At 38.8% G+C, this 57,671-nt stretch carries 51 protein-coding genes (1 of these 51 running past the window's edge); 28 read left to right on the top strand and 23 right to left on the bottom strand.

Going from position 1 to position 57,671, the window contains the following annotated elements; all coding sequences use genetic code 11:
* From pspA to H4J54_RS12270, 3 genes are all read left to right on the top strand, one after another.
* Positions 1–651, top strand: the 3' portion of a protein-coding gene (pspA, locus tag H4J54_RS12280; RefSeq protein WP_182191157.1) for a phage shock protein PspA. Its footprint begins 12 nt before the window's first position; 651 of the gene's 663 nt are visible here — the last part of the coding sequence; its start codon lies beyond the left edge, outside the window; its stop codon occupies positions 649–651.
* A 150-nt stretch (positions 652–801) separates the two neighbouring features.
* Complete coding sequence (locus tag H4J54_RS12275) at positions 802–1,014, top strand: PspC domain-containing protein (protein WP_182191156.1); 213 nt, start codon at positions 802–804, stop codon at positions 1,012–1,014.
* Between the two features lie 51 nt (positions 1,015–1,065).
* Entirely contained in the window at positions 1,066–1,404 is a 339-nt protein-coding gene (locus H4J54_RS12270; RefSeq protein ID WP_182191155.1) for a hypothetical protein, read from the top strand.
* A 241-nt stretch (positions 1,405–1,645) separates the two neighbouring features.
* Here the strand turns inward: H4J54_RS12270 and H4J54_RS12265 are convergent, their stop codons facing one another.
* Positions 1,646–1,849 (bottom strand): hypothetical protein, encoded by a 204-nt coding sequence (locus H4J54_RS12265; RefSeq protein ID WP_182191154.1) that lies wholly within the window; start codon positions 1,847–1,849, stop codon positions 1,646–1,648.
* 68 nt (positions 1,850–1,917) lie between these two features.
* On the opposite strand from H4J54_RS12265, the gene H4J54_RS12260 reads away from it, so the two are divergent.
* From H4J54_RS12260 to H4J54_RS12250, 3 genes are read left to right on the top strand one after another with little or no spacing between them, the layout of a single operon-like run.
* Positions 1,918–2,388 carry a copper chaperone PCu(A)C gene (locus H4J54_RS12260; protein WP_182191153.1) on the top strand — a complete coding sequence of 157 codons (471 nt, stop codon included), beginning with the start codon at positions 1,918–1,920 and terminating at the stop codon, positions 2,386–2,388.
* An 8-nt stretch (positions 2,389–2,396) separates the two neighbouring features.
* A complete protein-coding gene (locus tag H4J54_RS12255) occupies positions 2,397–3,389 on the top strand; it encodes a DUF2333 family protein (protein WP_182191152.1) in 993 nt (330 codons plus the stop codon).
* Positions 3,390–3,395: 6 nt separating this feature from the next.
* Positions 3,396–4,163, top strand: a complete 768-nt coding sequence (locus tag H4J54_RS12250; protein ID WP_182191151.1) for a TIGR04219 family outer membrane beta-barrel protein — start codon at positions 3,396–3,398, stop codon at positions 4,161–4,163.
* A 758-nt stretch (positions 4,164–4,921) separates the two neighbouring features.
* On the opposite strand, the gene H4J54_RS12245 is transcribed toward H4J54_RS12250, so the two are convergent.
* The 3 genes from H4J54_RS12245 to hslR form a co-directional block, all read right to left on the bottom strand.
* A complete protein-coding gene (locus H4J54_RS12245; RefSeq protein WP_182191150.1) occupies positions 4,922–8,767 on the bottom strand; it encodes a S8 family serine peptidase in 3,846 nt (1,281 codons plus the stop codon).
* Between the two features lie 380 nt (positions 8,768–9,147).
* Positions 9,148–10,005 carry an Hsp33 family molecular chaperone HslO gene (hslO, locus tag H4J54_RS12240; RefSeq protein ID WP_182191194.1) on the bottom strand — a complete coding sequence of 286 codons (858 nt, stop codon included), beginning with the start codon at positions 10,003–10,005 and terminating at the stop codon, positions 9,148–9,150.
* A 9-nt stretch (positions 10,006–10,014) separates the two neighbouring features.
* Positions 10,015–10,428: a ribosome-associated heat shock protein Hsp15 gene (gene hslR / locus H4J54_RS12235; RefSeq protein ID WP_182191149.1), complete on the bottom strand. Its 414-nt coding sequence runs from the start codon at positions 10,426–10,428 to the stop codon at positions 10,015–10,017.
* A gap of 361 nt (positions 10,429–10,789) precedes the next feature.
* On the opposite strand from hslR, the gene gspC reads away from it, so the two are divergent.
* From gspC to H4J54_RS12175, 12 genes are read left to right on the top strand one after another with little or no spacing between them, the layout of a single operon-like run.
* Positions 10,790–11,746: a type II secretion system protein GspC gene (gene gspC / locus H4J54_RS12230; protein ID WP_182191148.1), complete on the top strand. Its 957-nt coding sequence runs from the start codon at positions 10,790–10,792 to the stop codon at positions 11,744–11,746.
* A 17-nt stretch (positions 11,747–11,763) separates the two neighbouring features.
* Positions 11,764–13,857 carry a type II secretion system secretin GspD gene (gene gspD / locus H4J54_RS12225; protein ID WP_182191147.1) on the top strand — a complete coding sequence of 698 codons (2,094 nt, stop codon included), beginning with the start codon at positions 11,764–11,766 and terminating at the stop codon, positions 13,855–13,857.
* Positions 13,858–13,859: 2 nt separating this feature from the next.
* A complete protein-coding gene (gspE, locus tag H4J54_RS12220) occupies positions 13,860–15,455 on the top strand; it encodes a type II secretion system ATPase GspE (RefSeq protein ID WP_182191146.1) in 1,596 nt (531 codons plus the stop codon).
* Positions 15,456–15,501: 46 nt separating this feature from the next.
* Positions 15,502–16,725 (top strand): type II secretion system inner membrane protein GspF, encoded by a 1,224-nt coding sequence (gene gspF, locus H4J54_RS12215; RefSeq protein WP_182191145.1) that lies wholly within the window; start codon positions 15,502–15,504, stop codon positions 16,723–16,725.
* Positions 16,726–16,727: 2 nt separating this feature from the next.
* Positions 16,728–17,162 (top strand): type II secretion system major pseudopilin GspG, encoded by a 435-nt coding sequence (gene gspG / locus H4J54_RS12210; RefSeq protein ID WP_182191144.1) that lies wholly within the window; start codon positions 16,728–16,730, stop codon positions 17,160–17,162.
* Positions 17,163–17,188: 26 nt separating this feature from the next.
* Positions 17,189–17,812, top strand: coding sequence for a type II secretion system minor pseudopilin GspH (gene gspH / locus H4J54_RS12205; RefSeq protein ID WP_182191143.1), 624 nt, complete (start codon positions 17,189–17,191; stop codon positions 17,810–17,812).
* On the top strand, positions 17,796–18,194 hold the full coding sequence (gspI, locus tag H4J54_RS12200) for a type II secretion system minor pseudopilin GspI (protein ID WP_182191142.1): 399 nt from the start codon (positions 17,796–17,798) through the stop codon (positions 18,192–18,194). Before gspH ends, gspI begins: the two co-directional genes overlap by 17 nt.
* Positions 18,191–18,862, top strand: a complete 672-nt coding sequence (gene gspJ, locus H4J54_RS12195; RefSeq protein ID WP_182191141.1) for a type II secretion system minor pseudopilin GspJ — start codon at positions 18,191–18,193, stop codon at positions 18,860–18,862. The genes gspI and gspJ overlap by 4 nt, the downstream gene beginning before the upstream one ends.
* Before the next feature lie 5 nt (positions 18,863–18,867).
* Positions 18,868–19,890 carry a type II secretion system minor pseudopilin GspK gene (gene gspK, locus H4J54_RS12190; RefSeq protein ID WP_182191193.1) on the top strand — a complete coding sequence of 341 codons (1,023 nt, stop codon included), beginning with the start codon at positions 18,868–18,870 and terminating at the stop codon, positions 19,888–19,890.
* A complete protein-coding gene (gspL, locus tag H4J54_RS12185) occupies positions 19,890–21,140 on the top strand; it encodes a type II secretion system protein GspL (RefSeq protein WP_182191140.1) in 1,251 nt (416 codons plus the stop codon). Before gspK ends, gspL begins: the two co-directional genes overlap by 1 nt.
* Positions 21,137–21,604 (top strand): type II secretion system protein GspM, encoded by a 468-nt coding sequence (gspM, locus tag H4J54_RS12180; protein WP_182191139.1) that lies wholly within the window; start codon positions 21,137–21,139, stop codon positions 21,602–21,604. The genes gspL and gspM overlap by 4 nt, the downstream gene beginning before the upstream one ends.
* On the top strand, positions 21,604–22,347 hold the full coding sequence (locus H4J54_RS12175) for a type II secretion system protein N (RefSeq protein WP_182191138.1): 744 nt from the start codon (positions 21,604–21,606) through the stop codon (positions 22,345–22,347). Before gspM ends, H4J54_RS12175 begins: the two co-directional genes overlap by 1 nt.
* A 277-nt stretch (positions 22,348–22,624) precedes the next feature.
* Here the strand turns inward: H4J54_RS12175 and yrfG are convergent, their stop codons facing one another.
* Positions 22,625–23,302, bottom strand: coding sequence for a GMP/IMP nucleotidase (yrfG, locus tag H4J54_RS12170; protein ID WP_182191137.1), 678 nt, complete (start codon positions 23,300–23,302; stop codon positions 22,625–22,627).
* A gap of 144 nt (positions 23,303–23,446) precedes the next feature.
* Between yrfG and nudE the strand changes: the two genes are divergently transcribed.
* The 3 genes from nudE (at position 23,447) to H4J54_RS12155 (ending at position 25,492) form a co-directional block, all read left to right on the top strand.
* Positions 23,447–24,004, top strand: coding sequence for an ADP compounds hydrolase NudE (nudE, locus tag H4J54_RS12165; RefSeq protein WP_182191136.1), 558 nt, complete (start codon positions 23,447–23,449; stop codon positions 24,002–24,004).
* Positions 24,001–24,819: a 3'(2'),5'-bisphosphate nucleotidase CysQ gene (cysQ, locus tag H4J54_RS12160; RefSeq protein ID WP_182191135.1), complete on the top strand. Its 819-nt coding sequence runs from the start codon at positions 24,001–24,003 to the stop codon at positions 24,817–24,819. The genes nudE and cysQ overlap by 4 nt, the downstream gene beginning before the upstream one ends.
* 91 nt (positions 24,820–24,910) lie before the next feature.
* Positions 24,911–25,492 (top strand): YceI family protein, encoded by a 582-nt coding sequence (locus H4J54_RS12155; protein WP_182191134.1) that lies wholly within the window; start codon positions 24,911–24,913, stop codon positions 25,490–25,492.
* A gap of 142 nt (positions 25,493–25,634) precedes the next feature.
* Here H4J54_RS12155 and H4J54_RS12150 read toward each other — a convergent pair whose 3' ends face one another.
* The 5 genes from H4J54_RS12150 to H4J54_RS12130 form a co-directional block, all read right to left on the bottom strand.
* The gene (locus H4J54_RS12150; RefSeq protein WP_182191133.1) at positions 25,635–25,871 is read right to left on the bottom strand and encodes a YheU family protein; all 237 of its coding nucleotides are present in this window, start codon (positions 25,869–25,871) and stop codon (positions 25,635–25,637) included.
* Positions 25,868–26,839, bottom strand: coding sequence for a hydrolase (locus tag H4J54_RS12145; protein WP_182191132.1), 972 nt, complete (start codon positions 26,837–26,839; stop codon positions 25,868–25,870). The genes H4J54_RS12150 and H4J54_RS12145 overlap by 4 nt, the downstream gene beginning before the upstream one ends.
* A gap of 390 nt (positions 26,840–27,229) precedes the next feature.
* Entirely contained in the window at positions 27,230–27,361 is a 132-nt protein-coding gene (locus tag H4J54_RS12140) for a DUF3149 domain-containing protein (protein WP_182137421.1), read from the bottom strand.
* Positions 27,362–27,727: 366 nt separating this feature from the next.
* Complete coding sequence (locus H4J54_RS12135; RefSeq protein ID WP_182191131.1) at positions 27,728–28,465, bottom strand: tetratricopeptide repeat protein; 738 nt, start codon at positions 28,463–28,465, stop codon at positions 27,728–27,730.
* A 98-nt stretch (positions 28,466–28,563) separates the two neighbouring features.
* Complete coding sequence (locus H4J54_RS12130) at positions 28,564–30,465, bottom strand: ATP-binding cassette domain-containing protein (protein WP_182191130.1); 1,902 nt, start codon at positions 30,463–30,465, stop codon at positions 28,564–28,566.
* A gap of 119 nt (positions 30,466–30,584) precedes the next feature.
* Between H4J54_RS12130 and H4J54_RS12125 the strand changes: the two genes are divergently transcribed.
* A complete protein-coding gene (locus H4J54_RS12125) occupies positions 30,585–30,791 on the top strand; it encodes a YheV family putative zinc ribbon protein (protein ID WP_182191129.1) in 207 nt (68 codons plus the stop codon).
* A 158-nt stretch (positions 30,792–30,949) separates the two neighbouring features.
* Here H4J54_RS12125 and H4J54_RS12120 read toward each other — a convergent pair whose 3' ends face one another.
* The 5 genes from H4J54_RS12120 to H4J54_RS12100 form a co-directional block, all read right to left on the bottom strand.
* Positions 30,950–31,576: an isoprenylcysteine carboxylmethyltransferase family protein gene (locus H4J54_RS12120; protein ID WP_182191128.1), complete on the bottom strand. Its 627-nt coding sequence runs from the start codon at positions 31,574–31,576 to the stop codon at positions 30,950–30,952.
* 255 nt (positions 31,577–31,831) lie between these two features.
* A complete protein-coding gene (locus H4J54_RS12115) occupies positions 31,832–31,984 on the bottom strand; it encodes a hypothetical protein (RefSeq protein ID WP_182191127.1) in 153 nt (50 codons plus the stop codon).
* A 404-nt stretch (positions 31,985–32,388) separates the two neighbouring features.
* Positions 32,389–32,808 (bottom strand): tetratricopeptide repeat protein, encoded by a 420-nt coding sequence (locus H4J54_RS12110; RefSeq protein WP_182191126.1) that lies wholly within the window; start codon positions 32,806–32,808, stop codon positions 32,389–32,391.
* 245 nt (positions 32,809–33,053) lie between these two features.
* Positions 33,054–33,275 carry a SlyX family protein gene (locus tag H4J54_RS12105; RefSeq protein ID WP_310650094.1) on the bottom strand — a complete coding sequence of 74 codons (222 nt, stop codon included), beginning with the start codon at positions 33,273–33,275 and terminating at the stop codon, positions 33,054–33,056.
* Positions 33,272–34,216: a hypothetical protein gene (locus H4J54_RS12100; protein WP_259366991.1), complete on the bottom strand. Its 945-nt coding sequence runs from the start codon at positions 34,214–34,216 to the stop codon at positions 33,272–33,274. The genes H4J54_RS12105 and H4J54_RS12100 overlap by 4 nt, the downstream gene beginning before the upstream one ends.
* A gap of 180 nt (positions 34,217–34,396) precedes the next feature.
* Here H4J54_RS12100 and H4J54_RS12095 point away from each other — a divergent pair, with 180 nt between their 5' ends.
* The 3 genes from H4J54_RS12095 (at position 34,397) to pulA (ending at position 43,162) form a co-directional block, all read left to right on the top strand.
* Entirely contained in the window at positions 34,397–35,155 is a 759-nt protein-coding gene (locus H4J54_RS12095; protein ID WP_182191125.1) for an FKBP-type peptidyl-prolyl cis-trans isomerase, read from the top strand.
* Positions 35,156–35,719: 564 nt separating this feature from the next.
* On the top strand, positions 35,720–38,749 hold the full coding sequence (locus H4J54_RS12090; protein ID WP_182191124.1) for a TonB-dependent receptor: 3,030 nt from the start codon (positions 35,720–35,722) through the stop codon (positions 38,747–38,749).
* Positions 38,750–38,875: 126 nt separating this feature from the next.
* On the top strand, positions 38,876–43,162 hold the full coding sequence (gene pulA, locus H4J54_RS12085; RefSeq protein ID WP_182191123.1) for a pullulanase-type alpha-1,6-glucosidase: 4,287 nt from the start codon (positions 38,876–38,878) through the stop codon (positions 43,160–43,162).
* Positions 43,163–44,069: 907 nt separating this feature from the next.
* On the opposite strand, the gene H4J54_RS12080 is transcribed toward pulA, so the two are convergent.
* From H4J54_RS12080 to H4J54_RS12070, 3 genes are all read right to left on the bottom strand, one after another.
* Positions 44,070–47,510 (bottom strand): PKD domain-containing protein, encoded by a 3,441-nt coding sequence (locus H4J54_RS12080; RefSeq protein WP_182191122.1) that lies wholly within the window; start codon positions 47,508–47,510, stop codon positions 44,070–44,072.
* Positions 47,511–47,607: 97 nt separating this feature from the next.
* Positions 47,608–47,910: a hypothetical protein gene (locus H4J54_RS12075; protein WP_182191121.1), complete on the bottom strand. Its 303-nt coding sequence runs from the start codon at positions 47,908–47,910 to the stop codon at positions 47,608–47,610.
* Positions 47,911–48,035: 125 nt separating this feature from the next.
* Positions 48,036–48,377, bottom strand: coding sequence for an Arm DNA-binding domain-containing protein (locus H4J54_RS12070; protein ID WP_310650097.1), 342 nt, complete (start codon positions 48,375–48,377; stop codon positions 48,036–48,038).
* A gap of 919 nt (positions 48,378–49,296) precedes the next feature.
* Here H4J54_RS12070 and hemE point away from each other — a divergent pair.
* Both hemE and H4J54_RS12060 read left to right on the top strand, forming a co-directional pair.
* Entirely contained in the window at positions 49,297–50,364 is a 1,068-nt protein-coding gene (gene hemE, locus H4J54_RS12065; protein ID WP_182191119.1) for a uroporphyrinogen decarboxylase, read from the top strand.
* Between the two features lie 232 nt (positions 50,365–50,596).
* Entirely contained in the window at positions 50,597–51,091 is a 495-nt protein-coding gene (locus H4J54_RS12060; RefSeq protein ID WP_182191118.1) for a hypothetical protein, read from the top strand.
* Between the two features lie 57 nt (positions 51,092–51,148).
* On the opposite strand, the gene H4J54_RS12055 is transcribed toward H4J54_RS12060, so the two are convergent.
* From H4J54_RS12055 to H4J54_RS12045, 3 genes are all read right to left on the bottom strand, one after another.
* Positions 51,149–51,640: a histidine phosphatase family protein gene (locus tag H4J54_RS12055; protein ID WP_182191117.1), complete on the bottom strand. Its 492-nt coding sequence runs from the start codon at positions 51,638–51,640 to the stop codon at positions 51,149–51,151.
* A gap of 74 nt (positions 51,641–51,714) precedes the next feature.
* A complete protein-coding gene (gene sthA / locus H4J54_RS12050; RefSeq protein ID WP_182191116.1) occupies positions 51,715–53,157 on the bottom strand; it encodes a Si-specific NAD(P)(+) transhydrogenase in 1,443 nt (480 codons plus the stop codon).
* 69 nt (positions 53,158–53,226) lie between these two features.
* Complete coding sequence (locus H4J54_RS12045; protein ID WP_182191115.1) at positions 53,227–54,345, bottom strand: fatty acid desaturase; 1,119 nt, start codon at positions 54,343–54,345, stop codon at positions 53,227–53,229.
* 230 nt (positions 54,346–54,575) lie between these two features.
* Between H4J54_RS12045 and fabR the strand changes: the two genes are divergently transcribed.
* Complete coding sequence (gene fabR, locus H4J54_RS12040) at positions 54,576–55,232, top strand: HTH-type transcriptional repressor FabR (RefSeq protein WP_182137408.1); 657 nt, start codon at positions 54,576–54,578, stop codon at positions 55,230–55,232.
* Here the strand turns inward: fabR and trmA are convergent.
* The gene (gene trmA / locus H4J54_RS12035; RefSeq protein ID WP_182191114.1) at positions 55,213–56,307 is read right to left on the bottom strand and encodes a tRNA (uridine(54)-C5)-methyltransferase TrmA; all 1,095 of its coding nucleotides are present in this window, start codon (positions 56,305–56,307) and stop codon (positions 55,213–55,215) included. The genes fabR and trmA overlap by 20 nt on opposite strands.
* A gap of 388 nt (positions 56,308–56,695) precedes the next feature.
* Positions 56,696–57,142, bottom strand: a complete 447-nt coding sequence (locus H4J54_RS12030; protein WP_182191113.1) for an RNA-binding protein — start codon at positions 57,140–57,142, stop codon at positions 56,696–56,698.
* Positions 57,143–57,671: the final 529 nt, after the last annotated feature.

Raw genomic sequence — 57,671 nt, 5'->3', positions numbered from 1 at the left:
TCAAGATTTACCGATATTATTAACGCCAATATTAACGCCATGTTAGATAAGGCAGAGGAACCAGAAAAAATGATCAAGTTGATCATTGAGGAAATGGCAGAAACCTTGGTTGAAGTGCGTTCAGCAGCGGCTAAGCAGATTGCAGAAAAGAAAACACTGATGCGCCATATACGTGCAATGGAAAGTCGCGTTGCACATTGGCAGCAAAAAGCTGAACTTGCTTTAAATAAGAGTCGCGAAGACTTAGCCAAATCTGCGCTAGTTGAAAAACAAAGTTGTATACAAAAACTAGCAGAATTTAATGAAGAGTTAAGCCAATTTGATGAGTACTTAAATGCGCTTCAGCTAGATAGTCAACGTTTGCAAGATAAATTAACGGAGGCGAAGCGTAAACAGGAAGTCTTTGCAATACGCCAACAAGCCGCAGAAGTGTGCTTGAAAGTGCGTGAGAAAGTTGCCATTGATAATATTGACCAAGCGATCAGTAAATTTGAGCTTTATCAACAAAAAATTGACCGTGTTGAAGCGGCAGTTGAAGCCTATGATATGACATCGTCAAAAACTTTAGATAGCCAGTTTCGTACACTAGAAAATGATGAAACCATGGAGCAAGCGTTAGCGCAATTAAAGCAAAAAATAGCTAAAGGTTAACGGGCAGTCATTATTAATGCCGCGCTTTGATCTTGGGTAATCCTTGGTGTTATCTTTATAACGCCTGTGGTTAGCTACTTTATTGGCGTGTTATTAATATTTTTCAATTTAATGTATAAAAGTGCTCAGCTTGGGCACGAGGAGTAAGTGATGAGCTTTAATCGCGAGTATTCAGTTAATAAAACCTTAACTAAAGATGTAGTACATAAAAAATTATCAGGTGTTTGTGGCGGTATTGCTAAGTATTACAATTTGCCTCGCCTAGCGGTTAGAGTAGGCGCTATTCTCGCTTTATTGATGTTCCCTGTTGCCACAGGCGTCGCTTATTTAGTCGCTACCATGTTAATGCCAACTAAAGCTTAACGCGTTAAATTTGTTTGAAGATATTTTTGAAGATATTAAAGGGAGCAAGTTATGTCATTTTTTAAATCATTATTTCTAGCTATATTTGCCACATTATTTTTAACTTATGTTTTAGGTGTCAGTTTTATAGATTTATTTGATGTTGACATTTATATGGGAGAGCAAATGGTTGAACCTTTAAAGGCCATTAGTATTTCAGCATTAGTGGTGGTGCTACTGGTGTTAGTGGCCTTAGCAATAGCGATGAGTGTATTTGGTTCATTGATTTTTATTGTTATGTTGTTACTAGGTGGCGGCGCTATGTTATTGGTGGGTGTGTTTTGGCCCATATTTTTAGTGGCTGGCGTTATTTGGTTAATCACACGAGATAAAAGCTCTGTTCAATGCTAATGCTAATGTTTTTCTGCGGATATGAATATTAATGAAGATGAAATGTCAGCAGAAAAGTTAAAAATAATAAAATGTTCAACATAGCGAGTTGATCTTTACACTTATCTTCACAGTAAAAACATTGACACTAATAGTAGTAATAGCTTTCAGCGTTCTATATTGAACCTATGATTTAACCTATGACCCATACAGCTAAAAGCAGAAGGGCGTTAAAATAGTTGACTAATAACTATTAACTAAGTTAGCTACACTTAATAAAGTCATTGAAGTCGCTACCTACACGAAAACACTTTTTTTCATCTTGGGTCAATATCCAGAAAATATCATCACGGGTATTCGTCAGCGTAAATAAACCACAGAGCTCACTATGGCTTTTTTTTATTAAGGGGTTAATGTCGATGAGTAGAATACCCTGGGGTTTATTTGAAATAATTAAGTTATCCATTTCGCCCAAGCTTAGTTACAATGATGATAACGAATCATAATATGAATAAAAAGGATGTATAGCAGCTTATGAGGAATGTATTTTTACCCATAATTTCACTGGTGATAGTCGTGAGTAGTGTTTTTGCCAATATAAGCTTGGCAAGTGAGAACACCAAGCTGGTAGTTGAAAATGGCTATGCAAGGGAGAGTATCCCAGGTACGTCGATTTCTTCTGCTTATATGACGATAAAAAATTTATCCGCAAAAAATATTCGACTCATTGCCGCAACAAGTGCAGTAAGTGACCGGATTGAAATTCATCAACATACTATGTCTGATGGCTTAATGCGTATGCGCCAACGTGACTATGTAGAAATTTCAGCTCAAAATAATACCGTATTTCAGCCTTCAGGTTTTCATTTAATGATTTTTGATTTAAAACACCCCTTAAAGGCGAAAGAAAATATTATAATCACCCTGTCTTTTGACGATCAATCTAGCATAGATGTAAATTATACTGTTCAAGGTCTTAAACAGAAAAAGCATGAGCACCATTAGGAGTAGTTATGAAAGTTAATATCTCAATAAAAACTGTTATTTCAGGATTTTTAGCGCTATTTTTTGTGCTGTATTTACTTGGCGTTTATTGGAGCTTTGAACCAGAACAATTCGATATTCGTGCTGAAGTGACAAAAGCAGCAACAGCAGAAAATGTCACTCCTGTTGTCGGTTATACCACCACAACGGCATTAATTCGTGTGACTGAAACCTTACTGCATAAGCCAGGTGGTTATTTATCTAATGATGCGCTGCCACCATCAGTGTTTTTAGATAATATCCCCGCATGGGAGTTCGGCGCACTTGAAATGATAAGAGATATGTCGTTGGTAATGCGCCAAGAATTTAGTCGTTCGCAATCTCAGTCAGTTGAAAACAAAAATTTAAAAGTGGCTCAACCACAGCTCAATATTGATAACACCAGTTGGGCTATTCCTAGCGCTGAAGGTGAATACCAAAAAGCAATTAATGAGTTATATGCATACAGAACGGCATTGACTCAGATAAATAATCAATCAGCTCAGTTTTACACGCGTTCTGATAACCTACGCGCTTGGATTCAAGAAGCCACTAAACGTTTAGGCAGTTATTCTCAACGCTTAAGTGCCAGTGTTGGCCGCGAACAAATTAATGTTGATCTTGCAGGCGATAGAGTCGCAAAACAATCGACATCAAGCGCAGCAAGCATGGAGCTAAAAACAAGTTGGTGGGTTATAGATAATGAATTTTATGAAGCCCGTGGCGCTTGTTGGGCCTTGTTGCACTTTTTGAAGGCCATCGAAATAGACTTCAATGATGTCCTAGGACAGAAGAATGCTAAAGTAAGTGTACAACAAATTATTCGCGAATTAGAAGCAAGCCAAGAAGCCATTTGGAGTCCGATGATTTTAAATGGTGATGGCTTTGGTGTGCTGGCAAATCATTCGTTAGTGATGGCTAATTATATATCACGTGCAAATGCAGCACTGATTGATTTAGACGACTTATTGAGTCAAGGATAATAAAACATGAAAAAAATAGTACTAGCAGCAGCACTTGCATCGATTTTATCTACTAATGTTCAAGCGGATGCTTTAGGCATCTATTTGGGTGGTCAAGTATGGGACAACCAAGCTTCTGGCACTTTTGGCGATGCTAGTTCACAAGTTGATTTTAACTTAGCGGATGAAAAACAAAACAGCTTTTTTATTGCCTTTGAGCACCCTTTGCCGTTAATTCCCAATATACGTATTGCCTCTACTTCCCTAGAGACGATAGGAAACACAAGCTTAACGGCTGACTTTGAATTTGAAGGTGAAACTTTTAGCACAGATGCTAATGTGAATGCTAATTTTAATGTCAGTTATCTTGATTACACACTTTATTATGAGTTATTTGATAATGATCTATTATCATTTGATTTTGGTTTGACCGCCCGTGATTTTGACGGTGACGTAACGGTATCAGCACAAGCCAATTCAGGCACTGAATCGGTTACACAATCAGCTAGCATTGAAGTGACTGACGTAGTACCTATGTTATATGCGAGAACTAACGTTGGCTTACCTTTAACGGGTTTAAATCTATATGCACAAGGCAACTTTTTATCAATCGACAATCACACACTTTATGACTATGAAGTTGGTGTGAGCTATGAGCTTGTTGATAACTTAGTTGTTGATGTAAATATTAATGCCGGTTACCGTGCAGTTAAGCTAGAGTTAGAGGACTTAAATGACTTGTATAGCAACATTGAATTTGACGGTGTATTTATTGGTACTACTATTCACTTTTAATACTTAACGCTAGACAATAAAAAAAGCAGGGCTGAGCAATCAGTCCTGCTTTTTTATTATTTGAATCACCCTATTCTCTAAGTCATGTCAAATGCCATTTAGTACGAAGGATGAATGATAGTGCACTTTAAATTTCCCTCAGAGCATATGTCTTTAAAATTTTTTTTGGCACCTTATCGGCAAATCAAGCGATTACTTATTATCAGAAACATAAGAAACTTAGCACATACTTAAAGCTGTTGTGCTTAGGTAAAATATATCAGGACAAGGCGCTCGACTCAGGAGTTGATTACTATCGGGGGGGAACGTACAGGCTTTTAGTGCTAGGAAAAACCTAAGTACTCACATTCATGTGAGTAACGCTGTTATGGTATATTTTAACCCGCACAAATGGGCAATAATTGCATTGATATTAATACCCGCTTTGGCCGTTTGTGCTAATGAAGATGCCTGCTTCCTTCCTTATCAATGTTAAAGCGCTAGATTAAAACCTTTAGCTTAGATGTCTTTAACTTTCAATGCGTTGATAAATACTAGGGTGCAGAGGTAGTTATAATGCCTTATTAGCTAGCTTAAGCAGTGAGTAAGGCAATTTACTTCGGCTAACTTTTTGATGCTGATGGCTTAATAAGAGGGACGTTTAACGAGTAAATAAAATTTTAATACTCTTGCTGTGGAATAAATAATAAAAAAGCCATCAACTTAATGTTGATGGCTTTTATTTTTATAGGTTTTGAATTAACAACCTAGCTATGAAACTATACTTTTTTGCGACGAGTAAATAACATAGGTGTTAGTAGTAGCATTAACCAACCGAATGAACCACTTTCTTTCTTATTAACAATTGAAGCTGACGCCACTGTTGCATTAGTGTTGCCGTTTCCATCATTAACCGTTAGTTGGAAAGATACTGTTTCATCTTTCGATACTTTTGGCGCTACAAAGGTAAATGATGCCGCACTTGCATCAAAGCCAACAGGCGTACCTGAAAGTTGAACCCAAGAATAGGTTAATGCATCAGCATTAGCATCTGAAGAGGTTGAACCATCAACAGTGACTGAACTTCCTTCTGTTGTTGTTGAAAGTCCTGTAATTAAAGCTACAGGAGCTACTTCAACTACACCAAACGTATAAACAGACTCAATTGTATCACTGCCTAAAGTGTTCGTTAGCCTAACTTCATTATCCATACTTGCAGTACGAGGAATTAAGTCAAAACCAACTGACAACATTTCAGTTGACATGCCAACAGCACGAGTAATTGTCCAAGTAACCGTATTATCTGCAACAACACCATCGTTATTTACGTTTGCTATTTCCTGACCTGAAGTGACTTCAGCAACTAGCGTGTAAACTTTATCACTGTTAGTGAAGTTAGGAGCAATGTTGAAAGCTACAGGATGTGCTTCACCTGGTGTCATTGTTTGCACACCATTTTCTAGCTCATCGGATACACTTTCTACAACATCGGGTTCACCTAATGTGATTGACCAAGGCAATACGATATTACTATCAGCATCTTTTAATTCAATCAAGCCAGCCGTATTTTCTGCGCCTGTCCAGCTGAGTGTTAAGTCGAAATCTGCATCACTTTGAATTACCGATGTAGTGACAACTTCACTAATTGAACCGTCAACCAATTGCGTTGTAGACACTTTTACATCGACAGCATCAGTGGCACCAGGTGCAGATGGTGTGTAGGCTCTTGCTACAACCCAATAATCCCCAGCCGGTAAATCTGTTAAAGATACCATTTCATTAGAACTACTACTAAAGCTACCCCCAAGGTATGTGAAGTTGCCATTATATATTTCTAAATCAGCATCTAGCGCCTCATCAGAGCTCATCGAAAATACAGCTAAAGGCATAATGGCATCAAAGGTAATTGAGAATAAATCATAATCACCATCTGTAACCGCTAATGTACGCTCTTCAATGACTTTCGCTTCGTATGTTGAAGCAGTTACTGTGCCTGTCAGGTCTTTGGCTTTCAAACCTGTGTAAGTAATTGAACCATCAGCGCGGTTGGCAACAACAGATGCTTCTGCAGGCAGGTTATTACCTGATACTTGCACCATTACGGGTAATCTAGCACTAGGAATAGCTTCAGAAGTTAATGTCACGTCACCGAAGTTCCATGCATTTACTTCAGCTTCGCTAACGTCAGCAGTCACTGTAATGGTTTGTGTTTCACCCGCTTTAATATCGAAGCTTGTTGGTGTAACTGTTAGTGCCATATCGTTAGGAACTGGCGTAGTTGAAGGAGCTACTGGTGCTGTAGTTGGTGTGTTTGCTGTCACTGTCCAATTTGCATCTTTAGTTGCTGTAAAGGTACGAGTCCATGAACAGGTATCGATACATTTAGTGTTAGTCATTGAAGGGATGTTTAATGATGAAGGAACACCAGCAACAGCAGGGTTTGCTTTCATGTAGTTAGCAAAAGTTTCATCCATGATTAAACCAGTATCCGTTGCTAAATTAACACGAATGCTACCCGACCCCATATCAAATACATCAGCCGCTGTTTCACCATCTTCTTTACGAACATCAGTAACAGCAGTCAACATTAATGCTGAACGAATATTATCAGGTGTCCATGTTGGGTGAGCTGATTTTAATACCGCACCAGCGCCAGCCGTATGGGGTGCTGACATTGATGTGCCTTGTAAGAACGCATAATCTGTAGGGGCAGTTCCAGTTACATCATGTCCAAATTGTTGATCTGAATAGGCAGCATAAATTGACACCCCGGGCGCAGTTACCGATGGAGTCATGATATCCGCAACAGTGTTGTTAGGACCGCGTGACGAGAACTCAGCCATGTCATCGGCTTGGCCTACATTTAATGTAATCGCAGGATCAATAGACATAGTCACTGTTGGATTTTCAGCCAACTCAGCTAATAGAGCAATACCTGAATTTTGCGAGATAGCAACAGAAGGTATAGTTGTATTTTCTAGTCCTGACATGGTGATACTAGCATCACCATCTTTATTGTTATAAACAATAACGGCAGCCGCTCCTGCATCAGTTGCATTTGTAACTTTATCGGCGAAAGCACAGGTACCACGACTAATGAGTGCAATTGCATCTTTAAATGCATCAGCAGCAAAAGCAGAACAACCTTCAAAGTTGGCGGCATCGATGCTCTTAGATGAAATAGCTAAAGCGGTTACCGTTTCATCAAATACAGGCCCAGTGCCTGCAGTAAAAACATAGTTACTCTCGTTGAATTTAACAAAAGTGTCTAATGTTCTACCATGTGTTGAAGCACCTACAACGGTATACCACGGGGCATTTTTAGGAGTGGTATATGCATCTGAACCACTGTTACCCGCTGAGACAGCTGAAAATATTCCCGTTTCTTGTGCGGCTAAAAAGCCAAGTTCAGTTGAGCTTGTCCAAGGATCACCACCACCACTGATTGAGTAATTTAACACGTCTACGCCATCAGTAATTGCATCATCTAGGGCCGCAATAATTGCAGCACCTGGGCAACCAGAATAAGTATCACCTTGGTCACCAGGTCGACAAATTTGATAGGCAACGATGTTGGCATGTGGAGCCACACCAGAAATTTGATCAAAAGAGAAGGTTTCATTAACAACACCATCACTTTCTGCTACACCACTTTCGCCAGACACAAGCGGAGCATTTTTTATTATATTACCACCAGCAGTACTGGCAGTATGCGAACCATGTCCGCCGTAATCCTCACCATTCTTTGCTGGCGGCATGTCACCAAATACAGCGGTATCATCATAGAGGTCAGTGATCACAGAGTATGAACGAACACCAATTAACTTGTCATTACACATTGATGCGAAATCACCGGCACAATCACCAACGTAAACACCAGCTCCCCAAGGGTTAATATGATCATAGCCATCACCGCCAACATCAGCAAATGAAGCATGATCTGAATTTATACCACTATCAATAACACCAATGATTACTCCTTCACCCATGTTGATTGCTGATGGGCCTTCACCTTCCCATACTGTTGTGGCACCTATATGAATTGGACCTGTATCAGTATCCATTTGTTCCATGCGCTCACGCTCAACAAATGCAACACTGCTTAACCTTGATAGTTTCGCTGCTTGTGCTTGTGTTAGGCGAAGAGCCATGCCATTTAAGGCATTTTTATAACGGTAAACAACTTCTGCTTTTTTTCCTATCTTGCTAGATGCTTGCGTCAGGAAGTCTTGTTGCTTAGTTTCAAGAAAATTAGCATATTGAATAGCTTCTTTTGACTTTGTGTCCAAACGCAATGCATCACGAACTTGTTGAGATGACATTTTGCTTTTTGCTAACTTAGCATATAAATCTTTTTTAGCTATTTTAGGGTTGGTGGCTGCAAGACCAGCAATACTGCCATCATAAGTAGCTAATGCCATGTCATTCAAACGAACAATGTAAGTGTATTGGCCTTTAGCTAAATCAGCTTCAAAAAAGAATTTTTTAGCAACCGGGCTGTTTACAGCACTTTTGCTATGCGCTGTTGAAGCAATCATTTGACGAGCATCATTGATACTTGCCATAGAACTTAATGATGCGGTCATTATTGCTGTAGAAACAGCTAATGCGACTTTATTTTTCACTGATAATCTCCTTTACGCTTATACAGCGCATTTTATTATATTTTTATTATATTTTTATTATATTTAGCTGATACGAGCTTTAGCCGTTTATATTAAAATTATGTTGTATATTCACTCTTAATTGATTGTATATAAGAACAATTTAAGAATGAATATGAAAATTGAATATACCACGTGTGAATTAAATGTAAATTTTTAGATTGAAGTATTTATATTATTCTTATTTGGGGGGCTTTAATAATCAAATGCGGGTTGTGGTGATATTTTGATTGAAATCAGTCGGTCTGTTGATGATGTTGTGTAGGGATGTATAGCTTTTAATTTTGATAGCCTACGAATAATTCGTAAGCTATCAAGGAGTGAAGTCAGCTTAGATTTACTTAGTGAGTTGTGCCGTCAATGAATGGTGCTAATTGAGGGCGCTTAAATTCATAAGTGGTCAGACAATAATCACAAGTCATCGACACACTACCTTGTTCAACAATAATACTTTCAAGTTCAGTAGGTTCAATTTGAGAAATGGTATTTAAACACTTTTCTTCTGAGCAACTACATTGATAGCTAACGGCTTGCGGTTCAAAGAGTCTAACCTCTTCTTGATGATATAACCGGTAAAGCAAGTCTTCGCTAGCTAATGAGAATATCTCTTCAGATTTAATCGTATTGGTGAGTTGGCACAAGTGCTCAAAATCGGCTTGTTGTTGCTCTTTATCACCACCATCAGGTAGTAATTGAATTAAGGTGCCTGCTATTTGCGAGCTTTGCTCATCACTAAATAGCCAAATTTTAGTGGGGATTTGTTCTGAAACCTCAAAGTAGTGCTCTAGGCATTCAGCCAAGGTATCTTGTTCAAGCGCTACAACACCTTGATAAGGTTCGCCATTGCTAGGCCGAATAGTGATGATCATATTGCCTTTACCGATAAGGTCTTTCAGCGCCGTTGCCTCGGTGTCGCTCACCATACGTGCAATACCACGCATTTCCTGGCGATTATTGCCATTTACAGCTAAATAACCTATTGGGCCATCCCCTTGAAGTTGTACCGCAATTTCACCTTCAAATTTTAAGGTTGCCGTTAATAAGCAAGTGGCGGCTACTAATTCACCTAACAATTGCTTTACGCCCAGCGGGTAGTCGTGTGCAGCAACAATGTCTTGGAAGGTTTGGCTTAAGTTAACCAATTCGCCTCGAGCATGTAGGTTGTCAAATAAATAGCGATTTAAGATATCTTTTTGCATGGTCACTGTTTATATCCTTTCTTTTAATTGCCGAATTTGTCGACGTTGTTTCTTATCAGGTTTAGTGTCACTGGCTGGGCTGAGCAAAATACCCTGCTGGCGAGCTAAGTTGTTTTTCTCACGGGTTTTAACGCTTTCAGGCGTTTCTTGATAAAGTGTTTGGGCAAAACTTGCATCTCGGCGTTTATCTGCCAGGGCGATCACAATGACATGTTTTTCTTCAAAACCTTGGCGAATGGTAACGCGATCACCTAAAACCACAGCTTTGCCTGATTTACTGCGTTGGCCATTATAGAATACTTTACCGCCATCGATCATCTGTTTTGCAATCGCTCGGGTTTTATAAAAGCGCGCTGCCCACAGCCACTTGTCTAAGCGGGTTGACTGGGTATTATTTGTCTCAATAACGTTAGCTTTGGTCATTGTTTTGTTTATATCCCGTGCAGGCATTATAAATTGGCGAAAGTTAACATAACGGCAATGTTTACGCTAGTTAGAATGCATTTGGTTACATTTTTAAGCTTATACTAAGGTCATTAAATAAGGTCATTAAATTATGGTCCACTTTTATTGCTTAAAATACACTAGGGCAGCGGTGTTATGTTTAGTTTGAAACAATCAACATCTGTCCTGATTTACTTTTGCTGTGCGCAATTAGATCACAAACTTAATGAAAAATGGCATAATTATAGGTAAAAAATAATATGACGTCTTGTTGCCAGACGTTTGGTCAAGTATCATCAAAGCGACTTGAAATCTCCAGACAATAAAAAAATTATAAAAAATGACATTATCGAATAACCTCTCAAACGCGTTTGAGCAGCTTGCTAAACTGCCGCAACAAAAAATTACCCAAGTCATTATCTTGGTGTTGCTTAGTTATATCGCCTTTCTATTTGCGCAAATAACCTGGCTAGGGTTAGCAGAGACAGATCATAATGCGAACTTAACACTCAATAATATCTCGTCTGTTTCAGTAGCACCAAAAGAACAAGTTCAGGTGAAAGCCATTCAAGCACTTAATCTTTTTGGTGTGTTTTCTCAGCAAAATGTAAATCGTGTTGAAGAGGTTGTTGAAGATGCGCCAGAAACACGGCTGCAACTCATTCTAACCGGTGTGGTTGCCAGTAGTAACAAAGCGACTGCCGCTGCAGTAATAGAAAGTGGCGGAAAGCAAGAAACCTATAGTATTGGTGAAAATATTAAAGGCACTCGGGCCGTGTTAGAAGATATTTTTAACGATCGTGTCCTGTTAAAAGTATCAGGTGGCTTAGAAACCTTAATGTTTGAAGGCTTAATATTTGATAAAAACATTAAGGTTATTAAACCACGTTATAATCAGCAAGCCGTGACGCAGCCGACAAAAAATACCAGTCAAAATTTTTCACCCACTAATATTGTTGATCAACGAGATAATAAAGCCCTAGCTCAAGTGACCAAGTCGCTACGAACAGAATTAGCTAGCGACCCAGGTAACATTACTGATTATTTAAAAATCTCCCCTAAACGAGAAAATGGTAAAATTACCGGCTATCAATTAATGCCAGCAAAAGATCCCACTTTTTTTCAAAGTGCGGGTCTTAAGTTAGGTGATGTGGCGGTACAAATGAATGGTTTCGATTTAACCGCGCCAAAAGAGGCAGCTCAAGCGCTACAATCTTTAAAAGAACAACGCGAAGTTTCGCTGTTACTTGACCGTAATGGTGACATAACAGAAATACTCTTCAGTATAGACAATTAGAATAAAAGGAATAATAAATGCGCAAATTATTAAGCGCACCTTGGTATAAGCGAAGCCTTACCGGGGTTGTTACTGCAGTTTTACTCAATAGTGTTTTGCTTTCTGCCAATATCAGTGCGGCAGAATATTCGCCCAATTTCAAAGGCACAGAAATTGGGGAATTTATTAATATTGTCGGTAAAAACTTAAGAAAAACCATGATTGTCGATCCTAACGTACGTGGCAAAGTTAATGTCCGTAGTTATGACTTATTAACTGAAGAGCAATATTATCAATTTTTCCTAAATGTGTTAGAAGTCTATGGTTTTTCTGCCGTATCAATGGACAATAATATTGTTAAAATCATTCGAGATAAAGATGCAAAAACCTCATCCATTCCAGTAGTCGGTAATGAAAATCCCGGTGCAGGTGACGAAATGGTTACCCGTGTGATTGAAGTTAAAAACGTCACAGTTCGCGAGCTTACGCCATTGCTGCGCCAATTATCAGATCAAGCAGGCGGCGGCAACGTGGTTAACTATGATCCTGCCAACGTTATTATGTTAACGGGCACCGCGGCTGTCGTTAATCGTTTGGTGAAAATTATTGAACGGGTTGATAAAGCGGGCGATCAAGACGTACAAATCATTAGCCTTAAATATGCATCGGCTGGCGAAATGGTCCGTATTATTGAGGCAATGAACAAATCTGGCCAAGGCAAAAGCTCTAGTACACCGACTTTTTTAATCCCTAAAATTGTGGCTGATGAACGCACCAATAGCGTTATTGTTAGCGGCGAAGTCAAAGCGCGTGAGCGTGTAGCAAGATTAGTGTCACGCTTGGACAGTGAGTTAGAATCTAACGGAAACACACGGGTTTATCATTTAAAGTACGCAAAATCAGAAGACATGGTGAAAGTACTTCAAGGGGTGAGTGAATCTATCGAAGCAGACTCCTCTACAACCAGTTCATCATCGCGAAAAAGCAACACACGTAATGTCAGTATTGACGCGCATGAAGATACAAATACTTTAGTGATTACCGCCCAACCAGATATGTTGCGCTCATTAGAAGCGGTTATTCGCCAGTTGGATATCCGTCGAGCACAAGTGCTGATTGAAGCCATTATTGTCGAAGTCTTTGAAGGTGACGGCGTCAACTTAGGCGTGCAGTGGTATCATGAATCAGGTGCCGTGTCTCAATTCAACAACGGTGTTACACCTATTAGTGCTGTAGCTGCGGCTGGCGAAGCTGCTCGCTCAACTCCAGGAGATTTGGTACCAGAAGTTAGGGCAGCGGATACTGGAGAGTTGATTACGGCTGCTTATAGAAAGAATGACGTTGATGGTGATTATAGTTTGCTGGCCCAAGTATTAGGCTCTGTTAGTGGCACTATGTTTGGTATTGTGAAAGATGACTGGGGCGCGATAGTCCAAGCGGTAAGTTCAGATACCAATTCAAACTTATTATCTACACCAAGTATTACCACACTTGATAATGAAGAAGCCTATTTTATTGTTGGCCAAGAAGTGCCTATTATTACGGGCGCGCAAACCGGCAGTAACAATAGTAATCCCTTTCAAACAGTAGAGCGCCAAGAAATAGGTATTAAGTTAAAAGTAACACCACAAATTAATGAAGGTAGCGGTGTGCAGTTAACCATTGAACAAGAAGTATCTTCGGTCAGTGGTGCTACGGGTGTTGATATTTCAATTAATAAACGTGAAATTAAAACCACCGTGATGGCTGATGATGGCGCAACCGTTATTTTAGGTGGCTTAATTGATGAAGATGTGCAAGAAAGTGTGCAAAAAGTCCCTTTACTCGGCGACATTCCATTTATCGGCCACTTGTTTAAATCTACCAGTAATACCACGCGTAAGCGTAATTTGATGGTGTTTTTACGGCCAACTATTGTCCGTGATGGCAAATTGATGAATGACCTGAGTAGAGAAAAGTACAACTATATTCGCGCACTAGAAATTCAAAAGAAAGCAGCGGGTCTTGAATTAATGTCGGGTGAGAAGTTGCCTATTTTGCCAAAATGGAATGATCAATTGGCATTACCGCCGTCTTTTGACGAATACATGAAAAAGCGTGATGAAGAAAAGTCATCTGCTGAAAACGAATAGCCATGAGTGACATTGCCCCACAAACACAAGTTCTTGTTAACGCAAATGAACTAAGTGCTGCCAGTGAAAACACCTTAGCACCTGATGCGTCGTCAACCATTGCCGTTAGTGACATTTTGAAAGATGAAAATGTTCGCTTTCGCCTACCCTTTGGTTTTGCTAAGCGCCATAGTGTGTTGGTGGCAAATGACCAGGGTGTGTTACGTTTAGTTTGCACTGACTTGCTCAGTGCTAATATTTTGTTGGAAGTACGTCGTGTACTCAAAGCCCCTTTTACCCTTGACGTAAAAAGTGCCGAAGAGTTTGAACAATTGTTAACTATTGCTTATCAGCGCGACTCATCAGAAGCGCAACAAATGATGGAAGATATTGGTAACGAGGTTGACTTATATTCCCTTGCCGACGAGATGACCGAAACCGAAGACTTATTAGAAAACGAAGACGATGCACCGATTATTAAACTGATCAATGCCATGCTCAGTGAAGCCATTAAAGAAAACGCTTCCGATATTCATATTGAAACCTTTGAACAAGCATTGCAAATTCGCTTCCGTGTTGATGGCGTATTACGTGAAGTGCTAAAGCCTAATCGTAAATTAGCCTCATTACTTGTTTCACGTATCAAGGTGATGGCCAAGCTCGATATTGCGGAAAAACGAATCCCACAAGATGGTCGTATTTCGTTAAAAATAGCGGGTCGAGCCGTTGATGTGCGCGTTTCCACCATGCCAACAGGCCATGGTGAACGTGTAGTTTTGCGCTTACTAGATAAAAACTCAACACGTTTAGACTTAAAAGACTTAGGTATGAGCGATGGTAACCGAGCACGTTTTTCTGAATTAATTGAAAAACCCCACGGCATTATACTGGTGACCGGGCCGACAGGATCAGGTAAAAGTACCACTTTGTATGCCGGTTTAAGCCAAATTGATAGTAAAGAACGTAATATTCTTACGGTTGAAGATCCCATCGAATACGCTATTGAAGGTATTGGACAAACACAAGTTAATACCAAGGTTGATATGACTTTTGCCCGAGGTTTACGTGCGATACTGCGCCAAGATCCCGATGTGGTTATGGTGGGTGAAATTCGAGATTTAGAAACCGCCCAAATTGGCGTGCAAGCGAGTTTGACCGGGCATTTAGTCTTGTCTACTTTACATACCAATACAGCGGCAGGCGCGATAACGCGCATGGAAGACATGGGTGTTGAACCTTTCTTGCTTTCATCAAGTTTGCTAGGTGTTTTAGCGCAGCGATTAGTCAGAACCTTATGTCCGCATTGCCGCGAATGTAGTACCCCATCAGCAGAAGAGCGCAAGTTATTGCAACTAAGTGACGAGGATACCGCGCCAATATACCGATCTGTGGGTTGTGAAGATTGTAATTTTAAAGGTTATCGGGGCCGAACCGGTATTCATGAACTGATTGTCGTTGATGAGAAAGTCCGTGCATTAATTCATAACGGTAAAGGTGAGCAAGCGATTGAAAAATTTATTCGTAAATCAACACCCAGTATACGCCGTGACGGTTTTGATAAAGTCATGCTTGGCGAAACCACGATTGAAGAAGTATTGCGTGTTACGCGCGAAGACTAACAATTGACTCACTAAGTACCTAACTAGGTTAGATAAATTGTAAATTATGGCAGCATTTGATTATCAGGCGGTAGACAGCCGAGGCAAAAATAAAAAAGGGGTTATCGAAGGCGACACCCCTAGACATGTGCGTAATTTATTGCGCGAACAGGGCTTAATGCCAATTGAGGTGACGCCCTGTCTGCAAAAAAGTAAGCAAGGAAGTAAAAAGTCTATTTTTGCTGGCGGTAAAAAAATATCAGCGTCGGAGCTGGCATTAATCACACGGCAACTATCAACCTTAGTTGAATCAGGTTTGCCGATAGAAGAATCCTTGATGGCTGTTGGTGAGCAGTGTGAAAAAATCGCTATAAAAAGCATGATCATGGCGGTGCGTACAAAAGTCACCGAAGGATATGGCTTAGCTGAAAGTATGGCGGAGTTTCCGCAAATATTTAATCACTTATTTCGCGCTATGGTTGCTGCGGGTGAAAAATCAGGCCACCTCGAAAAAGTATTAGACCGTTTAGCGGATTACACCGAAAAGCGACAACAACTGCGCTCGCAGCTTATTCAAGCCTTGGTATACCCCGTTATTATGACCGTAGTGGCCACTGGCGTTATTGCTATATTACTGACCGCAGTTGTCCCCAAAATTGTTGGCCAATTTGAGCACATGGGCGCTAATTTACCCGCCACTACCCAGTTTCTCATTGCCAGTAGTGACTTTTTACGTGACTATGGTTTAGTTATTGTGCTGATTGTCGTCGCACTGATGTTACTTTGGTCGCAACTGCTGAAAAAGGCCAGTTTCAGATTTGCCTATCATAAGCGTTTTCTTGCCGTACCTGGCATAGGTAAAGTAGCAAAAAGTGTTAATACCGCAAGATTTGCTCGTACCTTGAGCATTTTAACCGCGAGTGCCGTTCCTTTATTAGAGAGTATGAAGATATCGGGTGAAGTACTCGACAATTTATATATTAAGCAAAGTGTTAAAGAGTCAGCGGATAAGGTCAGAGAAGGAACAAGTTTACGGGTGTCATTAGAGCAAACTAAGCTGTTTCCTCCCATGATGCTACATATGATCGCCAGTGGCGAAAAAAGTGGTCAACTTGAGCATATGTTAGGTCGAGCTGCAGATAATCAAGATCGTGAGTTTGAGGCTATTATTAATATATCATTAAAAGCATTTGAGCCCGCTTTAATGGTGGTAATGGCCGGTATTGTATTATTTATCGTGATGGCTATTTTACAGCCAATTCTTCAGTTAAATACGTTAATAGGAAATTAGAAATGAAAGCAGTCAGAAATATTCGAGGTTTTACCCTGTTAGAAGTTATGGTCGTTATCGTCATTTTAGGCATTTTAGCTAGTATGGTGGTGCCTAATTTGCTCGGCAGCCAAGAGCGTGCCAATATCCAAAAGGCGGTGTCAGATATTAATGCGTTGGAAACGTCTTTAACCATGTACAAAATGGATAATTATCAGTACCCAACTACGGAGCAAAGCTTAGAAGCACTGGTCACTGAAACGGATATAGAGCCAGCGGCACGTCGTTTTCCACAAGGCGGTTATGTTAAGCGTTTACCTAACGACCCTTGGGGCAATGAATATCAACTACTAAACCCGGGGGAACATAGCGCTATGGACGTGTTTTCTATGGGACCTGATGGTGAACCTGGTACAGACGATGACATTGGCAACTGGAATCTAGGCGATTATCAATAATCAGTCGCCTAGATTATTGACTCACTATGAAGCTTAAAAACGGGAATTTGCTTAAACATAAACATCGCCAGCAAGGTTTTACCTTAATTGAAGTGATGCTAGTGATCGTTTTAATTGGCGTGATGGTTTCTGCGGTACAATTTACTTTTTCTGGTAATAAAGCCGAACAACTATTAGAACAAAACAGTGCCCGTTTTGCCGGCGTTTTTGATGTCGCAGCAGAATACGGCCTGTTAAATAATATAGAGTTAGGCTTGTTTGTGGAAAAAAACACTTATCAATTTCTTGGCTATGACGGTGTTAGTTGGACGCCGATTGCCAGTAATCCTATGTTTGAGGTATTTACTTTACCTGAAAGTATAGAAATTACCTTGCAACTCGATGATTTGCCTATTGAAGAACCCTTGCTGTTTGATTCGTCGTTATTAATTAATGAAGATCAAGACGATAACTTTACTGAAGAAGAGAAGAAAAAAACCATCCCTCAAGTGTATATGCTCTCTGGCGGTGATATTACCCCTTTTAGTTTAACCTTTTCATTGGCAGAGTTTGCTATTGATGGCGATGAAGATATCAGTTTTAAAGTGTCTGGCATTTACACCACACCATTAATGATAGAAGGGCCATTAGTTAATGCTAACTCTCGTTAACTTTAGTTTTCATAAACTGGCAAAAGGTTTTACCTTAATTGAGGTTATGTTGGCGATGGCGGTGTTTTCAATTGCTGGTATTGCTATTTTAGGTACGGCAGATACCAACGTGCGAAACTTAGGTTATTTAGAAAGTAAAATTATGGCGAGTTGGGTGGCATCGAACCAGTTAGTTGAAGTAACGGTCAATAATGCATGGCCACCAAAAAACAATAAAAAGGGTAAAGTAGAACTGGCAGGGCAAACATGGTTTTGGCAACAAAAAGTACTTAAAACAACGGACAGCGACATGCGTTCGATTGTTATGCAAGTGCGACTTGACGAGAAAGAAACTTCAGCATTAACCAGTTTAACGACTTATATCTCTAAGCCTGACCTATGAAAATTGCTACCATTAAACATGGTTTTTTGAAAAAAACCGTTAGCCTTATGCCAAAGCGCAGCCAAGGCTTTACCTTATTAGAAGTGCTGATTGCGATTGCAATTTTTTCAGTGATCAGTATGGCAAGTTTTAGTATTTTTGAAACCGTGATTAACAGTGACACAGTAAGCAAAGCACGCACTGATCGTATTAACGAACTGCAGCGGGGTTTTTTAATTATCGAGCGTGATATGTTACAAATAGCGCGACGCAGCGTACGTTTAAACGGTGAAGCACCACAAACAGGTTTTTTACATACGGACAACGACAGCTTCACTAGCAGTGAACAAGCCATAGCCTTTGTTCGTCATGGTTGGACTAACCCAGGATTACTGTTACCTCGCAGCGATATGCAGTCGGTAGCTTACCAACTAAACGAAAATACTGTCGAGCGAGTACACTTTAATTTTGTTGATGCGGTGCTAGGCGAGGAGCCAAAAGTCAGGCCATTAATATCGCAGGTAGAAAAACTAAATTTCGAATTTTATGATGGGAAAAAATGGCAAGAAGCTTTGCAAGAAAATAGCTTACCTATGGCCATTGCGATTGAAATAGACACCACAGACTATGGCATTATTCGTCGCCAATTTATCGTTGCCGGTGATAACCTGCAAGATAATGGGGGCTAGCAGTGATGAATGTTTTTGCAGGTAAACATAGCGCCAAAGGTGTTGCGTTAATCACAGTTATGCTTATTGTGGCATTAATCGCTATTTTGGCAACACAAATGACCGCGCGGTTACAATTGCAAATGCAACGCACCACCAATATTGCCTCAAACCAGCAAGCCTATTGGTATGCCATGGGCGCAGAAGCCTTTGCAAAAAGAGTTTTAATACAATCCTTTGCAGATAATGCCGAGGTAACACATTTAGGTCAAATCTGGGCGCAAGGGGAGAACACTTTTCCTGTCGATTTTGGCGAAATTACCGGTGAGATAACGGATTTAAATAGCTGTTTCAACTTGAATGCTTTACGAGCCGACGATGATGATGACAGTAACAATATGAGTAGTGATGGTAATATAGCGACAAAATCGCCAGCAAGAGCGGCGTTTGAAGAATTACTTATTTTAATGAATATTGAAGGTGTTAGCAGTTTTGAAGCGCAATATATGGCAGATGCTTTAACCGACTGGTTAGACGCTAATAGCAGCATCTCAAGTTCAGGGGGTGCTGAAGATAATGATTATGCCGCAAAAGCATTTCCTTATTTAGCGGCGAATAATTATCTTGCGAGTATCGGCGAGTTAAGAGTCGTTGAGCATTTTACGGTCAATGTCATTAATAAACTAAAAGACTATGCCTGTGTTTTACCTAATACTAACCTCAATAAGATTAACGTTAATACCATCGCATTAGATAAGCCTGAAATACTTGTCGCCATGTTAGGAATAAGTCAAAATGAAGCGATACAAGCCTTGACTGCTCGCGGTGAAGAAGGCTTTAAAAGTGTTGATGAATTTTTTAATTTAAGTGAGTTGAGTAAAGCTAAAATACCCCCTGAGAAAAAACAACAATTTGCGGTTACCAGCGAGTATTTTAAGCTCAAAACAACAGCAAGTTTTAATAACAGTTACTTTGCTTTGAATACCATTATGAAAGTAGACAATAAAAACAATATAAGTGTGATCAGTCGCATCATAGGACGAGAGTAATGGGTGAAACCTTATTTATCCGTTTAGGCAGCCAAGTTGAAAATAAAATTCACTGGCTGATCAAAACCAACGGACAAGAAGATATTATTGCAAGTGGTGAGTTACCTAATGCCAACGCATTGAGTCAATTAACTGAAAAATCGACAGCACGGGATGTGGTCGTTTTTGTACCAGCAAGTGACATTGCTATTAAACGCTTAAAAGTGCCTGGCTCATCTCAACGAGCTATTCGTTTAGCGGCGCCATATATGATGGAAGAAACGCTGGCACAAGATGTTGAGCAACTATGCTTCGCCTTTAGTGATACAAAACAAGATGATCAGGGTAATAACTGCTTTGTTGCGGCACTTGAGCGTAAGCAGTTAGAGCTTTGGCTACAGTGGCTGGCCAATGCAGGAATATTCACTAAGTCAATCATCCCCGATGCTCTGGCATTACCCTTGGATAGCCAAAGCAGCACGGCAGTGATGCTGGGTGAGCAAGTACTAATCAGGCTAGGTGCATGGCAAGTTATGTCATTTGAAGCAAATGCATGGCCTATTATTGCGCAACACTTCAGTGCACGGGCAGAAGATAGTGCACTAGCAGAAAATGAAAACACCATTTTGGCCTATTCATCTCTACCGCAAGTGCCAGCCAAAATAAACGTCGAATACTTACCCGAAGAGCTGCCTTTAGCTATTTTAGCGAATCATCATTCCGCTAAATTCAACCTACTGCAAGGTGAGTTTCAAGTAAAAGAAAAACGTTCAGCAACCAAGACCAATTGGCTTTGGGTCGCCGGTATTGCCGGTGTAGCCTTGGTGCTTAACTTTACCCTTAAGGGGGCAGAATTATATCGCTTGTCAGATCAGCAATCGGTTATTGAAGCGCAAATTATCGCTAATTATAAAGCCGCATTTCCTCAGACTAAGCGCGTAAAAGTGTCAACTGTTCGCTCACAGTTACGACAAAAATTAGCCGAGGTGGGTAATAGTGACGAATCTATAGGTTTTTTATCATTATTAGTTAAGCTTGAGCCCGCATTAGCCAGTGTGCCTGAGATAAAACCACAAACACTAAAATTTGACGGTAAACGCCATGAAGTTCGTATGCAAACTATTGCCAAAGATTATCAATATTTTGAAAAATTAAAAGTGGCGCTTGAAAAGGCAGGATTAACCGTGAATTTAGGCGCACAAAATAATCAAGGCGAGCAAATTTCAGGCTCGTTTAGTATTACAGATACCGCAGCTAAGGGGCGCTCATGAAAGCTTGGTGGCAACAGTTAAATACTCGTGAACAACGTTTGGTCAGCGTGATGTCAGTGCTGATATCGATATTTATTTTATATGGTCTTATTTGGCAGCCGCTGACGGAAAATATCGAAAAAACAACATTAAAGCTTGAACGTCAACAAGCTTTGTTAACTTGGGTGACCGAAAACACCCAACGCTATCAAAAAGCAAAACGTAATGCAGGTGCCAATTCGGGCGCAAGTTTGTCGAGCATAGTCAACCGCACTTCCAGTGCTAATAATATAACGATTACTCGCATGCAGCCCCAAGGCGATGACTTACAGGTCTGGATTGATGAAATATCATTTAACCAGTTATTAACTTGGTTAGAGCAATTGGCTATTAGCGATGGTCTACAAGTTAAAAATATAGATCTTAGTTCAGCTGATCAACAAGGTATGGTTCGTGTTCGTCGATTACAGTTAGGAAAGAGTTAATGAAAAATAAGTTTGCTTATATTGCCATTTTTTTTACCGCATACAGCGTTTTTGTTTTAGCATTAATGCCGGCAAGTTGGTTGATGGCGCAAATTAAATTACCCAAAAATATCACTATCGCCGCAGTAGAAGGCACTATTTGGCGAGCCCGTGTTAAGCAGGCAATGGTTGATGACGTTGTGATTAACCAAGTGCAGAGTTCGCTATCGTTTATGTCTTTGTTAATGCTTGACCCAAAGCTTGATATTAGCTTTGGTGGTGCTTTAGTCAATGGCCCTGAAGGACAGTTGACGATAAGTGGCTTATTATCTGACATGGTTATTAAAGATGCGCAGATAGACCTTGCTGCAAACACAGTGACCGCAAGGCTTAACTTACCGATTAACGTTATTGCCCATGAACAATTAGCGCTAACGATTGACCGTTTTATGATTGGCACGCCGATATGCCTTGAATTACAGGGTAATTTGCAATGGCGTAATGCGGGTATTACCGCTTTTGATGAAAAAGTTGAGTTTGGTACACTTAAGGCAAAATTAACCTGTGATAAAGGCGAACTTGTCGCTGATATAGACCCTGAAAATGATTTAGGACTAAGTTATCGTGCCCAGTTAAAGCAAGGTGGGCGTTTCTCAGGTAGTGGATATTTAAGCCCAGGGGCTAAATTTCCTGAGCAATTAAGATCAGCATTAAGCTTTTTGGGTAAGCCAGATAATCAAGGTCGATATCGCTTAAAAATATAACGGCTACATAAGACATTACTCACCTTATACCTAGGTAGGTCTAGGTGAGTTATATCCAATACTTGATTGCCCTTAAGTGAGTAATCAATGTGTCAGGTGAGTGTAATAGTGATTGAAATAAATAATCGCTTATTCTCAGGTGGCTTAAATATTTAATAGCGGCGTTACTTTCCATTACACACGCCAGTTATTGAGCCATCAAGCGCCTTGCTCTTACATACCTCAGCTCACTTATAATGACTGACTCAATGCAATGGCTATCATACCCAAGGGATGATTAATTGTCCCATTGGCTGTTGTTTATTCCTGCCAGCAAAACACTATAATCAGTAATTGACGGGTAGTCATTAATCACAGCACTGGCTTTCTTACTATCGGGGTTTGCCACCGCTAATAAATGCTCAATGCCATATTTTTTAGCAGAGTCGAGCATAACGACACTGTCATCAACAAAAAGTGTCTTCTCTAAGGCAAAACCATGCTTTTGATGTAGGCGCTGCCAAAGTAGTTGTGATTCCTTTGTCACACCAAATTCATGAGTTGAATATAGGGTATCAAAGTATTTATCTAACTTAGTACGCTCTATTTTTAGCGATAAACTATCAGGGTGGGCATTGGTGACCAAGACCACTTCACGGCCTGATGACTTAAGCGCGACGAGAAAATCATGTGCATCACTGCGCAGTTGAATCAAATGTTGTACTTCGCGTTTTAGGTCGGTGATCGACAGTTGTGTTTGCTGGGCCCAATAATCAAGGCAATACCAATCTATAGTCCCCGCCACTTTTTCGTAGTGATTAGCTAATGACGTTTGGGCATCAGCTAAGCTTACCCCGCGTAAATCACTATAGCGTTTAGGTAAATGGTGTAACCAAAAGTGATTGTCAAAATGTAAATCGAGAATGGTTCCATCCATATCAAGTAAAACAGTTGAAATTTTTGACCAATCAAGCATAGATTTTTCCCTAGAAACACGTTTATTATAGCAGCATACCAAAGAGGTCTGGTTATGTATTCAACGTTATCGTGTTAAGGTTAAACTTTAGTTTTTTCAACGTTGCATTCTCAGTTAAGTTGTTGCAATAAAGGCCGTTCCGTTATGACAACAAAAAAAGTATTACCGCAAATTACCGCACGCAAGCAAGTTGCTAAAAGTCGTTTATTTTCGATTGAACAAGTCGACCTAACTTTTACCAATGGCGAAAAACGTGAATATGAACGTATGTCTGGCAAAGGCAGAGGGGCAGTGCTGATTGTTCCTATGCTAGATCAACATACCATGTTACTAGTACGTGAGTACTGTGGCGGCACTCACACTTATGAACTCGGCTTTCCCAAGGGGTTGATTGATGCTGGCGAAAGTGCGGCAGAGGCAGCCAATCGAGAATTAAAAGAAGAAGTGGGCTACGGTGCTCAAACATTAACCTCAATGCATACCGTTGCCATGGCACCCGCATTTTTTGATGCCAGAATGACCATTTTTCTCGCGGAAAATCTTTATCCTGAAAAGCTGCTCGGTGATGAGCCCGAAGCGTTAGAATTAATACCTTGGCCGTTAGCAGATTATCAGCAGTTGATGCAAGAGCCAGATTTTAACGAAGCACGCAGTTTTGCCGCGCTGTTATTAGTAAAAGATCACTTAAGAGGTGTTTTATGAGCCAAGAAAGATTATTGTCAGTAGCACTTGAAAGTGCCAAAAAAGCGGGGCAAGAAGTCGCGCGTTATTATAAGCATGGCAACTATACGGCTGAAATGAAGGAAGATAATAGCCCAGTGACCAGTGCTGATATGGCGGCAAATGACATTCTAATGGACGAACTAAGAAGGCTAACACCTGATATTCCCATTATTTCTGAAGAAGTCGGGGCGTTAGCACTTGCTCAGCGCAGCAAATGGTCACGCTATTGGTTATTAGACCCTATTGATGGAACGGGTGAGTTTATTGTCGGTAGTGGCGATTTTGCAGTCAATGTTGCTTTAGTGGAAAATGGCTGGCCAACGATTGGTGTTATCCATGCACCTGATCATCAATTAACCTACTATGGCCAAAATAATTTAGGCGCATTTAAAGAAAATGATAGCGGTAGTCATAAAATACAAGTGGCAAAATATGATGGCCAGCGTCGAATTAAAGTCGCGATTAGTCGTCGCCAAGATATTAACTTAATGGGGCAGTATTTAAATGATAAATACGACTACGACCATGTTGCTTTAGGCAGTTGCTCGCTAAAAAATTGTTTAATTGCTGAAGGTGGTGCTGATTGTTATTTGCGGGTTGGGCCAACAGGTGAGTGGGACACTGGCGCTAGCCATTGTATAATTGAACAAGCGGGTGGCAGTATTATCGACAGTGAATTTAAGCCATTAACTTATAATCAACGTAAAACTTTGATGCAGCCTGATTTTTTATCTTTAGGGAATAAAGATATCCCTTGGCATGATATTATTAAGCCGCACAGAACAACACGCTAACAATCAATAATAGCTTAAGCAAAAAGTTAACATACTTATTTGCTTTAGGCATAAAGGTCAAGGCGAAAGCCTGACACAGATGGAGAACAGAATGCGCCAAACAGCTTTAATGTTAATTACCCTACTTGTTACTACAATGAGTTTACCTGCTTTAGCTACATGGAAACTCGACAATTCAAGTTCACTACTTAGTTTTACTTCGGTGAAAAAATCGGCTATTGCGGAAAATCACAGTTTTGCAAAACTTGAAGGCGATATTGACGCAAAAGCACAGGTGACTATTAGTGTTGATCTAGCTAGCGTAAATACCAATATTGCTATCCGCGATGAGCGTATGAAAAAGTTCGTTTTTGAAACGGATAAATATAGCTCAGCAAATTTTACGACTCAGCTTGATAAAGAATTAATTAACACTTTAAAAACTGGCCAAAATAAACAACTCAGTCTTAGCGGCACGCTTGACTTTCATGGTCTACAACAAGTAGTCACTATTGATGTTAGTGTTGTTAAACTAAGCGCAGATAAAATATTGGTCAACACGATAAAGCCATTTTTTATTAAAGCGGATGCTTTTAGTGTGGTTGCTGGCATAAATAAACTTAAAGAGTTAGCGTCTCTACCGAGTATTGATTATGTCGTGCCGGTAAGTTTTTCAGTCACCTTTACTCGTTAAATTAAAGGTCGTTAAGATTAAAGTTCGTTAAATTTAAAGTTCGTTAAGCTCAACATTCGTTAAGTTGACACAGAACTACTCTTTATCAAAGGCACTTAATCAGTGCCTTTTTCATTGCAATAAAATGTAGTTACATTTTGTTTTAAGCATTTTCGTCACTGTCTTCAACCAATTGATCTGTCGGTAAAATATTAACTGTCTCATGTAGTTCTGAGTAGACCAATAGGGCAGATCCTTGTGTTAACTGCTGACGCACTTGAGTGATTTTATCACTGAGTGATACATCTTCACTACCATACTCAGTACCTTCTCGAAGGACAAAGTTCTCAATAATGGCGTTTAAAGTCTCGGTTGATAATTGTTCTAATGGAATGATCATAAATATCTCGTCAAAAACTCAGGTATACGCTGCTCAAGCCAAAATTGTGGCTTAAGTGGATTTTTACCGCTAATGAAACCAACATGGCCACCCTTAGCACTAATTTCAAAGGTTAATTGCTCTGGTAGGGCACCAATAGCGGTGGTATTTTCATGGCATAAAAAGGGGTCATCGCTCGCGTGAATGATTAAACATGGTGTGGTTATTTGTTGAAGTACATCTCGACCGCTTGCTTGTTGATAATAGTGATTGGCATCGCGAAAGCCATTCAGCGGGGCGGTGATCATTTGATCAAACTCTCGAATAGAGCGAACCTTGTCCAAATGTTTTCTGTCTATATTATTGAGTAAATGTGCATTTATTTTTTCAATGGTGCTGGCTCTAAGCATATCAACTAGGTACTTTTGATAAACGCGCGAAAAGCCTTGATTAATTCTGTCGCAGCAACTTGATAGGTCAAGTGGAGCACAAATTATACCGGCGGCTTGATAGATATTTTGTTGTTGTTCTGCCAAATATTTGGTTAATACATTACCCCCCAATGAAAAGCCTATAATCGCTTTTTTTGCGGCAGGATAATTATCAGCAAGATGTTGACTAAAGTAGTCAACATCACAAGTTTGACCACTATGATAAGACTTTGCCATACGATTGGGTCTACCACTGCAACCGCGAAAATGCATTAAAACACCTATCCAACCTTGCGCTTTAATTGCCGATAACATGCCTTTAGCATAATGACTGTTTTTTGAACCTTCTAAGCCATGTAATACGGCAACAATGGGGCGAGAGCACGAAGGGGTAACCTTTTCGGTCCATGACAAATCAACAAAATCACCATCGGGTAACTCTAAAGTTTCATTTGTGGTGTTAATGGTGTGACCACGCCGAAAAAACTTAGCGGCAATGGTTTGGCAGTGAGGGTTTTTAAGCCACCAAGCAGGGCTGAAAGAACTTTTGGTAAACATAACGTGGTAATAGTGTGTAATGCAAAAAATTATTGTACGTTAAAACACTGTGGATGCCCAATGATTAGCCATCAATGTACAAGCTTATTTGGCTTGGCTAAGTAATGCCGTGAGTCTTACACAGAGTAATACAGTCATAGTTCATAGAGCCATAGCTAGCAAGGTTAGGTATAAGTCTAAGAAAGGCATTAGTCAGTTTTGCTCTACCTTGTCCAGTAAGACTTATGTTATTTAAACGGGCGCTATTGGTTTGCTTAATGTAGTGAAAATAAACTTAACAGCATAAGTTACTTATTAAGCTCAGAGCAGAGTAAAAAACCAAGGCTGAGCCGATAGCATTGCTCTTGTTATATGTTGAGCGTATATAGGGTGACTGTACTATTGCTAGATTTACTTTTCATCTTCACTAATATGCTTTAAAAAATAATAGACATAAAAACCACATATACCCAGTAAAACCGCTAAACCAATAAAAGAATAAAGCACAACAGGGTCGTTGATTAGCATATTTAAAACGTTCATAACTGACTCCAAAAAACATAAAAATAGTAAAGAGATTAAGTAATTATTGTAAATAATAACTCAGTACTGCTTATTGATTTAGATCACATTCATTGCCATTGTATGCTGTGAATATGATGGCTAGTAATGGAGGCTAGCATTGACTTGCGGTATGGATTTTTTATTAATAGTAAGCAATAAGCAGGTTAGAAATTAACTCTTCTATCGCTGAGGTTACTGATTTTGATCATTTAATAGACCGTTAGATAAATAACTGACTGAAAGGCAAAAACAAACCCGCTAACGTTTGTTGCGGGTTTGTTTTTTTTATTGAAGCCAGTTAACAATAGGTTATTGTTAACTGGCTAATGCAGACGAATTTTTCGCCTAACGGTTTTGCTCTATTAGCGCTTGCCTTAATTTTAGCTCTCTTTGTTGTATTATGTTGCGCAAAATAGTATCGGCTTTTTCACGGCTGATGTTAATTTCTTCTACCGTTAATTTATACTCGTCCATATCGCGACTTTTTTCTGCTATACGATAGCCATTTTTAGCGGCAATGATATTCCAGATGTACGACATCTCTGTACTTTTAGCGACCCCTTTGCCGTCAAAATACATTAAGGCGAGGTTAAATTGCGCTAGTGCATAGTTTTGATCAGCAGCCTTTTGATACCAACGTGATGCTTGTAAATAATCTTGCGGTACACCGCTGCCATTATAAATCATCACCCCCAAGTTAAATTGTGCGCGAGGTAGGCCTTTTTTTGCTGCTTTTTCCATTAAGGTATAAGCGGTGTTGAGATCTTTTTTAACGACTTCACCCTCACTATATAACAAAGAAAGGTCAAACAAAGCATCTGAATAATTTTGTGATGCCGCCAAATGAAATAATTCTACTGCTTTTATTGGATCTTTAATCACGCCGTAACCATTTAAATAAACTAAGCCCATTTGATATTGAGCAGGTGCATATCCTTCTGCAACTAAAGGCTCAAACTGAGCTATTGCGGCGTTAAATTCACCACGATTAAGATCATATATGCCTAAATCTAAATCTGCGCTGTATGCAAAGTTCTGAGCAAGTAGGGCAATACTGAGTACGAGTAAGGTCAATTTTTTCATTTTAATGTCCTATAGTCTGGTGTTGTCGCCATTAAATGCAATGACAAGGTCTGTTGCTGCAATGTGTAATGCGTAATATGTTAAGTGTAGCAATAAATTTATAATGCTTGTGACATTATCTCTTCAATTTGCTCTTCAAGGTCAAGCCATTGTATTTCATTGGCTTCTAAGTCTTGTGTCAGCTTTGCTTGGCGTTTCAGTAGTTCGGTCAGTTTGGCTTTATGCTCAGCTTGATAAATGTCACTGTCTGCTAACTTAGCTTCAACTTCAGTTAACTCGTCTTGGCTTTTTTGTACTAGCTTTTCAAATTTATCTGCTTGTTTACGCAGTGGTGAGGCTTTTTTACGTAATTCGGCTTGTTCTTTACGTTGTTGTTTTTTATCTACTTGTGGCTCGCTAACGATTTTATTTGCTTTAACGCTTTGCTTTTTATCGTCATTCAACCATTGTTGATAGTCGTCAATGTCACCATCAAAGTCAGTCACGTGGCCGTTAGCCACTAAGTAAAATTCATCGACACACGACTCTAATAAATATCGGTCATGGGCAATAAGAATGATTGCGCCCTCAAAGTCTTGCAGGGCTAGCACCAATGCTTGACGCATTTCTAAATCAAGATGGTTGGTTGGCTCATCTAACAATAGCAGTTGTGGTTTGTCTAGGACAATAAGCGCTAATACTAAGCGCGCTTTTTCGCCACCAGACATAGTGCCGACTTTATCTAGTGCTTGGTCGCCACTAAAGCCAAAGCGGCCTAGAAATGAACGTGCTTGTAATTCGGTTATATCGGCCTTTGCCCGTGTAATATGCTCAATGGCACTACTGGATAAGTGTAGTTGCTCAAGTTGGTGCTGTGAAAAATAGCCGACTTTTAAATCTTGCGCACAATAACGCTCACCTTTAAGTAGGGCTAAATCTCCCGCCAGTGATTTTATTAATGTTGATTTACCCGCACCGTTGCGCCCGAGTAAGCCAATGCGACTTCCTGGCACTAGGGTCATGGCAACGTCTTCTAAAATAATGGCTTGTTCACTATAGCCACATTGGCTCTCTTTTAATGCCAGTAACGGATAAGGCAGGGTTTCGGGTTGCTCAAAGCTGAAAGTAAATTGACTATCTACATGTGCTGGCGCCAAATCAGGTAATTTTTGCAGGCGTTTTAAACGACTTTGTGCTTGTTTTGCTTTACTGGCTTTAGCGCGAAAGCGGTCAACAAAAGAGGTTAAGTGAGCAACTTCTTTTTGTTGTTTTTGATATTGCGCATCTTGCTGTGCAAGGTGTTCGGCACGTTGGCGCTCAAAAGCACTATAGTTACCCGAATATAATTTCGCGGTTTGATGCTCAATATGCAGAATTTGGCCAATCACATCATCAAGAAAATCACGATCATGTGAGATAAGCACTAAAGTCCCGGTGAATCTTTTTAACCAACGTTGCAGCCAAATCACGGCATCTAAATCTAAATGGTTGGTGGGTTCATCCAGTAATAATAAATCGGCCCGGCTGATCAAGGCTTGAGCTAAGTTTAAGCGCATTCTCCAACCACCAGAAAATGATTTAACCGGGTTAACTAGCTGCTCTTGTACAAAACCTAAACCGTGTAATAATTCTCCCGCTCGTGCCGGTAAACTGTAGCCATTGACCGCGTCAATTTGGTTGATAATAGTGGCTTCAAGTGTGCCATTGTCGTCTTTGCGCGCTTGTTCTAATTTAGCTTCTAGCTCACGATATTCGACATCTCCATCCATAACATAGTCTAGAGCTGAGCGGTCTAACGCGGGAGTTTCCTGCTTAACGGTAGCAATTTTCCAGCTTGAGGGCATAGACAAGTTGCCCACATCTGATGGTAGTGTGCCCAGTAAGCTGGCAAACAAAGAAGATTTTCCACAGCCATTCGCCCCAACAAGTCCAACTTTATGATTTGGATGTATAGTAAAACTTGATGATTTTATGAGGTATTTTGCGCCTCGGGCTAAACTTAAATCTGTGGCTATGATCATTTATCGTTACTCATTTTAATGCAGAACACTATTGTCGCTTTTCCTTAGGGGGTAGTTCAAGGTAAAATAGAAATCCTAGGCAGATATCTTGCTAAAACCCGTGAAAAAATTCCATAAAATTGAGTAGACAAGTGAAAAGACGATTTATAGCAGGAGCAACCTGTCCAAAATGTAAGGCAATCGACACCATGGCGCTAACTAAAGAAAATAGTGTTGAGACAGTCACCTGTGTAAATTGTGGTCATCAAATGGCGCAACCTGAAGAACATGTTGTACAAGACGTCAGGTCAAAAGAGCAGGTCATTGGTATTTTTAAACCAGATTAATGCGCTAAACAATATTTCCAATAGCCTATTTTGATATAGCAGGACATCTAAATGATTGATTAAATATCATGTTTTAATCAATGTCAGTTTTGGAAGGCTTTCAGCACGCGACAGTATATACTTTTCAATAATCGCTAAAACTTATCGAGTAGCTATAGCTACAACCAACGCCGTACGTTGGGAGTATAGTGTGCATACTCACTTGGAAATACGGCTGATAAATGACTTTCCTCAGCAATCGTTTGTTTGTATAACGTATATAAACCAATAGTTAGGCAAACCAAAGTGAAAACGGAAGGTAAAGCCAAGAAAAATCCTATTTGAGATATGGCTACGCTAACAAAAATGGGGTTACGAGAATAGCTAAAGAAACCATCAGTAATTAACTTTTTAGGCCCTTTAGGATCAATGCCAGAACGCCACTTTTGGCTCATGCTAAAGTGAATGATAATTGTCATTAAAAAGCCAAAAGTTAACAATATATTACCTGAAAGAAGGATAGGCGCGTTTTCTAAACTGGGTAGTAAACCTAAGTAGTCATCAAACGCTGGAACGAATAGCCTCACCACACAAACCATCCAAATAGCGACTCTAAATATCCTAAATGTCATATGATTCCACCAGTTAGGGCAGTAGCGCTCGCCGAGGAATATCAATTCAGTATGGGTGCTTTTTTTTGTCGTTATAATTTTAATGGTGTAAAACAAGGCGACAGCGGAATAAAAAACAGCTAAATATAAGCGCGTGAAGTCAATTATTTCAGCAGTATTATCGATAGAAGTCATAATACCAATCTCACTAATTATCTGATCATTTTTACTGGTTAAAACAACCCACTACTGCGTTATTTAATAATTAGAACCACTAGTTATTAAAATAAATGCCTTATATTTGGCCATTTTTCCTGCGTATAAAGTAGACCACCTAATTAATCAAATTGGTATAAGTTTTTATAAATATCCATTTGAAAAAAACCTAATGTTATAAGCCAGCTAACGTACTAAATACAATTTGCTGCCTCTAGTAAGTTATGTTGTTAATTAAGTGGGCTTAGCAAAGAAAACAAACGGCACAGCCAGTGGACCGAGAATAGCCCCCATTATTGCCCAAAATCTAGTGTTTGCACCTTTAGATTTTGCAATTGAATAACAAACAAAAATACAGAGTAAATTTAAAACCAGTAAAGCGAACATATAAAGCTCCTTTTAGAAACTATATTGGCAATAATATAAATTTAACACAAAATGATACGTACACAAATGCCTTAATAATAGACTGATAATTTTAGGCAAAATTCTATCATTGAATTTACTTAATATGCTTAATACTGAAAAGCTAGACTTTTAACTAACAAAGTCTAGCGATAAATTTGCATAAACAGCTTTTGAGCCGCGCTGAACCTTGCAGAAAATTTTCTTGAAATATAAAGGTCTATGTGAATAAAAACTATTCTTCAAATAAAAGAACGTTAGATTTTTTTTGCGATAATTCGACCACCTGTTTACGACCATCGAGTTTGTTTGTCGCGGTAATTTCTAAGCTTTTTCAGCATCCCCTTGACCAAAAAGATTGACTTGATAGTCAAACTCTTAAATTTTTACGAAAGCTTTAACTCTTCCAGTAAGTCATGAATTTCCGCTTTTAATTCTTTATCCGAAATTTTATTACAGCTTATTTTAGCTTTTTCTAACGACTCAATAGCGCCTGCTTGATCATCTAATGCCACTTTCATTGTCGCGATAGAATAACTAATAGACGAACGGAAGTCTTTGTCGTTAATCGCTTCAGCTTTTAATAAAGCTTGCTCATAAATAGTAATAGCTAAGGGTAAGTCATCAGTAAAGTCAGCAAGTGTTTCCCACTGCACAGGATGGTCTTTATCCGTATTTTCATTCTCTTCGCAGAGTTGTTTTAGTTCGGCATAAAAACCATCGAATGTAGATTGGTCTTGCTCTTGAGCTGCTGCCATTAAGTGATCCGCGAAAAAAAGCACTTGCTTGTATATTTTGGTGTTCATGCTGCGACCTTTGTCAGTTGCGTTAACTTGCGTTAAGTTTTGTGATTAACAATATTCAATCGCTAATTATAATGCTTTTATAGCCACCAACCCCAATTTATTCGCTCAGTAGCTTAAAATTTAACAGAGTAAATTAAATAAAGCCTACTCATTAGCGCCTAGGGTTATTTTATCTCTGCTTTAATAACCGCGCAGGTCTTGAAGTGTTTGGTATCAATTAGATTACAATATTTAGCTTATTGCGTTTAATAGTGTGGTGGCGGTGGCTCTACTTCTTCTTTAGCGTCTTGCTCTGGCGTATTGTCTTTAATTCTGTTGGCAAGCAATGATACTTGCTGTTTTAGCTCTGCAAGCTGGCGTTGATGTAGTGTTATTTCGTGGTTAAGTTGTTCGATTATGTCGTCTTGAAAGGCATTGCGGCTTTCAAGCATTTCGACGGCTTTGTTTAATTCGTTAACTGATTTCACTGTTTATTTACCTGCCATAATTCGGCGTATCCTGAGGAACTTTCGGTGATTACTTGGTTATTATCTCTAAAAGCGACGCTATAAACAACTGCCCCAGCCGGTCTAATATCATCACGTGGTAAAACACGCCAACTGGTTAGCCGTTCGCCTGTAGCAATATCCCATACGCTAACCTTACGAGAAGGTGCGCCAGTTAATAACTTAGTGCCGTCAGGTGAGAATTGCACTGCACTAAAAATCTCTTGGCGATTAAAATATTTTAATTGGGACACTAACTCACCGGTTTTTAAATCCCAAATATTGGCTGACTTTTTACTGTCAGCGGTAAAGGCATAGCGTGCTTTAGGATCAAGCGCCACCATAGTCACGCGGCTAGGGTGATTAAAACGATAAATAACTTGTCCCGAAACGGTATCCCAGACATAAGCAACAAAATCATTAGAGCCAGAAATAGCCACTCGGCCATTAGGCAGCATATCGATCGCATTAATTTTTTCTTGATGACCCAAAAACTCTAAGCGGCGGCCATTGGCAATGGTGATGTGTACGACTTTACCGTTACTCTGTCCAACAAGTAAGTAGTCACCATTATTTGCTACGGCGACATCACGAATACTAGACTCAGTAATTGACCAATACCCTTCTGATTGGCCATTTTTGATATTCCACAGGGAAAAATCATGGCGATTAGCGGTTATGGCATGACTGTTATTATCAGCAATATCGGCCACCAAGACTAAATTATCAGCACTATTTTGCTGTTGCGACCAGTTATATTTCAGCGCGTTTTTGTCTAAATCCCACAAGCTAATGCCGTGATGAATGGATGAGACAACACTGAATTTAGCGTCATTAGAGATATTTGCCGCGTAGGCTCCCTCTACTGCATGTTGCCACCTTTTTTCTGGTGCTTGGCCAAGAGGCTGACAAGCTGTTAGCAATATCAACACCAATAAAAACAAAAGCTTGGCTTTAAGATTAGTTAAGTTACAGTTCAGCAAAATATTAATACTTTTTTCTTAGGGCATTTATCGTTAGTATAAGCCGCATTGTTTCACAATTCACACATATTTAAATGACTTAGCGGGAATTTCTGACTGAGTAGTAAAACGGAGATAGAAATGAGATTTTTTAAACCAACGGTAGTCGCTATTGCTTTATTATCAGTAATGGGTTGTCAAGAACCAGTTAAGCAAGAAGAACAAGCCGTTGCGCTTGATACAGAAATACAAAAACAAGCCTACGGTTTAGGTGCTTCAATTGGTATGTACATGGAACGTAACCTAGAAGAGCACGATAAATTGGGCTTAACTTTAGATAAAACACTTATTATTCGTGGCTTTACCGATAGTATGGACGGTAACTCTCAAATTGAACAAGAAGACATTCAAGCCTTGTTGATGAATTTAGATCAAGCAATGAAAGCAAAGCAAGCCGAGCAAGCTACCGTAAGTTCAGAAGCAAGCTTAGCTGAAGGTCAGGCTTTCTTGGCAGAAAATGCTAAAAAAGAAGGTGTGCAAGTTACTGAGTCGGGCATTCAATACGAAATTTTAACCGCAGCTGATGGTGATAAGCCTGTTGCTACCGATACAGTAACAGTGCATTACAAGGGTACTTTCCTTAATGGTGAAACTTTTGATAGTTCATACGAACGTGGTGAGCCAGCTGTTTTTCCACTTAATCGCGTGATTTCAGGTTGGACCGAAGGTGTACAGTTAATGTCAGTAGGTGCTAAGTTTAAATTTACTATCCCTGCAGATCTAGCTTATGGCCCAAATGGTAACCCACCACGCATTCCGGGTAACTCTGTGCTTCAGTTTGATATTGAATTATTAGAAATTCAAAAACCAGAAGCCGCAGCGCAAGTTGGCGATAAATAGCTAAGTAAAATTTTATAGCTTTTTGTATAGTAAAAACCAACCACCTAGGTTGGTTTTTTTGTTTTTAATCCTGTATTAATCCTGCATTACTACTGTATTACTACTGCATTTAATTAGGCTAATAAGATAGCGGTAAGTGCTCAACGTACTCAGCAATAGCTAAACTTGAGGTCAGCCCGGGTGAGTCAATAGCCAATAAATTAATTAGTCCGGCTATGCCATATTTGTTTTCATTTTGAATGCTAAAGTCTCTAAAACTTTATTGTACGGTTTGTAATTTTGGCCGAACACGGGCGTAATTAGGCTGCAATTTTCCTCTATGCTTAATACATTTAATCTTAGGTATTAATGGGCTAGCGGCTTATTAGTGACAATAGAGATGTTATGATTTTTGCTGGTTTTTTACAAAATTGTTTGATTTTTCAGTATTATTGAATACGTATGCAAAGCATATCTAAAGAAAAACCCATCCCTTATATTAATAACGTTAACTATAAACAATAAAAGTTAGTTAGAAAACTAACAATAAAAATATGTCACAGATGAATATTAGGGGAAATAATTATGCGTACATTTAAGCGGAGTAAGCTTTCAATAGCCTTGCTTTCTTGTGGTTTTATAATGTCTTCTGGGGGGCTTTATGCACAAGAAACTGTTGAAACTACCTTAGAAACAGAAAAAGTAGACGTAAAAGACAACGCCAACGCCAAAGCAAAAGTAAAAGCCATTGAAGTTATTGAAGTTACTGGTTTTAGACGTTCACTTATTGAATCTATCAATCAGAAACGCTTTGCTGATACCGTATCAGAGCAAATAACGGCCGATGACTTAGGGGCATTACCCGATGTTTCTATGGCAGACGCTTTAACACGTTTACCCGGTATTTCTGCTGTAAGAACAGGTGGGCAAGCTGCTGAAATTAATATCCGTGGTATGTCAGGCGGGTTTGTATCGACCACCCTAAATGGTCGCGAGCAAGTCTCAACCAGCGGTCAACGTAGTGTTGAATTTGACCAATATCCTTCAGAACTTATTTCACAAGCCTCCGTTTTTAAATCACCCAAAGTATCACTCATTGAAGGTGGCGTGGCAGGTACAGTTGAATTAAAAACTGCCAGTCCTTTGAAAAATGAAAAACAACATTCTTTTAATGTGAATGCTCGTGGTATGTACAACGATTTAGCCAGCGATGTGCCTGATGCTACATCATCAGGTCATCGTTTTAGTGTTTCATATCAGGGTAAATTCGCTGATGACACCTTGGGTATTGCGCTTGGTTATGCACGTTTATTTCAACCCAGTGCCAGCACACAGTTTATCGGACAAAGCTACAATAAACTTAGAGATGTAGACGGGGTAGAAAACGATACAAATGGTCCAACAAAAGAAAACGGTATTCACCTTAATAAAGAATATGTCAGTGAAGGTTTTGAGTTGCAGCATAAAGGCGGTGAAGAAACCCGTGACGGTTTTGTTACGACTATTGAATGGCAACCCGTTGATAATTTTAGGCTAAAGGTTGATGGTTTTTATTCTAAGTTTGATTCTGAAGAATTTGCCCGTGGTTATCGTGTTAAATTGGACGGTGGTAGTGCCGCAATAGGTAATGCCACTATTTTTGATAACTCTGTCATAGGCGGTACGTTTAATAGAACCTCTAATAGTTCAACGCGTGTTGAAGTTGTTAATGATGACAATAGTGATTCTGATGAAGTAAAAAGTGTCGGTATCAATGCAGATTGGCAAATTACTGACAACCTTAATATGGCGGTAGATTTATCTTATTCATCAGCCACCAGTGATTTTAGAAATGGTTTGATTTGGGCCTTAGTCGCCGATGATGCTAATGCAGCAGAGCCAGAATTTGATAATAATGTCTCTATAAATTACTTATTGAATGGCCTAGATTTACCTGATGTGAGTTTAAATCAAGCCGATGCGCTAACAGATTTAAACCGTGTTATGGTGACAAAATACGGCATTTATCCTTATATCAATTCAGACGAAGTTACCGCTGCTCGTGTTGATTTTCAATACTCACTTGATACTGATTATATTTCTTCTATTGAATTTGGTGCTCGTTATTCAGAAAGAAAATACAGTAACGACCGTTCAGTCTTTGAATTTGGCAGCGACAGTGGCTTTAATTCGAAAGAAAAACCTTTAACGCTCACTGAAGATATGGTCTCAGTGGTTGACTGGCAAGGTGACTTTTCTTATTTTCCAAGCTATTTAGCACTTGATCAAGATGCAGTGTTAAATGCTTGGTTTCCTGAGGGGGTTCCTCAGCCGGTTCAAACCTGGGGGAGTGCTGCAAATGGTGTTATCAATGGTGACCCATTAGGAAAAAATTCAGACTGGACCATGAAAGAAAGTGGTGAAGTATTTGAAGATATTTTCGCGGCTTATATCATGGCAAACATTGATACTGAAATTGGTAACATGTCAGTAACGGGTAACTTTGGTGTTCGTGTTGTTAGAACAAAACAAGCATCTACCTCATTACAAGATGTTGGCTTAACAAGGGTAAAAGATGCTTACGGCGAAGATGTTCTGGATGCAAATGGCGATGCTGTCGTGCATCCTAATGCAGATTTAGGTGCGCAATTTATTACCGATGACGCAGGGCTAATCAACCAAAAATATGCACCAAGTATCATCAGTAATACTTATACCGATTATCTCCCTCAAATGAATTTAAATTTTCATCTAACCGATGATGATCAAATACGTTTTGCTGCGGCAAAGGTAATGAGCCGACCTAATATTGATCGACTAGCTTCAAACAGTAGCGTGAATATTAATAAGGTAACAACTGAGAGAGGTACTTACGCTGAAATAAGTGGTAACGCTAAAAACAGCCCTCATTTAAAGCCGTTTTATGCCAATCAATATGATATTTCTTATGAAAGATATTTTACAGAATCGGATGGTAACTTTGTTTTTGCCCTTTTCTATAAAGACATAAAGTCGGCAGGTATTGTTACCCAAACGATCAGTGAATATGACTTCGCTGGTAATGGTTTAATTGTCCCTGATGAATATATTGACCCATTAAGCGGCGTGCCATTAGAAATTCGCAATGGTAATTTTGAAACAGCGTTTAACGATGATAAAGGTGGTTATATAAAAGGGCTTGAAGTGACATACACGCAAGTTTTTTCATTCTTACCCGGTTTATGGTCTGGCTTAGGACTGAGTGCAAGTTACTCACATACTAAAAGTGAAATTCAACAAATTTCAAAATTAGGGCAACAAGATTTACCTATCTCACTGCCAGGCTTATCTGAAAATGTTCTACAAAGCACACTATTTTGGGCTCATAAAGGTTTTGAAACGCGCTTTAGTGCACGTTATCGAGATGAATTTGTTTCAGAGCAAGTCGCTGTCGAAGCACAAACCGTTAATTACGACGATGAATTGGTCATCGATTATCAGGCTTCCTATCAAGTTAATGATAATTTAGGTGTTGTTTTTCAGGTAAATAATTTAACCGACGAACCCACCAAAAGTTACTTTGGCGTACAAAGCCAAACAGGCACCATTCAGTACTTTGGTCGTCAGTTCTTTTTAGGTATGACGTACGCGTTGTAGAGCCCGTTAGTTATTAGCCATGAGTTATTAAAGTGAATGAAATTATATTTTCAAATAAAAAGAATCTAATAATTTCCGTATTCATTTCGGTATTAGCTCGCCAATTATCTCTTTGGAGTAAATGTTATGTTTAGTCAAAAATCGGTGTTAAGAATTATTGTCTTAGCATTTTTATCAATAATACTGGCCGCGTGTGGCGGTTCAGATTCTACCGAGTCAGGTAAAGTATTACTTAGTTGCGATGTGCCAATGGTTGCCGACGCAGCTGGTACAAGTTGTGTTGCGCCCGAGCCTATTGTTTGTCCTGTGCCAACGGTACCAGATGCATTAAATGAAAGTTGTGTGGTTGGTATTGATCCCAATGCACCTGTCCCTGTTATTTTCCCTCAAGAAAATCAGGCGTTGTTGTTTTATAACCGTGCTGACGGTGAATACGACGACTACAAAATGCATAATTGGAATAGTGATGAATGTGATGCTTATGCAGAAGATTCTTTAGCGCAAAGCTGGGATAGTGGTTTAGTTCATACTGGGGTTGATCCCGTATATGGCGCGTATTGGCTATTAAACCTAAAAGAGGGTCACAATGAATGTGGCCACTTTATTGTTCATAAAGGTACTGATGACGCAGGAAAAGAATTTGGTGGTGGTGACTTTAAAATGCCACTGTTTCAAGATGATGAAACATACCAGCGTATGAACTTTACTTTTTCAGGTGTAGCCTCTATTTTTGAATACCCGGTTGTATCCTTGGGTAAGCAAGCGTTAGCAATAAATGATTTTTCAGCACATTGGATTGATAGCAACACCTTTACATGGGATGTGAACTTTGAACGGGTAACATCGGTTAAATTACATCATTCAGCGACTGCTGGTATTGGTGGAGATGAAGCGAAGCCAAATGTTATCACTGGAACGGTTGTTGAGTTAACGGAAGTTAATTTAAGCGACGAGCAAAAAGCAGCTGCACCTTTAGTTGCTGACTGGCCTGCATTTTCAGGTGATTGGTCTGTTGAAGAAGCAAAAGCTATCGCTAAAAACCAATTAGTTTTAGTTGGTTATAACGCTGAAGGGATTGCTGTGGCGGCAACTTATGTTCAAGCTGATTTAGTACTTGATGACCTTTATACCCAAGGCGAGGCTGATGCCGATGAAGCAACGTTAGGCGTGGTTTATGAAAACGGTAGCATTAAAGTTTCAGTGTGGTCTCCAACCGCTCAAACGCTTAAATTAAATCTTTATGATGCGAATAAAAACATGGTTTCAAGTCATGATATGACTGAAGATTCAATGACAGGTATCTGGAGTTATACCGGCGATGCAAGTCTAGACCGTCAATTTTATCGTTTAGCATTAACGCTTTACCATCCACAAAATAAAGCGATTGAAGAAATTGAAAGTACTGACCCTTACTCAGTAAGTTTATCAACCAATGGTGAATACTCTCAGTTTGTTAACTTATCTGACGAAGACTTACAACCTGAAGGTTGGGAAGGCCACTTAGTATCAACTATCGAAAACTACGAAGACGCGGTAATTTACGAAGGGCATATTCGTGACTTTAGTGCACAAGATGAAAGTACTTCAGTTGAGCATAGAGGCAAGTTCTTAGCCTTTACCGAAATAGACTCTGCGCCTATGTTGCATCTACAAAAATTAGTAGCTAATGGTTTAAATACATTCCATATGTTACCTGCTAATGATATCGCTACCATTAATGAAGATGCAGCCAAAATTATCGATTTGGACAGTAGGGTATTAGCATTATGTAAAGTAGATTCGGATGCTCCACCTTGTTATAAAGGTCTTGACGAGCAATCATTACGTTCGGTTTTTGAAAGCTATTCACCTTTTTCAAATGAAGCCGCTTTACTGACCGAAGCGATGCGCAATACTGATAGCTTCAATTGGGGCTATGATCCTAAGCATTTCAATGTACCTGATGGCATCTATGCTTCAAACCCTGATGGCGTAACACGTATTAAAGAAATGCGTGCGATGATCAAATCATTGCATGACATTGGGTTACGTGTGGTTTTAGATGTTGTCTATAACCATACAAACTCTGCCGGATTATGGGATAACTCGGTACTTGATAAATTTGTACCCGGTTATTATCACAGTCGTGACGTGACTACAGGCGCTGTTCAAAACAGCACCTGTTGTAGTGATACAGCCCTTGAACATCGCATGATGGACAAGTTAATGGTCGATTCACTAAAACAGTGGACTGCACAATACCAGTTCGACGGATTCCGTTTCGATATTATGAGCCAAGCTTCTAAAGCGCAAATGCTAGCAGCTCGTGACGCCGTTCAAGCGATTGACCCTGATAATCATTTTTATGGTGAAGGCTGGTACAAAGACTCTCGTGGTTTCGAACGCGCTGATCAAGAAAATATGGCAGGCACAGAAATAGCCACTTTTAACGATCGTATTCGTGACGGCATTCGCAATGCAACTTTATTTAATAACGAAAGTGATTCAGGTTATTCATTTGAACAACAAGACATTGTGAAATTGGGCATGGCAGGCACACTAACTGACTATGTATTGAAAAACTTTAATGGTATAGACGCAGCAGGTAGTAGTTTCGGTATGTATGCGAAAGACCCTGCTGATGTTATTAACTATGTTTCAAAACATGATAATGAAACCTTATGGGATAACTTACAGTTTAAGTTAAATCCTGAAATGGCGAACAGAGAACGTGTTCGTGCACAAAACATCTCACAATCCATTGTATTATTGTCGCAAGGTATTCCATTTTTACAAATGGGTGGTGACTTCCTTCGCTCTAAATCTTTAGACCGAAATACCTATGATGCTGGAGATTGGTATAACTTAGTTGATTTCACTTTTGAAATTAACAACTGGAATAAAGGCTTACCTCTAGATAAAGGCAGCCGAGATGACAACTATTTAGTTGCATTAGCTTCTAGCCCATCAAGCACTGTTTCAATGACTGACATGTTGTTTGCCTCGAATGTTTTCAATGAATTTTTATCGATTCGTTCAAACAGCTCATTATTTAGATTAACAACCGCGGAAGATATTATTAACCGTGTTGGTTTTCATAATATAGGCAAAAATCAAACACAAGGTTTGATTGTAATGAGTATTGATGACGGCACAATCCTTACTGATCTTGACCCTAATTATGACGCGATAGTCGTTCTGGTAAATGGTAGCAATAGCGCACAAACACATACTATTGCCTCAGCAAGTGATTTTAGCTTACACCCTTTACTCATTGACTCAGTTGATGGCGCTGTTGCTAGTGCTAGCTTTGAGCAAGGTACTGACGAAGGCAGCTTTACTGTTCCGGCGTTAACGACCGCTGTTTTTGTCAAAGTACAAGGGGAAACGCAAGGTTCAGGTTTATCAGCTTATGCAACAGCAGGAGCACCTGATGTTGTTCCTTACGGAGATAAGGTTCCATTCGTTCGTGGTGACATGAATGGTTGGGGTGAAGTCGATGGCTTAATCTATCAAGCTGATGGTATATACCAAACGAAGATTACCCTTGCTGCAGGAAGTTACGGTTTTAAAATTGCTTCAGGAGATTGGTCAACAATTAACTTAGGCGCACCAAGCTCTGGTGGTGAAGTAGTAGAAGATGAAATCTTTAGTTTATTGCCTGGTAGTAATGACAATTTAAGCATTACTATTGCCGTTGATGGGACTTACATCTTCACGCTTGATTCTTCAGATACCAGTGCACCTACTTTATTGGTAGAAAATGAAGAACCGTTTGTTGGAACACCGGTATTTATTCGTGGTGACATGAATGGCTGGAGTGAAGATAATCCACTAGTTTATGTGGGTGATGGTAAGTACCAAGTTACGATTAGCATGGCTGCTTCAACGCCTAACTTCAAAATAGCCTCTGCTGATTGGTCTACAATCAATATGGGCGCACCAGCTGATGATATGGAAATATTTGAAGGTGAAGTGCAGTTATTATTGTCAGGTAGTAATGATAACTTCAGTATGGTCTTTGCTGAAGACGGAGATTACACGTTTGTGTTTGACGCATCTAACTTAGCTGAGCCTACATTAAGCATTTTTGCCGCAGAAATGTTTGGTGCTACACCCGTATTTATTCGTGGTGACATGAATGGTTGGGGGGAAGTTGATTTACTCAACTATGATGGCGCAAGCAGCTACTCTGTGGAAATAAACCTAACTGCTGGTGATTATGGATTTAAAGTGGCTTCGGGTGACTGGTCAACTGTCAATTTAGGGGCTCCGGCAGATACCAATGTTGTTACTCTAGATTCACCATTAGTATTAGTACAAGACTCGCAAGATAACTTGAGCGTAACAATTACTGAAGATGGCGTTTATATCGTTACAGTTGCTGGGCCTAACCCGCAAACACCAAGGATAAATATCAGTAAAAAGCCGTAATTAAGGGGTTATCTAACCTTAATAAAGGTTACAGCTAAACAACGTTAAAAAGCCTTCTCCTGGTAGAGGGTTTTTTTATACCCAGAATAAAATTTTTATCTCTGAAGGTGTTAGATTTTTTCTTTCAAATAAATTAACTAGCCTTGCTATGCCATATTTATTTTCATTTTGACTGCTAAAGTCTCTAAAACTTTAGTGTGCGGTTTGTGATTTTGGCCGAATACGGGTGTAATCAGGCTGCAATTTATTAGCATCAATTTCAGGGGGCGTATCGTACTATTGCCTTAAAAAACTTAGCTTTTAGTATTGGGTCAACGTGGTAGTCAATAACATCGATGTATTGCATGTCAGGGCCAAATTTAAGGTGCCCAGCTATAGTTAACGAAATATGAATACCCGAACCATTAAACTAGGTATTGGATAAATAAGCTGTTGAAATGGACTTTTCCCCTGATAACTAAAATAGTGTTCACGACAGTAGTATATCCTTGGAATATAGTGCTTTGACGTGTCCTCAATGGCATGATCAACCTAACTGCATGCAAACCAGTACAGTTAATTAACCACGAGCAGGTGAGCTTAAAATACTCTCCTTGGCTGTGCTTAATTACCTCAAAGCCTTGTGCTATTGCTTTCGCCGAAACAAACTTTGTGCGGCCAAAAATATTGCGCTTCAGCGAGTAAACTTTGCATATGGCTATGCACGTCGATAATGCCAGTTGATGGTGACAGTAGGGCAGTAGATGCCGCTAAAGCGGGTGTTGAGCACTTTAGCTGCGCTTTACTTTGCCAAGTTCAGTCATCTAGGCCATTAAGTTGTGTGCTGTAGAATAAACTAAGTATTAAAACCTAAATCACCTTTCACAGCTAGCGTTACTTTAATTCATCCCTTATTGAATAAGAGTGGTTAATTAAGTGTATAAATAAACCCACCCTCTACACTTATGGCTACCTCTATTTTATTTCCTACTTTTCTAAAAGCTATATCATCAGCCATCAACTCAGGACTTTGCCAGATGATCGTTCCCGTATATTTATCTACTACTTTTAGAGATCTGTTCGTTCCTGTGTTCGTGTTACCCTCTAAACTACTACTATTTAGATAAATTAAATTTCTACATTCTTTATCCCACTTAAAACACGGGACAATTTCATCATCAGTAATGTTTTCGTTATTAATAATAGTGTTATGTAAACTATCAATTGGCTCTAGTTGGAGCGTAACAGTATCTAGTATTTTATACTCTCTTCCTAAGTGAATATGGTTATATATTATTAGTTCCATTTGTTCATCATTGTCGTACTGAACAAATGAATAATCTTCTGCTTCATTCATAAGTTCGCCACTGATTGAATCATAAAGCACTTCTACACTTAGATCAGGTTTGATTTTGAGCAAGCTCTTTGAACGCCTACTTGCAATATATTTAGGTAATCCACTATGTGGACTAATGTCATACTTACTGTACTTGTTACTATCTACAGATGGGACTTCGTAAATGATTTCACCCGTACTTGCATTTATCAGATTATCATTGCTAGAACTACCAAGTGATAATAAAAATTCACCAAAGTTTTTGAAATCAAAACTATTGTCAGTTGTAACATTTGAATTCCAATATTCAGAATAAGCTAAATCAATTTTTGATAAACTTTTACTCCCACTCCAAAGATAAGAAAATAGTTCACTATTCTCTATACTCACTGACCTAATGTTCTGATCTTTTAGTAAGATCTGTGGCTCAAAGCTTTCTTTTACAGACGCAATATATCGCTCACTGTATGTTCCAAAATAAAACAATTCACCTGTACTAGTCCAATCCACAAATTTATAAATATTACTCTTTAGAGTATTGGAATTAAATACTTCCCTGAACGTTCCTTCACTTAGCTTTGTTGCGAAAAACCTTTGTTGCGTGAATTCAGAGCCTGTTACAGCTTCTTTTCGTATGATTTCATCAATTCCATCACCGTCAACATCTAACACTGCAACTAAATTCAATGGAGATTGGAAACTAGTTGGTTTTTCCCTCGATATAGTTTCAACAGCGACTGTCTGTAAATTATCTATTTTAATAATCAAAGTCTTTGTTGCAAAGTTTTCTGAGCTATCTCTATAAGAAACAACAAGTTCTTCAAATCCATCGTCGTAAAATTTTCCGACAACTTGATCACTTAACACATCATAGCCTTCTAATAATGTCATAGAACTATTATCTCCAAGCAAACTATGCCAAGTAACTTGTGCACCATTATAGTCAATCACTTCACATATGCCGTCGGCATTGCTGTCAATCGTTAGAATGGATGCAGATGTATTTACATAATAAAGTGTTTCGTCATTATTGTAATCTAGTACACGATTTGCGTAGGCAAAGTCGGTATAACCATCACCATTGAAGTCACAAGCTCTAGTATAATCAAAGTAAAATCTATCTATTGTTTTTTTTATAACTTTTGACTTTATGTCAATTACTTTAGTATCGTCACCATAAGCTTTTTGAGAAAATATGATGTCTTTCTGATTATCATTATCATAATCGATTAATCTAAATTTCAAGTAACGTCCAGAGTTTTCCATACTTAAAAATTCATGTTCTTCAGCTGTTAGACCGTCTTTCCAAAAAATATGGCTAGTTGCGATATTATCACTATTCCTAGTCACACTAGAAAACCAGAAGTCATCTACTCCATCGTCATTTGCATCATAAATGCCTTGATATTGGGTGTTTTTCTGATTTGTATATAAAGATACATGCTGAACTTCTAATTTAGTACCATCTAAAGCTAGCTTGCTTAGTATTTCACCACCTTGATAAAGGGTGCTTATATTCTGTGTGCTTTGTATTATTGCAGAATCAAAAAATGAACTAAAATCAAATGAACGCCATGTAGAATCAGTTATTGATGTGAGAGTGGGAACTGTTTCTGGTTTTAAAGAAATACTATTTTTGATAATGGTGAAGTTATCAGAATTTTTAATATAGACAGCAAAGTTAACATCCATATCATAGCCGAAATTTGGTATAGCTCCATCCCAAGTAACATGACCATTATCATCAACGACCATATTCGATGGACCATATTTTAATTTGTATTCGAATGGCCCATCAAGTTCATCATTATCTAATGCGATATGAGCATTAAAATCATGCCCTATATAATTATCAACTTGTACATAGCTTATTGATGGTTTAGGTGTATTTTTAAGTACTCTGATGGACCCTTCAACAGATGAGACCTCTTCTTCTAGATCATGAACAGTCAATTTAATGGAATATATGCCAGGAACATCAGCGGAAAACGTAACTGAATGATCTGAATTAACTTGCCACTGACTACCATCAGGACCAGACAGTAACTCCCATTTGACAGTAAGTGGGTCAAAGTCAGGATCTGTTGATTTTATAGCAGTCAAATTAAGTGGTAGGTTTCTATCTATTTCTAATAATTCAGGAAAGATAATTGCTTGAGGTGCGTGGTTAATTTGATCGTTACTATATCCATCAAAATTGCCTGTTAATGGGATTGTTACAGCTATATACTCGTCAGAATAAGTAAATGTGAGATACTCCTGTAGTTGAGCAACAAGCTCAATTTCTATATTTGCCGATATTGAAAGTGTTAACCTATTAGGGCTACTAGGATCTTTATTTCCAATATTAGATGTAGAAACAGTTAACTTTCCTGAATCTGATATATAAATATCCCCTTCATATTTTATCCCCCAATCTGAATCATATTCATAGACATTTAATTTTACTTCATCAAACCATAATTGTTCACCATCAACCTCCATTATTAGGTAAAATAAAGCGGTGTAATCGTTTGGTAGCTCAAAGTATCCGTTAATTGTTGCATATTCATTAGTAGAAGTGTCTAACATGGTAATGTTTGGGATAACGGTTACCTTAGAGCCATTTATAATAACTCTTAAAGTACCATTAACCTCAGTACCATCAATCAAGCACTTGTTATAAAACACTTCAAATTTTTTGTTCTGCTCCACTTCTTTACTTGTAACTGTACCGCCAATACAACTTACATCATCCCCCATAATTGAATTGCTATTTTCACTTAAAAAATAAAATTGTGAATATGCATCACCAAATGCCAGCATGTTGAGAACATCTAACGACTCAGTAATATTGATCATTGTTTCAGAAACATTTGAATAAGAGATTATATATGTCTCACGTTCACCTGAATAAACAGGTTTTTTGGGAGACCAAGAATTATTATTATTTGAATTATCGGTAGGTAAAGTATTATTAGTAGACGATGATTCACCACCACCACATGCTAGTAACATACAACAAAGAAAAGTGACGAATGAAAGCTTGAACATGTATTTAATCCTTTAAATATAGTAATGAAAACAAATAAAATTATATATTGTGCTTAAAACAAAAGCTACTTTCGTGATTTTATAATTTACTTTCCTTCTAAACATTGATGATTAGTACAGTTATTGACAGAACTCCAAGGTCAAGCTCTTTCCATTCCATTGAATAAACATTGCCTTTACGTTGGCCGGTATAAATTAATATTTGCACTACGTCTTGGTAAATTTGTTTTTCTTCTTTCAATGAATCAAAAAGCTTGGCTATTTCTATTTTACTTAGAAATCTAGTTTTAGACTCAATGCGAACCTTAGAGATTGTTGAAAACGGATTGCTCTTAACTAACTCGTGACTCGCAGCAAATTTAAACATTGCCCTAAGTAATGCAATTGAAGCATTAAACAAAGCAGCAGTTAAGTTTGCTTTTATATCATCGGTAATTCGTAAGGCAATAGCATGAGTGAAGTCTTTGGCTTTGTATTTTCCAATTCTAGGTTTTACGAGCAGCTTCCATGTTCGGCTAAAGTCTTCTAATGATTTTTTTTACGTTCACCGACTTTGATGCGAGCTTGAAAGTTTTCTTCGTATTGCTCAAACAGATCAGTGGTAGATAAGTACTGTATAAGCTCTTCGCGCTTCTTCTCAATAGGATTAACACCATTTTCCATTAACAAGATATTTTCACGCGCCTTTTTACGTGCTTGCTCAATGCTATTAGCAGGGAGTCGTCCTAAAGTAACCCGAACATATTTATCATCAATTTTTTTGGCAACAGAAAAGGACTTAGAGCCAGTTGACGTTACTCTTAACATTAACTCGGGAATTTTGGTGTCTCGATATTCAACTCGACTGCTGTCGGGGGATTTGTAAATTGTTTATTGCGGCGATAGTAAAGTTGAAGCGCTTATTCATATTACTCCCTCGCATGGTCGGTGATTTATTCTAGGGATACTCTGGGAATACTTTAAAGGTGTATTTTGGTCTATTTTCGTTAATATTGAAAATCCATGTGTTTGCCTACAGCTTTTGTGTATTAACGTTGGTTAATGTAAACACATTATTTTAGGTAATAAAAAAGCCTTACCGAAGTAAGGCTTGAAATGCTCGCTATATGGTCTAGTAAACTAGCTTCTTTTTATTAATTTCTTTATTATTATTATTATTGTTTTTGTTTTTATTATTGTTTTTCTTTAGCGCGGGACATTTATAGCAAAGGCTTTTTCTCTGTGCAACAACTTTAATAGAGCATATATTCCACGAATATCTTCGTATAAGGGATGTGTAAATTGACAACGCTCAGTCTATTTTTTTGTTATCTAGGTGTTGATTAAGCTAAAAGCTAAAGCTTTAATAAATCATCCTTTTTAAATCGGGGTAAAAAAATGTAAAAAAGTGTTACAGATCAAGTTTTAACGTGAGTATGGCCTAATGAAAAAAGGTGGCTAAAAATACCTTTTCTGGTCAACCACTTAGGGCCTGTGTGAATATATTTTCACTGTTTTATGGCTTTTGCTGCAAAATATAAAAAAATAAATTTTTTATATTAGTGTAATTATTTTTACTAAAAATGATTGCACCACTAAAACGGCAATTTATTGGGTTAATGATATGTTCTGTATCTGGCTTTAGCTAGGGTGTACTAATTAAACTTTATGAGAGTATTTTGCCCTATGGCAAAAATAAGGCAAATTTTTATCAATGCCGTAAGCGTATATAGATTTGATTTGGACATAGATCAATAAAATTTGAAGTGTTAGAATGCGCGCATACAAATAGCGGAGATGAATTTTCATGACTGAATTAAAAAATGATACGTATTTACGTGCGCTATTGCGCCAACCTGTTGATTACACACCTGTTTGGATGATGCGTCAAGCTGGACGTTATTTACCTGAGTATCGTGAAGTGCGCAAAGGGGCTGGCGATTTTATGTCGGTTTGCCGTGATGCTGATTTAGCTTGTGAAGTTACCATCCAACCTTTACGTCGCTTTCCTCTTGATGCGGCGATTTTATTTAGTGATATTCTCACTATTCCTGATGCTATGGGTTTAGGTCTGTATTTTGAAACAGGCGAAGGACCTAAATTCGAACGGCCAATTACCTGTAAAGCCGATGTAGATAAAATTGGTATTCCAGACCCTGAAGGCGAATTGCAATACGTTATGAATGCAGTACGCACGATTAAAAAAACGCTGAACGGTGATGTACCGCTGATTGGGTTTTCTGGTAGCCCTTGGACCCTTGCCACTTATATGATTGAAGGTGGTAGTTCAAAGGCTTTTACTAAAATCAAAAAAATGATGTTCTCAGAGCCAAAAACATTACACTTATTATTAGATAAATTAGCTGACTCAGTTATTTTATATTTAAATGCCCAAATTGCTGCAGGTGTGCAATCGGTAATGGTATTTGACACTTGGGGTGGTGTTTTATCACCTCGAGATTATAAAGAATTTTCATTGCAATATATGGCGAAAATTGTTGATGGTTTAACTCGTCATAACGATGGCCGCCAAGTGCCGGTGACATTATTTACTAAAAATGGTGGTATGTGGTTAGAAGATATCGTTGCAACAGGTTGTGATGCGGTGGGTCTTGATTGGACCATTGATATTGAAAATGCCAAAGCGCGTGTTGGTGATAAAGTGGCACTGCAAGGTAATATGGACCCATCAATGTTATACGCGCCATTACCAAGAATTGAGCAAGAAGTGTCAAAAATATTAGCAGGTTTTGGCGAAGGTGGCACTGGCCATGTGTTTAACTTAGGTCACGGTATACATCCAGATGTAAACCCAGATCATGCGGGCCACTTTATTGAGTCGGTTCATCGTTTGAGTAAGCCATATCATAGATAAGCTGTATTTGTGAACCTAAAGTAGTTTAGTTTATTGTATCTAAAGGAGCCTGAGGCTCCTTTTTTTTCCTTGAAATTATAATGCAATGGCTTACCTTTAAAATTCAGCTAGACAGTTTATAATCAGTTGCTAAATAGGGTTAAAAACTGATTTTTTATATATTTAGGCTTTGGTTATTGCTTTTAGATTAAGGTATGCTGAGATAGTAAATTGATTCTAAATGGACATGACAATGATCAAAAATAAAAACTTTTTATCTCTGTTGGCAATAACCTTGTTATTTAGTGCTTGCGGTAGTAGCTCAACCGACAAGGATGAAGCTAAAACAGATAAAGCTAATGAGACGATAGCGCAAACTGGTCAGGAAAATAATACCCAGCAGGCAGAGACTACACTTATTGATACTCAGGTAAATACTAATAAAGCATTAACAGGTCATCCTATGGAAGACACAGCAGATAAATTGAAAGATGGATTTAATGGCTGGCAACGTGGTCGTGTGCAGTTTTTAAACTTAGAAGGTGGCTTTTACGGCATTATTACCGATTCAGGCAAAAAATTATTGCCAATGAATATGGCAAAAGAGTTTGCGCAAAATGGGGCTATTGTTCGAGTCAAAGGCAAAGTAAAAGATGTTATGACCATTCAGCAATGGGGCACACCTTTTACGATTACCGATATTGAGCTTATAAAACCAGGCAATAAAGTCAATGACGTCGACATGTAACCTTGATTAAGCAGCAGTAATAGGCAAGTGACTCGTTATTTGCCGCTTATCGGTAAGTTATTGGCACATAAGTGGCTGAGTAAATAACGTTAAGGTTTTACCTTGGTCACTGACTTGTACTTGATATAGGTTACGATATTGTTGTTCGGTAAGCTCTGCGACATCGAATGCACTGAGTAATGCCGACAATTGTGGCGTGGTGTTACTGTGGCCTACCACTAATACATTTTCTTTTTGTTTAAGTAACTTCTGTGCAAACTGACTCAGATTTTTTGGCAAATATTCTTGTATGGCCAGCTGTTGCTGTTTAGCAAAGGGTGCCGCTGTTGCCATGGTACGTCGGTAGGCTGTGCTATATACATGTTTGATTTGTGTGTGCTCAAGCATAGTAGCAATTTGCTCTGCTCTTAATTGACCACAAGGGGTCAACTTAGGATCATCCTGCACTGCTTGTTTTTCTGCATGTCGAACTAAGTAAATACTAAAGCTATCTTCAGCAAGCGTTGGTAAGACAAAAAAATACAGCGAAACCAGTAAAGGATATTTCATAATTTTTCACTTTAATGTCCATAAAAAGTAGGGAGTAAAGGCAAAGCGATAGAAGCCTTGCCCTTGGTTTGTGTTTAAAAAAGTCGATTTAGACCATTTAATGCCGCCACCCTAAAGGCTTCTGCCATGGTGGGATAGTTAAAGGTAGTTTCAACAAAATATTCAATGGTATTGCCACCATTAGTTTGTTGCATGATGGCTTGACCAATATGTATGATTTCTGCGGCATTCTCACCAAAACAATGAATACCTAAAATCTCTTTGGTTTCCCGGTGAAAGAGAATTTTTAACGAGCCGACTAGGTTATTCGATATTTGTGCCCTAGCCAAATGTTTAAATTGCGCGCGGCCCACTTCATATGGAATTTTTGCTGCTGTTAGCTCTTGCTCAGTTTTACCGACAGAGCTAATCTCTGGAATGGTATAAATACCCGTAGGAATATCAACAATAAGTTTTGCTTTACTATTGCCATCCAGCATTGCGCTGGCGCAAATTCTCCCTTGATCAAACGCTGCACTGGCCAAACTCGGGTAGCCAATAACATCACCCACCGCAAAAATACCTTCCACGTCGGTTTGATAAGTATCGCTGACTTTCAATTGGCCACGCCCATCAGCTTTTAAACCGGCATTCTCAAGTTTTAAATCGGCGGTGTTACCTGTGCGACCATTGGCAAATAATAAGCAGTCGGCGCGCATCTTCTTCCCCGACTCTAAATGGACAATAACTGAATCTTTACTGGTCTCAACACGTTCAATTTGTTCGCCGTGGCGAATAACAACGCCGTTATTCCATAAGTGATAGCTTAACGAGTCTGACATTTCGTCGTCTAAGAATGACAGTAGGCGATCACGGGTATTGATCAGGTCTACTTTGACGCCTAAACCGCGAAAAATACACGCGTACTCGCTACCTATCACACCCGCACCATAGATAATTATTTGGCGTGGCGAATGTTCAAGCGATAAAATACTGTCTGAGTCATAAACTCTAGGGTGCGAAAAATCGACATCATCCGGATGATAGGGACGAGAGCCGGTGGCAATCACTATTTGTTTGGCTGTGATGATATCGATTGAACCATCAATACGTAATACTTGGAGGGTGTTTGCATCAATAAATGATGCTTCACCGTAAAAATGTTCAACTTGGTTACGGTTATAAAAGCCGCTGCGCAAATGGACTTGTTTACGAATAACGGCAGATGCGTGACTTAAAATATCTTGGAAGGTTAATTGCTTGGCATTTTGTCCGGCATTAAATAGCGGATTAGAGTTATATTCAATGAGTCGGCTAACCGATTGACGTAACGCTTTTGATGGAATAGTGCCCCAATGAGTGCATCCGCCACCAACATTATGATAGCGTTCAATAATGGCAACACGCTTATCACGCTTGGCTAAATTCATGGCGGCGCCTTCGCCACCAGGCCCTGTACCTATAATAATGGCGTCAAAATCATAGCTTTTAGCAGCGCTTTTTACTTTTTTATTTTCAGCTTGTGCTTGTTTAGTCAACGGTTAACCTTTTAATTCCTGCTTTAAGGAGAAAAATTTTAGCAGGAATTAAATCTAAGGTAACTATTTTTATGCTAGTTTTTCTACCATATTTTGCCAGCTTCGCTGTTGCTCAGCTAATCTTCGCTTAATTTCTTGGTATTGCGCCATGACCTCTGAATTTTCAACATCAGCCAGTAATTGGTCACGTTTACTGGCAACTAACGCTTTACGTACCGCATAAAATTCGTTGATCTTATGAATAAGCTCATCGTACTCATGTTGCAATCTTTCTAGCATCTGCTCTGCGTCAGGGTGGGCCGCTATCTTTTGCTGACTACGTAATAAAACCATAGATAAACGTGCCTTTTCAATTTTATCTTCAGGTGTCACACGTAACTTTGACGTCAGTTTTAAGTGAGCGCAGCCTTTAATTAACCATTTTGTTGGATCAAACTGCCACCAACGAATGCCATTACGATAGTCGTTTTCGAAGATATGATGGTAGTTATGGTAGCCTTCACCAAAAGTAAAAAAGGCTAGAAAACCATTATCACGAGCGGTATTTTTTTCAGTATAGGTTTGCTTACCCCAGATGTGCGCTAATGAATTAATGAAAAAGGTCGTGTGGTGACTTAACACTAAACGCAAAAAGCCAAGTAATAGTAAACTGTTAATCATATCACCGTGCCACAAACCAAATAGAATAGGGACACCAAAGTTCATCAATATGGTCAGTAGTAAATAATGCTTATGTTGCCAAACCACCACCGCATCTTTTTGTAAATCGCGCACATTGTTATAGTTATTGTAGTGTTCAGGTTGATGATCTCTTAGCATCCAGCCGATATGTGAATGCCAAAAGCCCAACTTTGCTGAATAAGGGTCAATATTATTTTTATCAACATGTTTGTGATGAATTCGATGATCAGAACACCAATGCAAGGCACTATTTTGCAAAGCAAATGCACCACCTAGCGCGTAAATCACTCTTAATGACCAATGAGCTTGGTAGGTTTTATGGGACCAAAGCCGGTGATAACCGGCCGTAATCGACATGCCGCAATAGATAAAACAAATCGTTGCTGCGGTTATTTCTGTGGCGTCAAAGCCATGAGTGAATGCACGGTAAGGTACTGCTATGGCAGCAAATAAAAAGGTAATGCTAAATACAAAAACATTTAACCAAATAATAGGTGGTTTATTCATTGATTGTCCATCTAAGGTTAATCACCGAAAAGTTTTTCGGTGTACACATGTACGCTATTTTTAACTTTACTCGATGCTGAGTCAAGTGTTGATGGCGATTTTTTAGCTAACATAAAGAATAAAAATAAGAATATCACAGAGTGGTTAACATCTATTAACTAGTAATATTAACTATTTTCAGTATCATATCAAGCTGATTACAGGCTGAAATAATTACTAGGTGCATGACGATGAGCGGTATTCGAGCATTACAAAAAGAAAAAACACGTCGACAACTCATCGATGCCGCTTTAGGGCAACTCAGCAGTGAGCGGAGTTTTTCTAGCCTAAGTTTACGTGAAGTAGCAAAAGAGGCAGGTTTAGCGCCAACCTCATTTTATCGCCATTTTTCTGATATGGACGAATTGGGTTTAACCTTAGTGGATGAAGCGGGTTTAACCTTGCGTCAATTAATGCGTCAAGCAAGGCAGCGTATTGACAAAGGGGGGTCGGTGATCCAAATTTCTGTGCGTACGTTTATGGAGTTCATTGAAAGTAACGGCAATATTTTTCGTTTGTTACTACGCGAGCGTTCAGGCACGTCGAAAGCATTTCGTGCTGCAGTTAATCGTGAAATTCGTTATTTTACGCTAGAGTTGTGTGATTATTTACAACAGGCTAATAAACTTGATGCTGAAGTGGCTTATCTGCAAGCCAATGCTGCCGTAACCATTGTTTTTAGTGCCGGCTCTGACGCACTAGATTGTGATAAAAAAGATTTAGCAGAATTAGCACAACGAACAATTAAACAGCTTAGGTTTATTGCTCGTGGTGCATTTGAAATTGGCGTAGGTAATAAAAACCGCAGCGAACAGCGCAGTAGTAGCGCTAAAGACGAGACAAAATAACACCCGTTTCTATATGGTGGGTATAAGGGAATTGGTCAAATAAAGCAAAATGCTCAATTTTATGGGTTTTAACCAATTCAGTTAAGTTATCACGGAGTGTCTCTGGATTGCATGAAATATAGATAATGCGCTCAAAGCGACTCACTAATTCAACACTATCAGGATCTAGCCCAGCTCGAGGAGGATCAACAAGCACAGTTTGATAATTGTAACTGGTCAAATCAAAACCTTGTAATCGTCGAAATACCCGTTCACCATTCATCGCCTGACTAAAGTCTTCACTCGCCATTCTTACAATATCAACATTGTCGAGTTTGTTAGCAGCAATGTTAATCTGCGCAGACTTAACTGACGTTTTTGATATCTCTGTGCCTAATACCCGATCAAAGTTTTCCGCCAAAGCAATGCTAAAGTTACCATTACCGCAGTAGAGCTCAATTAAATCACCGCCAATATTTTTAGTCGCTTGTTGGGCCCAAAGCAACATCTTTTCATTTACCTTAGCATTAGGTTGAGTAAAGCTATTTTCAACTTGCTGGTAATGAAACTCTTTGTTATTCAATGTTAATGTTTCCATCACAAAGTCTTTGTCTAAGACCACTTTTTGCTTGCGAGCTCGACCAATAATATCAACAGGAGCTATTGCAGACAGCCGAACTTTTAATTGCTGCGCCTGCTCAATCCATTGTTCATCTAACTGTTTATGATAAAGCAAACTAATCAATACTTCGCCACTAACAGTTGATAGAAAATCAACTTGGAATAAACGTTGGCGTAATACTTCGTTAGTTTTTATATCCGCTAATAGTGCCAACATAAATTGATTTATAAGCACACTGGCAACAGGAAAGTCATCAACCCGATATTTTTCTTTTGTTTCACTATTAAACATAATGTAATACAGATCATCACCGTCATGCCAAACTCTAAACTCTGCACGCTGGCGATAATTCAAGCTTGGCGAGGTAAATATTTCAAATGCTGGTAATTCAAACTGAGCAAAATTTTCTGTAATATTTTGCTGTTTTTCGTCAAGCTGCTGTTGATAATTATCGGGATGGATATGACTAAACATTGAAATACCTTGTTGAAAGTGGAGGTCGTTAACTGATGATGAAGTCGAGACTTTAGCGATTGGCCTGCTTTTATTTCTTAAACAACGACTGTATCTTAGAAGCACGGCTTATTAATCACAGCCTCTAATAAAAGCCGCTATTTTATAGACTATAGATAAGTGTTGATAGACTTTGTGGTCAGTAATATTAACACATTTGAGTTTAATATTATCAAACGCATAAAGTAATTCTCCGATTGCTTGTATAGTAGTAAAACAAAAAGCCTGTAAACTTATCATTTACAGGCTTTAATATGACTAGTGAGTAAGAGAGTTAAACGACTTCTGTAAATTTTATACTCTTACTACTTAATTGGTCGGTTTTAATAATCAACGTCATGCTGAGGTTTTATTCAACAATTTGCTCTGGTCGTTCTTTTGCTTCACGAACTTTTAATGTTCTTTGTTGAAATTCACTATCATTTAATGACAAAACCGCTTGCTCTGCATCTGCGGCTGATATTTCAACAAAACCAAATCCGCGTCTTTTTCCAGTATGTTTGTCTTTCATCAATCTTACTGATTGAACTTGACCATACTCAGAAAACAACTCTCTTACTGCGGCTTCGTTAGCTCTATACGGTAAATTGCCAACATAGAGTGTGCTGATGCTTGTATCGACTTCTTGTGCATTTGTTTCGGCTTTTCCAATTAAGGGCGCGATAAATGCACAAACAAAAGCAACAACGGCAACACTCATACTTGTTAATTCGAATACACTACTGTTAGCTAAAAAATATATAGCAACAGAAAATACTAACGCAACAATTAGCGTTAATGCTTGAGGAGACTTCATAATGGATACCTAATTATTATTTTATAAAAACTTAACTTGCAATTCTATGTTACCCACCTTTTAGTAATGTGCAAGAATAAGTGTGATTTTCATGCAATTTAATAAGGCAAGTATCTATTAATACTATTAACAGTAAGATTTGCGACTTAGTAACCGCTATAGAATAGCGTTTTAGTTAATAATCTTTTCTATTATGGCTATTGTAGTCTTCTTATCTAGAGTAGAAGTTATAAACCTTGTGATTAATCAATAAAAAGAACTACGTTTTCATATGACTTTATACGGGTCGAATGCTATTTGAACGCTCTTAGCTCAATAAAAGCACCAGGAGTATAATTAAAAAGCAAACAAACATTAAATCGCAATTTAATGCTAATTAGCTGTTGACGTGAAGCCAGAAATCTCTAGAATGCGCTCCAGTTCCAAGGGGTAACCCAAACGAACGGTTTTAATAGCTTAACTACTCTTTATAAGAGCTAAACAGTTAAGTTAACGTTTTAAAAGTGAGTTTGAATCTTCTGAAAAGAAA

This window comes from Colwellia sp. MB3u-8 (assembly GCF_014076985.1).
Classification (GTDB): domain Bacteria; phylum Pseudomonadota; class Gammaproteobacteria; order Enterobacterales; family Alteromonadaceae; genus Cognaticolwellia.
Note: the sequence above shows the minus strand (reverse complement) of the source record. Positions and strands in the feature narration are given on the sequence as shown.

What these genes read in the sequence shown, in the direction of transcription:
- trmA (WP_182191114.1), bottom strand. Translation starts at nt 56,307, where the DNA reads ATGTTTAGTCATATCCATCCCGATAATTATCAACAGCAGCTTGACGAA.
- H4J54_RS12175 (WP_182191138.1), top strand. Translation starts at nt 21,604, where the DNA reads ATGAAAAATAAGTTTGCTTATATTGCCATTTTTTTTACCGCATACAGC.
- H4J54_RS12030 (WP_182191113.1), bottom strand. Translation starts at nt 57,142, where the DNA reads ATGAAGTCTCCTCAAGCATTAACGCTAATTGTTGCGTTAGTATTTTCT.
- H4J54_RS12080 (WP_182191122.1), bottom strand. Translation starts at nt 47,510, where the DNA reads ATGTTCAAGCTTTCATTCGTCACTTTTCTTTGTTGTATGTTACTAGCA.
- H4J54_RS12140 (WP_182137421.1), bottom strand. Translation starts at nt 27,361, where the DNA reads ATGAACGTTTTAAATATGCTAATCAACGACCCTGTTGTGCTTTATTCT.
- fabR (WP_182137408.1), top strand. Translation starts at nt 54,576, where the DNA reads ATGAGCGGTATTCGAGCATTACAAAAAGAAAAAACACGTCGACAACTC.
- gspL (WP_182191140.1), top strand. Translation starts at nt 19,890, where the DNA reads ATGGGTGAAACCTTATTTATCCGTTTAGGCAGCCAAGTTGAAAATAAA.
- gspI (WP_182191142.1), top strand. Translation starts at nt 17,796, where the DNA reads ATGCTAACTCTCGTTAACTTTAGTTTTCATAAACTGGCAAAAGGTTTT.
- H4J54_RS12090 (WP_182191124.1), top strand. Translation starts at nt 35,720, where the DNA reads ATGCGTACATTTAAGCGGAGTAAGCTTTCAATAGCCTTGCTTTCTTGT.
- pulA (WP_182191123.1), top strand. Translation starts at nt 38,876, where the DNA reads ATGTTTAGTCAAAAATCGGTGTTAAGAATTATTGTCTTAGCATTTTTA.
- H4J54_RS12250 (WP_182191151.1), top strand. Translation starts at nt 3,396, where the DNA reads ATGAAAAAAATAGTACTAGCAGCAGCACTTGCATCGATTTTATCTACT.
- gspE (WP_182191146.1), top strand. Translation starts at nt 13,860, where the DNA reads ATGAGTGACATTGCCCCACAAACACAAGTTCTTGTTAACGCAAATGAA.
- H4J54_RS12135 (WP_182191131.1), bottom strand. Translation starts at nt 28,465, where the DNA reads ATGAAAAAATTGACCTTACTCGTACTCAGTATTGCCCTACTTGCTCAG.
- H4J54_RS12150 (WP_182191133.1), bottom strand. Translation starts at nt 25,871, where the DNA reads ATGATCATTCCATTAGAACAATTATCAACCGAGACTTTAAACGCCATT.
- yrfG (WP_182191137.1), bottom strand. Translation starts at nt 23,302, where the DNA reads ATGCTTGATTGGTCAAAAATTTCAACTGTTTTACTTGATATGGATGGA.
- H4J54_RS12110 (WP_182191126.1), bottom strand. Translation starts at nt 32,808, where the DNA reads ATGAACACCAAAATATACAAGCAAGTGCTTTTTTTCGCGGATCACTTA.
- H4J54_RS12265 (WP_182191154.1), bottom strand. Translation starts at nt 1,849, where the DNA reads ATGGATAACTTAATTATTTCAAATAAACCCCAGGGTATTCTACTCATC.
- gspF (WP_182191145.1), top strand. Translation starts at nt 15,502, where the DNA reads ATGGCAGCATTTGATTATCAGGCGGTAGACAGCCGAGGCAAAAATAAA.
- nudE (WP_182191136.1), top strand. Translation starts at nt 23,447, where the DNA reads ATGACAACAAAAAAAGTATTACCGCAAATTACCGCACGCAAGCAAGTT.
- gspD (WP_182191147.1), top strand. Translation starts at nt 11,764, where the DNA reads ATGCGCAAATTATTAAGCGCACCTTGGTATAAGCGAAGCCTTACCGGG.
- gspG (WP_182191144.1), top strand. Translation starts at nt 16,728, where the DNA reads ATGAAAGCAGTCAGAAATATTCGAGGTTTTACCCTGTTAGAAGTTATG.
- gspM (WP_182191139.1), top strand. Translation starts at nt 21,137, where the DNA reads ATGAAAGCTTGGTGGCAACAGTTAAATACTCGTGAACAACGTTTGGTC.
- H4J54_RS12255 (WP_182191152.1), top strand. Translation starts at nt 2,397, where the DNA reads ATGAAAGTTAATATCTCAATAAAAACTGTTATTTCAGGATTTTTAGCG.
- cysQ (WP_182191135.1), top strand. Translation starts at nt 24,001, where the DNA reads ATGAGCCAAGAAAGATTATTGTCAGTAGCACTTGAAAGTGCCAAAAAA.
- H4J54_RS12120 (WP_182191128.1), bottom strand. Translation starts at nt 31,576, where the DNA reads ATGACTTCTATCGATAATACTGCTGAAATAATTGACTTCACGCGCTTA.
- H4J54_RS12045 (WP_182191115.1), bottom strand. Translation starts at nt 54,345, where the DNA reads ATGAATAAACCACCTATTATTTGGTTAAATGTTTTTGTATTTAGCATT.
- H4J54_RS12095 (WP_182191125.1), top strand. Translation starts at nt 34,397, where the DNA reads ATGAGATTTTTTAAACCAACGGTAGTCGCTATTGCTTTATTATCAGTA.
- gspH (WP_182191143.1), top strand. Translation starts at nt 17,189, where the DNA reads ATGAAGCTTAAAAACGGGAATTTGCTTAAACATAAACATCGCCAGCAA.
- gspC (WP_182191148.1), top strand. Translation starts at nt 10,790, where the DNA reads ATGACATTATCGAATAACCTCTCAAACGCGTTTGAGCAGCTTGCTAAA.
- H4J54_RS12130 (WP_182191130.1), bottom strand. Translation starts at nt 30,465, where the DNA reads ATGATCATAGCCACAGATTTAAGTTTAGCCCGAGGCGCAAAATACCTC.
- H4J54_RS12055 (WP_182191117.1), bottom strand. Translation starts at nt 51,640, where the DNA reads ATGAAATATCCTTTACTGGTTTCGCTGTATTTTTTTGTCTTACCAACG.
- hemE (WP_182191119.1), top strand. Translation starts at nt 49,297, where the DNA reads ATGACTGAATTAAAAAATGATACGTATTTACGTGCGCTATTGCGCCAA.
- H4J54_RS12275 (WP_182191156.1), top strand. Translation starts at nt 802, where the DNA reads ATGAGCTTTAATCGCGAGTATTCAGTTAATAAAACCTTAACTAAAGAT.
- H4J54_RS12270 (WP_182191155.1), top strand. Translation starts at nt 1,066, where the DNA reads ATGTCATTTTTTAAATCATTATTTCTAGCTATATTTGCCACATTATTT.
- H4J54_RS12260 (WP_182191153.1), top strand. Translation starts at nt 1,918, where the DNA reads ATGAGGAATGTATTTTTACCCATAATTTCACTGGTGATAGTCGTGAGT.
- hslO (WP_182191194.1), bottom strand. Translation starts at nt 10,005, where the DNA reads ATGCAAAAAGATATCTTAAATCGCTATTTATTTGACAACCTACATGCT.
- gspK (WP_182191193.1), top strand. Translation starts at nt 18,868, where the DNA reads ATGAATGTTTTTGCAGGTAAACATAGCGCCAAAGGTGTTGCGTTAATC.
- H4J54_RS12145 (WP_182191132.1), bottom strand. Translation starts at nt 26,839, where the DNA reads ATGTTTACCAAAAGTTCTTTCAGCCCTGCTTGGTGGCTTAAAAACCCT.
- H4J54_RS12155 (WP_182191134.1), top strand. Translation starts at nt 24,911, where the DNA reads ATGCGCCAAACAGCTTTAATGTTAATTACCCTACTTGTTACTACAATG.
- gspJ (WP_182191141.1), top strand. Translation starts at nt 18,191, where the DNA reads ATGAAAATTGCTACCATTAAACATGGTTTTTTGAAAAAAACCGTTAGC.
- H4J54_RS12115 (WP_182191127.1), bottom strand. Translation starts at nt 31,984, where the DNA reads ATGTTCGCTTTACTGGTTTTAAATTTACTCTGTATTTTTGTTTGTTAT.
- hslR (WP_182191149.1), bottom strand. Translation starts at nt 10,428, where the DNA reads ATGACCAAAGCTAACGTTATTGAGACAAATAATACCCAGTCAACCCGC.
- H4J54_RS12060 (WP_182191118.1), top strand. Translation starts at nt 50,597, where the DNA reads ATGATCAAAAATAAAAACTTTTTATCTCTGTTGGCAATAACCTTGTTA.